Consider the following 49,515-nt stretch of genomic DNA (forward strand, 5'->3'; position numbering starts at 1 on the left):
CCTGGGAGACGACCCGGTGGCCCAGCCTTACGTCCACGTAGGTGGCGTCAACGAACAGGTAGGGGAACCAGGTGTGGTCCAACGGTCGGGACAGGAACTCGTGCACGCCCTCGTCGATGTCCTTGCAGACCCGCGAGACGGTCGCCTTAGAGATCCCGGACTCGTTGCCCAGGGCCTTAACCAGGTCATCGACCTTGCGGGTGGACACACCCTCTATCCAGGCGGTGCAGATCACTGCGTACAGGGCCTTGTCCACCCGCTTACGCGGGGACAGCAGAGACGGGAAGAACGATCCGGTGCGTAGCTTGGGGATGGCCAGGTCCACCTCCCCGGCGGTGGTCGCCAGCCTCTTAGCACGCGTACCGTTACGCCGGTTGGTGCGCCTCTCGGTGCGCTCGTAGCGGCCGGCGCCGATCACCGCGGAGGCCTCGGCGTCCACAAGGTCCTGCAGGCCGGCCTGAAGCAGCCGACGGAAGACATCATCATGAGCCAGGTCGGGGTCCGCAAGGACTTCCTGGATCAGCGTGGACACGGCAGACTTGTTCTCGGGCATCGTGGGTGAACCTTCCTGGTGAATCTTGGTCGAGAATCTGGGCTCCCACGATGCCCCCCCACCAGAGAGGACCCCTCGCGGGAATTGCCACCACACTACGAGACCCACCCCGCACGACCGCTGGCGTCCGGGGTGTGTGTGGTGGTGAGTGTCCAGATTCGGGACAAACGGTGCAGGCAGCGTCCCAGGCCACGACCAAAACGTTGGAATCATGCGGATGTCAGAACGACTCACGCCCACGTGGGTGGCGTTTGTCCCGAATCTGGACACTTTTCCGGGATGCGCGGCAGCAGCGAGCGCCGCCGCAGGCGTGCCCGCAGGTGGGCAGAGCAGCACTCGAGCCACGCGCGCGCCAGACAACACGCCCTCAAGCCGGAAGAGCCTCTAAAGGTCCAGCACCAGCCGAAGTCCGTCGTCCACACGGGTGAGAATATGCATGGGAACAGCGCCAATGCGGCTGCTCAATCTGGAACGGTCGACGACAAGAGTTTGCGAGACATTGACGACGCACTGCTTGGGCAGACCCGCCTCACCGCGCTCCAACTCGACGTTGCCGGGTGCCGCCGCCAGGCGCAGGTTGCTGGTTATTGCTGACACGATGACGGTGGCTATACGGGATCGGTTGAACCGGTCCGAGGAGATGATCAGGGCGGGCCTGAGGTAGCGGGGCTCCGAGCCGATGGGGTCGCTGAAGTCGAGCCACCAGACTTCCCCTCGAGCTACCATGGCCATGCTCCCGACTCGATGAGTCTCCTAGCTGGTGTCAACGGCGCCTGCGCCGCCTCGACGTCTTCGAGGGCGTTGAGAGCTTCAGTCACAGGATCATCGCTGTAGCGAACTATCAGATCGTGGACAGCCATCGTGTACAACTGCGACCGACTCCAGCCGAGGCGCCGCGCAACTTCCTCGGCCTCCTGGAACACCGGGTCTGGAATGGATACTGCTGTCTTCACACGCTAAGTGTGACTGGTATGACCGACATGGCCCAAGCCTCTTGTGCGCCGGATGTCCGGTTTAGCTCGGCAGCCGCGCAGAGGCCATCCAAATGGCTGTTCGCGTTAGCGGGTGCGGTGGTCTGGGCATGTCCCGGGGCTGACGGTTCGGCACTTCACCCCGACGCTTCGGCAATTGTGATGACGGTTCGTACCCCGGGGTGCCGAAGCGTCGGGTGAAGGTACGAGTCGTCGCCCTGAAGGTGCGAACCGCCAGACGAAGGTACGAACCGTCAGGTCCCGCCCGCCACCCGACTCTCCCGAGGGCGGACGGTGGACGCCGGTGTGCCCAAATGCCCCGCTCATTGACGCGGTCGGCGCTACGATCGAAGCGCGCCCCCGCCGCTCGACGAAGAGATCATGGAATGGACTCGCACTCAGACATCCCATCGCCTTCCGCTGGCGGCGCACGCCCGGCGCCTGCTCGTCGGCGAGGTCCCAGGAGCTATCGGCAACGGCGCAGGCGCCGCCGCAATGACGAGTTCCATGCTCCGCGTCGGGACCAGTTCCTCGGCCAGGACCTCCCGCCACTGGCAAGGCGCTCCCTCCTGCCGACTGCGCCCGCGGACGCCGACGCACGGGACTCGGTCGGCACCACCACGAGAGCCATATATGACCGCATCAGCTCCATCCAGACCCTGACCTCCGCCTGGGAGACCGTACTGGCCAGGGACGCCCGCGACGGCGTACTCCAGAAGCAGACCCGCGCCATCGTCGGCGACCTCGATCGCTTCCTCGACGCACTCTCAGCCTCCCTTCGCGAGGGCACCTACATCCCCGAGCCCTTCATGCGCCTGGACATCCCCAAGCGCGAGCCCGGCGAGACGCGCGCACTGCACATACCCTCCATCCGCGACCGCATAGTCGAGCGCGCCGTGCTGGACACGATCGCTCACACCGCCGACCTGCTGATGTCCGCCTGCTCCTTCGCCTACCGCACCGGCATCGGCACCGACGACGCCGTCGACCTGCTCGCCACCCTGCGCGACGACGGCTACCAGTACGTGCTGCGCACCGACGTGGAGGACTACTTCCCCAATGCGGACGTCGAGGATGCCCTCGCCGTGCTCTCCCCGGTGCTGAGGTGTGCGCGGACCATCAACCTGATCCGCCTGCTCGCCCGGCCCCGCCGCGCCCACGGCGAGCGGCGTGTGCGCGGCCGCGGCATCGCCCAGGGGTCCTGCCTGTCCCCGTTGCTGGCCAACCTGGCGCTGGCCGACGTCGATGCCGCGCTGTGCGACGCCGGCTACGGCTACGCCCGCTTCGCCGACGACATCGTCGTGTGCGCCCCCACCGAGGACGACCTGCTGTCCGCCTACGACCTGCTCAGTTCCCGGGTCGCGGCCCACGGGCTGACCCTGAACCAGGAGAAGACCACGATGACCACCTTCGACGAGGGCTTCTGCTACCTCGGAGTCGACTTCTCCCGCACCCGCCCGGCTGTGGACCCGCACCACGACATCAAGGGCCGCCCCAACCCGGACAAGGTCGTGTACGTCGGCCGCGACGGCGCGCGGCTGCACGTGACCAAGGGGCGGCTGATCGTCGACGGCGCCGACGGCCTCCCCCCAAGTCTCCATCCCCCGGCAGGCGGTCAGCCGCATAGTGCTCACCGGTGCCGTGGGGCTCTCCGCCGGGGCGCGCTCCTGGGCGCGGTACAACGATATCGACGTCGTCTTCCTGTCCCGCCGCGGCAGTTACCTGGGCCAGCTTTCGGGCCTGCGCGACACCGCCAACGCCCGGCGCCTGCTCACCCAGGCGTCATTCGCCGCCGACGACGGCGCCCGCCTACCGCTTGCCCGCGCCATTGTGCGGGCCAAGCTGCGCCACCAGATAGGCGTCCTGCACCGCATCGGCAGGCGTGACAGCGGGGCCGACATCGAGGGGGCATGTACTGCTATCCGGGAGCTGTCCGGGGACGCGGTCCACGCCGCCGACACCGACGAGCTCATGGGCCTGGAGGGGGCGGCGTCGACCGAGTACTTCGAGGCGTTGTCCCGACTCGTGCCCGAGGACGTCGCCTTCCAGGGACGCAGTCGGCGTCCGCCGAAGGACCTGGCCAATGCGGCATTCTCCTACGCGTATGCGATCCTGCTGTCCGAGTGCACGGGGGCGCTCATCGCCGCCGGGCTCGAGCCCTCGCTGGGCGTGCTGCACGCCTCCACCGACAAGCGCCCCAGCCTGTCCCTGGACCTGATGGAGGAGTTCCGTCCGCTACTGGTGGACCGCACCGTCATGGCGCTGCTGCGCTCGCGGCGTCTGCGCCCCGAGCACGCCATCGACTCCCAGGACGGGGAGGGAGTGTGGCTCGGCCCCGAGGGCAAGAAGGCGCTGGTCGACGGCTACGAGGCGACTTTGCAGCGGCAGGTGTAGGGCGCCCTGCCGGGCTTCGCGGGCACGTGGCGGCGCCACATTCACCACCAGGCGCAGCTGCTGGGGCGGGCCATTACCGAGCCCGACTACGAGTGGACCGGTGCGGCATGGCGATGATCGTCATCCTCGCCTACGACGTGTCGGCCGACTCGCGCCGCACCCGCCTGGCCGCGGCACTGGAGAGCTGGGGCTACCGGATTCAGGAGTCGGTGTTCCAGCTGCGGCTGGAGGAGGGAGAGCTCGACGAGGTGCGCGAGCGTGTCAATGGCATCATCGACTCTCGGGACGATGTGGTTCACATCTACCCGTTGTGCACGAACTGCCTGGGGCGCGCCGAGGTGCACGGCACCGCCCCAGCCCTTGACGACGGCGGCCTGTACCGCGGGGTGTGGTGAGGTGACCGGCCGGAATCGGACGGCGGACGGGAGCAGTTGTCAGTGGTCCTCGGCGAGGAACTCGGCACCTCCTCCGCAGTGATCGGGCGGCCGATGCGGAGCCGGCGCAGGCCTGTCTTCTTGTCCACCTCTGGAGTTGGGCTCGACTCGGCCTGGTCGAGCGGTGCGGATAATCGTCAAGGCTACGACCGGTGTTGCTTTTTGCGGCTCTGGGCGCCTGTGCGTTGATGCCTACGACGTCGTCGGCTTTTGCTCGCAGTCGGTCCGGGCTGATCGGATTTGGAACCTGCTGAGATGTTGCCTGCTTCCTGCCCGCCGGGTGCTGCCAGCAAGTCTGGTAGATCGTAGTCGGAGTCAATCGGGAACTTCCCGGGGTTGATCCCGTGCTTTACGCGGTTCTCCTCCCGTTTCTTGAACCAGTCGGTGGTCGCGGAGACACCGGTCTCGCTGTCATCGGGCTTGTCCGCGTCCGGGTACTGGACTACGGCCTTACCGTCCCAACCGTAGGCCGCACGCACGAATGCGCGTACTGGCAGGCTGTTCTCGAAGTCGCTGGGCAGCGCGTCTAGCGCGTTGGCCAGTCTGCCCGAAGCCGTCGTCGTTGCATCGCTCGGCGTACAGCCGAGGCATCCGTCGAGCTTCTTGTACAAGCTTGCAAGTTCTTCCCCCGTCTTCATATGCAGGTCAGTAGCTCTGATCTCGACTGCGCCGAGACCGAGGGGCTTGCCGAACCCGAGTCGGTGATAACCCCGGCGCTTCGACTCATTCTTGGGGGACGCGTCTGGCGGAACTAGACGCTCCGGGGTAAGCAGCCAGACCAAGACGGCAAGTTCCTCAGGTGCGAGCCCCTCAAAAGTGAGTGTGGTGGTGAACCTGGCTCCGGGGCTCAGGAAGGAACCGGCTACCGTGTCGTGAGGGCCTACGGGTCCTTCGATCCGCCTGCCGTTAGGCAGGTCGTCCCGGCCGAGTAGCCTCCGGTGCGTGGGATAGACCTTACGGATCAGAGTTTGCCCCGGTTGATAGGCGTCTGCGCGGGTAGTTCGTTCATCCAGAGCTCTTCCCTGATCATCACGCAAATAAGGGAAACCCGTTGATGGCTTGGGGCTCGCCAGAGTTCGAAGCTGCCAACCCACGTTGTCAGCTTTAGGTATGCGCAGCCACCCGCCCTCCTGGGGGAGCGCTGGCATAACGGGCCGGATTGTGATGCGCCCGCGCGCGGCGGCGGCCTGGCCGCGGTTCTTGTCCTTCTCGTCGGCAACGAAGCCCCACATGCGATCGCCTGCGGAGGCTTGGGGGTGGGTGCGAGCGGGCGCGACCTTCGACTCTCTCGCGAGCCTAGCGGGAGACACGGCGCCAGGGGCGGCGCATCGACCTACTTGAGATGGTACCAGGGCGGTTATGCGGCCATCGTCCGACACCGAGGCGAACAATGGGATGCCGGGGTCACTGGAGGCGAGCGTCAGCAGGAACTGCTTGATCTGTGCACGGTCGGCCATGACAGCGGAGTCTTTAAGCTCGTGTACCTTGGGATCGGAGGCGCCGAGGATCTGTCCGTGGTCGTCGATCTTGCCATTGGCGATCTCATGGATGAGCCATGTCTTCGGGTCGGTCGACTTGCGAGTCTTCGAATTACCGTGCGTGCCCGCCTTTTCGCGTTCTATGAGCTGGCGTATGTTAACCAGGTAGCTGTGAATGACCTCAACCAATTGCTCAAGGAGGTCATCGTTTACGGGGTGGCGCGTACGATTCTTCTTGGTGTCGAAGAAGATGAACTCGTTGTACTTGGTTCCGATAAGTGGGCGGGAGTCGTGTGGTGTAAGTCTAACGACGACTCCGGTGTATTCCGTGGCGGAGGCTGGCATATCTTCGTCTCGCGTCCCACAGAAGCGTTCGCCGTCAATGCTCGCCACGACTGCGCGCTGTGAGTCATAGAACTTCTCGGTTTGCGCGGTGAAGGTGATGGGCTTGAGATGTGGGGTGGCCGCGCGCAGCTGCCCCAGCCGTTTGTCGACGTCGGTCGTCGCGACGCCGTGCGCGCGCTCCTGGTTGTTACGTTTCCTCGAGCCGGAGTACATCCATGCACCCGTTGAGTCGTAGAGCGCTGTGGCGGACCTCCGATCGTTGGGCAGAACAGCGGCGCACACGTAGTTCGGGCGGTCCCAACTCCAGCTCGTGTCGTTCGGGTCGTTCAGTCCGAGCATCAGGCGTGCACTCAATCCAGTTTCGGAATCGTTGTGTGGTCCTCTGTCCTTAACCAGAAACACCGGATATAGCGTGGTGGCTTCTTGGGTGGTGTGCCTGTGGGTGAGCACATGGTCGTGGTTTGCGAACACACGCATGCGCGAAGCAGTGACCGCCTCGTACGCGGAGGAGAGGACCCCTTTGAGCGTGGTTACAGGAATAGTGGCGTCTTCCCAGGTGCGGGCACCCTCCGGGTCCCCGCTGCGCGAGGCCACCACCACCCGTCTATCCGCAGTGCTCTGGCCCGGAATCGTGGGAGAAGCGACGGTTATGGTGAGCGCCAACTCGCCGGACAGGGTGTCCGGTGCAAGCCGATCCTGTCCAGACGGTGTGCGATCGCTGGTGAGCTCCCTGCCGGTCTTCCCGCTGACGGCGCGGACCGCGGGGATGCCGTTGTAGGCGTGGTGCCATTTCATGACTGCTATTCCCTTCACCACCGCCGACCATGTCTCCTGCCCGGGTATGGCGTTCGACCGTGGTTCTGCTGGCGCTTGTTGATACGGATAGGCTTGGCCGAGTTCGGGCCGAACATGTCGCGCGGCCCGACTCCCTTACCGGGATGGGGGTCGCCGGTACTGCCGTTGGTCTGGTTGTTCTCCTTGTTCTCGTCAAGAGTCATGTGCCTGACCTCGATGCCGTCGGCGTAGCCGTAGGCTGCACGCTGCATCGCCTCTACCCATGGTGTCTTGGTGAGATTCGACGAGTGGGACAGCGTGAAGTCGCTTGGCTCTGCGAGGGGCTCATCAAGGCCCAGGCATCCGCTGAGAGCCACATAGGAGTCGGACAAATCGACGCCCCGACGCGCACGCAGACCGCCTTCGGCGATGCGCACTTCAAGCACACCAAGACCGAAGGGTTTGGCGAGCCCCATTCGCAGGTAACCGCACTTGGAGCGGTCAGAGTCCTGCTCGGAGGAGGGAACCAGGTTCTCCGGGGTGAGGACCCAAATGAGAGCGGCAAGCTCATCGTGACTGAGGTTCGCGAAGGACACGGTGCACCGCAGCACGCTGCCGGGCTCAACCCATGACTTGGCGGTGAGCTGCACATCCGCGTTGTGCTGCTCATGGCCATTCATCACTGCCGGTGCAGTGGCCTGCTTGGGGAACTTCCGCGAATCGAGCACGCCGCGATGAACCGGGTAAGCAGCCGCCCCCAGCAGCTGCCCGGGAGAGAAGTACTCCGACCGCTTGAGTGCGTTGGCGCTACCCTTTGCAGTGGGCGTCATGCCAGAGCTGGCGGTCAGGAATCGACGAGCCGATCTGGGCTTGGGCTCGAGCAGCGGCGTGAGCGTCTTGCGATCGCGGCTGATTCGCGCCCCGGAACCGTCGACTTTTCCCACTGCGATACGCCCACGTGCAGCCACGTCTCCTCGCGCAGCCTGTGGCGCCGGATCGGGCACAACGTAGCCGAAGAGCCGGTCAGCGGCGGAGGCCTCGTCGGCGTTCGACAGAGGAACAACACTCTGCTTTAGCGCGAGCCGGTAGGGGCTGGTGCTGTAGGCATGGCGCCCGATCATCGTCGGCACAATCTCGAGCACGACCGGCTCGGGGCCGCTGTTGTCTACAACCGCGAAGGCGAGGTCGCGGACCTTGAGTTCAGCCGCAGACGAGTCCTGCTGAGCGGCGCGGGTCGCCCGGTTCGGATTGTGGGGATTGTGTGGGCTATCCAGCTTCCGCTGGTAGACGTAGCTTCGCACTACAGCTGCGTACGCCTTGCAGACATCGGATTCAATGTGTACCTTCTTCGGTCCTTGACGCGAGATGTCGAAGAAGAACCGTTCGTCATGTTTCCTGGGGAACAGCTGCTTCGGCCTCATGTCCTCCGGCGCAGTACGGCACACATAGCCCTCGACATCATCCAGTTCGTCGACGACTTCTACCGTATCGGGGATGTCGAACAACAGTGTCTCACCCGTGTCAGTGATGATGTGGGTCACCTGCCAATAGGCATAGCGCGCGCCTCCACCGCGGTCCCCGTGCAAGCAGAGTGAGAGATGGCAGCGGATTCGCTCGCCGTGCGGCGTCAACTCCGCCAGTCGCCGGGCGCTTACACGTAGGTTTGCCGGCCCCTTTGGGCCGCCTTGGAGTGCGGCCGCCCGCATAGTGGGGTAGGGGCGGTCCCGGTCATCGCGATAGTCTTTGGTGACAAGCGTGTCCCCGTAGAACAACTCGCCCACCAGGCCGTCGTCCCGCTCCTCGCAGATACGGATGGGTACCAGGCCGAGTGCACTGGCGGCGTCACCCCGGTACGTAAGCGGCTTGGTGTCCGCCTTGCGACGGCGGTTGCCCTGGGGCGCATCGGGGATATCCCCGAACACGCGGAAGCGCGAGCAGGTGAGGGTCTCGTAGGCGCGGGAGAGCATGCCCTTTACCATGGTCGGCGGCACCCGGAGCGTCTTACCATCCTCCTCAAGCGGTACCGTTACGGCCTGGCCCTCCTGCTCCCCGAATACCAGCGGCGTGCGCACCGTCATCTCCAGGTCGATCGACCCGGACCAGCGATCAGGTTCAAGGCGGTCGTGGCCGCGGGCAGCGCGGTCCTTGAAGAGGTCCTTTGACAGAACTCCGTGATCAGCCAGGCCAGCCGCCTTTTCACGCGGCATCGGGATGCGGTTGACTGCTGAATGGAAGTCCCCGAACTCAGCCATTGAAGTTCCACTCTCCAGTCATGATCTCGTCGACGAACACCGTGTTCCCGTAGGCGGGCTCCCGGGCGAAGACCTCAACACTGGTCATGACCTTCGACGGGTCATCGAACGGCGGGGTGGCCCTGTGCTGCAGATAGCTGTTGGAGCGCGTCCAGCAACTCGTGGTCTGCCAACCCTCCGCACCGTCGGCGGGCAATGCCTCCCGGTTCCCGATGCGAATCTCCGTGGTACCCGACCCGTTGAGCCAGCGCAACTCGTGCGCCAGCAGGCCATTGGGGGCTGTCCCACCGATAACGGCCCACAGGCGTAGCTCGTACACGGAGTCGAGGGCGATCGGCCGGTCTTGGCCTTCCAACCTGGTCGTCAATTCCGGCGCCGCCTCCCGGACCAGCAAGGCCCCAGAGGTGGTGTAGGCGATTCCCTGTACGGGGTCGCCAAGGTCCGCGACATGGCCGAGCGCGGAACGCACCGTCTGCGCCGCGGCATCGCCGGGCCACTGCCGCACAGACCACGCGCCCTCTTCCAGGACAGCGGTGAGCACGGACCTTGCCTGCTCGTTCATGACTGCCTCTCCTTGCCGTTGAGAAGGGCGGACCAGCCCTCCGGTGTGTCGACCTTGATCTGGTCGTTGATGTGGCGGAGCCGGTCCAGAAGCTGCTCCGCAATACTGAGACCGCCGTAGGCGGCAAACTCCCACTTGCCTCCGGCAATGAGTTCGTCAGGCCCGTCAATTTGCATACGGGTTACCTCCACCTGGCCCATGCCGCGGGTGCCGCGACTGCCCAGCGGCAGGGTGCCGGTGGACAGCTCGGCCAGAACCAGTCCGAGCAGGCACAGCGCGGCGCGCTGGTAGTCGATGGGCCTGCCGTCAGGCATGCCTGCCAGCAGCATCTGCGGGTCGACTTCCAACTGAATGTCGTTCCAGCTGACCAGGGGGAACTCCTCACTGTACAGGGCACCGCCCGCCACGCCGCCGGTCCAGCGGTCCCCGGCGTTGTGCGTCACTTCCCGCGCCTTCGGCTCATCATCCTGGGTAACCGTTGCCAGCGTCTCCAGCACCGTCAGCGCGCCGCGGTGCGCCGTGGTTCCGAACAACAGCCGCACCAGCAGTGCGTCGTCGGCCAGCTGCTTGTGGACATCAAGTCTGGACCAGTCCGGGTCCTGCTTCGAGGAGGAGTCCACATCTGTTAACAGGACTGTCCGGGCGATTCGGCTGGCGCGGCCGCGCAGAGCACCGCGGACGGAGCTACCCGGGATCACCAGTGGGCCGGTGCTCTTGCCCTTCAACTCGGTTGAGGGATGTGTGCGCAGCGGAAGAGCGGAGTCTGTCTTCTTACGCTCGCCGCCGAGCTCCTCATCGTTGCGCCTGGGCGGTTCGTCCTTCTTGGTCTCGGCCACGAGTATGCCTGTCGGGCTGTTCCACGAGATCGCTATGCGAATGCGCTCAGGGGGCTTGACGTCGACTGCCTGAATGCGAGTCTGGTCGCCTCCCTGCAGCCATGTAGTCAGGCCGGCGGGTGAATCGAGCTGTGTGCGCTTCAGGCTCCATGGCTCGCCGACGTCGTGATTGATCCGGACTCGGCCCCAGCCCGCGCCCTTCCGCTTGCCGAAGGAGACCAGGCCCGCCTCCAATGCGCCGAGGACAACGGAGAACAGTCGCTCGACGGCGGCGGCGTCGGCGGTGTCCTTCTCAGTGTGCTTCGCATCTCGCTCGGCCCGATCTTCTTCTGTGTGTTCGCCGTCCTGATCGGAGGAGCCGGAGGCAGTTGTCAGGACGCTTCCTGCCCGTGCGGTGATGCACAGGGTCAGTTCCTGGTCTCGAGGGACGATCTCGTGGGCGAACAGGGCCGTGTCGGCGGCTGTGCCCCAATACCGGTCGACGGCGATTCCTGCCCGTAGCGGCAACTTGTCGGCGGTCGCGACCGATGAGAGTGTGATCGGGTGGACTGTGAGTGCTGAAGCCTGATCGAGCGACCCCCACAGCGCATCAAGGTTGGCGGCGCCATCGTCTCCATCCTCAGCCCTCGCGACGTGTTTTACGGCGGCGCGCAGGGCGCCCTTGATCGATCGTCCGGTCAGTACTGGGTTGCCGGCGCCGTCGCGCGCGAATCTGCGGGGAGTCCAAGTCTGCTTCGAATCGTTGCCCTGTTGCGAGGTGCCGTCGGGCTGCGCCGTTGAGGTGCCCTCCGAGTCGGCGCTGCCGCCATTGATTCGGCTGCGGTCGACTTCCTCCTCCGGGCCTCCCGAGTGGATGGGTGAATCGGTCTTCAGATGGACGGTGAGCTTGTACCTGGTCACGCTCATCGGTGGGACTCCTCACCTTCGTTACGGGTGTCCGCGACGGAATCGGGAATGAAACCCTCGGCCTTCTTGCTTCTGAAACTCTCGCGGGTGAGCAGCGGATGGCCGACGAGGAAGCGGCCGAAGCCCTGAGCCTGCAGCTCTCCGATGCCGGTGCAGGATAGGTGCCTTAACGCTTCCAGCACCTGCCCGGAATTCGCTTCCGGCGCGGGCCTCACGCGTATCACCGAACCGGCCTGGATCGCCACTCGGGTGGCCCGCGGCTGATGACTCGCCGCCGACCAGGTGTCGATGCGCCGGTGGCGTAGGCCGGCAACGTACCGGTCGCCGACGGCGCAACGATCGACTCGTTCCACGCCTGCCCCCGCGTTGCGCAGGGTGGTGATCAAATCGTCCAGGGTGCCGGCGGCTCCCAATTGAGGTGACCGCAGAAGGACGTCGGAGATGAACCAGAGGGTGGTCATGCCCTCCTCATCCCAGCCCCGGCTGTCTGCGGGAGTCCATGGCTCTACGCCGTCGACGCCGCAGTGCGCCCTCCCGAAGGTTCCGGTCAACCGTCGTGAGCCTAGCTGAGCCGGGCGCGAGAGCACTTTGGGGAGCTCTGCGCCGAAAACACGCGCCAGGCGCTCGGACAGGATGATCTCCGCCTCCAGGTCTATTCCTGCCGGTAGCGCGCGTACCAGGAACAACTGTCCGGTGGCCGCGGTGCCCGTGGCAGGGTTGTGCGCGGTCGCCTGGCGGCCCACCAGAGGAGGCGCCCCCAGTGGAATCGGTGTGTCGTCGTCGGCAGCCGCGGGGAACACGTACCCGCTTCGCTTCGGACTGTGCGTCCGCTCGGGGCTCGGCACTCCAATGAGCCGGTTCCATACGCGAGGGGTAGCGCCCTCATCCGCACCCTTTTCGGAGGTAAGCACCAGCGGGACGGGTAGCCCGTGGACGCCCTCGCATACGGGCAGAGCATCGGAGACGTACAAGTCGCCGTTGACCACCGCATCGCGCACCAGTTCCTGGACATCGGGGGACTTCTGGCCCGCGGCCTGCCTGAGGCGACCATGCACCCAGGGCAAAAGGACCGTGCCGCGTAGGAAGTCCTCCGAGGGGATCTCATTCGATAGGGGAACCGCATATGAGACGACGGGAGAGTCCAGGTGGATGCGCAGCACCGCCCGCTGCCGCTGCTCGGTCTTGGCCCGCTCGGAAAGACGCGGTGCTTCGATTGCTTTAGAACTCGGTTTCGGCGCCTCGGGGACGGGCTGGGGACGATGGTCGAGTGCCTTCCTGCACCACGTCTCGAACTTCTCCAGGTCGGCGTGTTCGCCGACGATGATTTCACAGGCACCGTCACCGTTGCTGCGATCCGACCCGATCGCGGGCACCAGGCTCGCGGCCAGGGACAGGACCAGGAGGGCGGCGTCTCGCTGAGCGTCGGACCAGGTGATTGCGGCGCCCTGCATGCTCGTATCCAGCAGGGTGACCGAGCCGGTGAGCTTGCAGGCCGGAGCGCGCTCAATGATGCGCAAATGGTCAGGTTTAGCGGCCCCCGTCCTCTCATCAATGGAGACGCTCACCACTTCATGAGGGCCCAAGGTCGCGTCATCCGCCTGTGCGTCGGAGAAGGCCACGAGCCGCGGGTCTTCAGCGGTGCCGAATAGCTTGGTCACGAAGCGGTGCCAGGGCCCGGATGAGCGTCCCTCATCCAGGGCCTCGGCAACGACCTGTGCCTGCTCACGGATGACACCCGCCAGCCCGGTCGCCCGCACCACGATGCGTCCGTCGTCACCACGCTCAATCCGGGAGTCGACGCCGCCGACCACGCCAGTGCCGGTTCCGATGCCCCAGTCGCTTGTGAAGGTCACGGATACCGGGAAGGTCAGCTTCGAGTCCTGTCGGTTCATTCCCCTGCCTCCTGGGTGTCAGCGGTGGAAGCGAGTTGGTCTTGCAGATAGGACACGGGCAGGAGGTCCGCCAGTTCAAGCAGGTCGAACAGCGCGTCGGGCCCGCCGAGCGCCTTTGCGAGCGCCACCAGATCCTCATCGGAGCTTCCGAGGATGGCGGCCCACTCGTCCCTGATGCGCTCACCGGGTGATTTCCCCGGAGGCGCGCCTTTGGCGATCCCCTTTTCGACGTCCTCGTCGACCGGTGCCTCGGGATCCGGCTGTGGAGTCGGCCCGGGGGCATTAGCCGCCTCGGGCATGTACTGGCGTATGCGGGCGGCGCGCGTCTTCGGGAACGGCACGCGCCGGGTGGGATCGGAGACGTACTCAATGCGCCAGGTGGCCGGATCCGTGCTCTTCTCGGGAAGTACCCTGCCGATGCCGGTGAACAGGGCGGTCAGACGGCACGCCTCATGCCAGGTCATGTTCCCCGGCGCGTCGGCAGCGGCATCATAGTCCTCGGTGATGAATCGGTAGGGGCGCTCAGTGAATAATGAGTAGGAGTCGATCAGAGCCTCGTCGTCCAGGAGGGTCGAGTCGAACAGGGCGTGGAAGGTGAGCGTGGAACAGTACGCGTCCGCGTCTTTTGCAGCCTTGCCCACCTGCTTGGCCTTCTTGATCAGGGTCTCTGCGAGGTCGTAGGCGATGTGAAAGGGGAAGGCATACCTGACGACGGCGATGCCTGCGCCAGCGGTCATGTGACCGTCCTTGTTTCCGAGCGCCGAGAGTAGAGAGTCTTCGGCGGTTTCGCGCTCGAAGGCATCCAGGAATGCGGCGGTGAAGGGGAGCGCGTAGGCGCCCTCGGTGATGACGGTGGCGTCGTCGCCGCCAAGGATCACCGGGACCACTGGCACGGCCCGGTAGCCGTGGTCCTTAATTCGTCGTCCACGCAGCTCGTCATCCTTGGCGGACCAGAGGGAGACCTGTGCCCAGGCGCTGTAGAAGGCCGTCTCCATGGCACCCGCCAGGCGAGTGTTGATCTGCAGGAGGAAGCGCCGGAGGGCGTCGTCGTTGTCCTGACTCACGCCCGTCACCTCGCTGAAGACGTTCGCGGCAACCCTCTGCTTCGCCTTCTTCAGGTCGCTCATGATCGCGCCCACCCCGTTTCCGTCAATGTGTACGACGGCGACCTTGGACAGGCGGTCGTCGTCGAACTCGGGATCGGCGTCGAAGAAGTCCTCCAGCTTGTTGAGATCACGCACCAGCAGCCTGCGCAGCTCAGCCGTTTCGTAGGCGCAGGGGTGTCTAGCCCAGAGCTTGCGGTACTTCTTGTTCTCATCAAGGCCCTCGTCCACTAAGCGCTGACGGGCTTTGGCGGCTCGGTAGCGCTTGACGCGGCTGGGGAGCGAGTAGGCCATTGAGAGGTCGGCTGTGGCCTCGTCGCTTGCCACGTTCTTATCAAGTGTCGGCGCGGCGGGAAGGGATGAGTCCTGGGCGCGCATGAGGAACGGCATCTGGGAGAAGCGAGCTCCGGCGGGTGGGCGGTCGAGCGCGTGTTCGCTGGCGACCATGTGCACCCGGCGGAGGTCCTCGTCGTTTACGTAGATGCTGCCCATCTCGACGTAAACCCCGGTTACGTCAATACCCGGTGCCCGGGTGTGTGCGATTCGGGTGACTCGACCGATCACCTCCCGCGCGCTGTCCACGGAGTCCGCCAGGAAGATGACCTTGCCGGAGGACCGCGACACCCATGGCAGATCAGGCGTGCCCTCCGGGAATGACTGCGCGACGGCGGCGGGGGCATCCGTGGCGTCGAGGACCTCCTTCGTCCAGTCCTCAAGCCACGTCAGCTGCGCCGACGCCCCGATGTTCTCCCGCAGGCGTGGGGAGGAGAAGATGTAGTTCTGGTTCCCGTTGGTCTCGATCATGACGAGCTGCATGGGGATCCTCTCGGGGTGGGACGGGACGGGACGGGGGCGGATGCCGGGACGCGTGTAGTCTGCCACGTCGGCGTGAGTAGCAACACGGTTTTGGATGAGGAGTCTCAGAACCGATAGTTCATCCTCCGTTCGGCTGACGGAACGCAGCGGTTGGGTGCAGACTCGGGGCGGCTGCGCCCTGCCCTGCCCGCGGCGGTGCGCCCAGCACCAATGCGACCCCACCACACGGTCAGAGAGGACCTGACATGACTCTGCTTGTACATGTTGTTGGAGAAGCCGACCTCGGTGTTAGCCAGTGGGATGGCTGCCGGCGACTGGGGAAAGAAGAACTCGCAGCAATTGTTACCGGTCGACGGGAGCAACTCGCTGCCTGCGGTAGCGGTGAGCAGGTCGCTTGGCTGCTCGGCCTCGGCCCGTCTCCGGCCGGATCCAACACTGAGAGCTTCTTCCCGGAAGGAGGTGCGCGCGGCACACTACGAGCCGAGCTTGAAGCGGCCGCATCAATCTGTGACCGGCTAGGGGGTGAGGCGGTCGATGACATCGACCTGCTACTGATTGCCACGGCGCACGGGGAGCGGGCCACGCGGCCGATCGCTGAGGCCATCGTCAGCACACTTCAGCGTAAAGGCGCCGTTCCAGCAGGACTGGTCGGCGGCCGCACCGTGAGAACGCTCGGCTTGTGCATCGTGGACGGCCTGCGCGTATCGCGCGAATCGGCTGAGTCGCTGGAGGCGGCAATCGGTGCGTATGACGGCCACGTCGTCCTCGCTATAGCCGGTGGAGCCACGACGATTCTGGCTGAGGCGGCGGGGGTCGTTGCGGCTACGCATGGGGACGAATGGACTCTCCTCAACGTGGGTCGTCAGGGGAGCCAGGTCGAGTCCGGCGCCATCGTCGTGGACATGTCCGTGCACGAGGATCCCCTCAGCGGTTGGCTCATGGGACTAGGACTGCCGACTCTCGCGGCGGACGGGGGTACCACTGCCGATAAAGCCTCTGCCGCGATCGGACGTGCCGTTGGTGTCGGCTCCCGTCAGTCTCCAACGGTTGCGGACCTGGCACTTCTGGTCCAGTGTGATGCGGCGCGGGGAGACCTGGCGGTTGGGATGGCCCTGCGCGCTTGGACACTGGCCGAGTACTCCCGGCGACTGGCTGAACACCGTGCGCAATACGGTCTTAGTAAGGAACAGCTGCCTGATCCGAAGCGTGGCATGCCTTTGGGGATGCTGATCCGAGGGATTAAGGAGAAACACGATCGGGGAGAGGAGTTGGCGGCGCCCGAGAACTGGCTGTTGGACCACGCTCACCTCAACGAGCTTGGAAAGTCCATGCACCGCCTTGCCACAGCAGATCAGGCGGGCACGGGCGGCAACTACTGCGCATCGGTGGCCGGGGCCGTAGGACAACCGCCGTCTTGGCTCTCTTGGCCAAACCCGCGCGTGTGTATCCTCACCGCGCACGGGTTGCCCCGTGGGTGCGGTAAAGGCCGTCCCTCGATTCTTGAGACCCTGATGGCGGATGATCCTGATAGGCAGTTGCGTCAGGCGTGCGATGTGGACGGTGCGTTGCAGCTTGCTGGGTTTCTCGCCTGCTCTGACGATTCATTCTGTCACGGTAAGCAGGAGGTGGAAGCGCTGGCGGATGCCTTGAGCCGGGAACCTTCCGGAGCCGTACCGTGGGTGTTTGACCGGTCAGCAACTTGTTGCATGAGCTATGGCGCGACGACGACGGGTGGCGGAGTATCGCCGGACAGTGTGACCGAGCAAATGAGAGACCTACGTGAACAGGTCGACAAGTGGCTCGGCAAGCAACCCGAGAGGCCCCGTGCGCTGGTTGTGGCCGCCCTGGGGGAGAAGCCCATCGTGATCGCGCTACTCGCTGCTGCCCAGCGGTGGGGCGCGCGGCATGGAGTTCCAGTCTTTCTCATGTCATCAGTGGTAGGCGGTGATGGGAGAGAGTATCGGCAGTTCCACCAGTTCGGCCTGGACCGGGATGTGCGTCACGCGCTGCTTGACGCGGTCACGTTCTGCCTGGATCGTTTGGACCTGCGCACCGCGGCGCGCTTGCTTGCCTTGGGTGATCCTGCTATGGAGACGCATGCGGAGTCTGCCCGTTCTCTCGCCGACGAACTGGCGGCTTCAGTGCCCGATGATGGAGTCGATCAGCGCGCGGGAACCGTCTTGGATGTTCTCGACTACGTTGCCGAGACGATAGACCATGTTCCCGATGACGCCAAAGCACGCCTGGGAACGATTGTCGGCGAGCTTTTGGCTGAGCGCATTAAGGGCAACCGTGATGGAACGGTATTGGCCATCAATACTGGAGACAGTAAGAGCCTTAAGGCTACGTCTGAGGAAGCGTCCACGCTGCTGCGCCTGTTGATCATGGTGCGCAACAAGCTGCCTACCACTCACGGATCTCTGGCTCTCCAGGCTGCGGTGGGCCAGGTGCTGAAGAACAACGCGGATCCTGCTCGTGCCTCCTGTTCGTACGCGGACCTCCTAACGGCTGCTGTGGCCGCTGTACGCTGTGAGTATTGCGGGAGGATTGTGGCCGCAACGTGGGCGAAGGAGATGAATGAGCTGCGCCGAGCGGTTGACGAGTTGAAGGATTCGAGTTATGGGTTGGCGACAGCTGTTTCTAGGAGCGACTCTTGAGTATCACATTCGTAGCTGCATGGGTGCAGCGGGAACCATTGACTCTGGTCAACCTCACCCCGCACGAGGTGATCCTGCACCTGGACGGCGGGCCGCTGCGGCTGCCGGCATCCGACGTCGTGCCCCGGCTGCTGCTGTCCGAGGGGCGGCAGGAGACCCTCGTCGTCAACGACCCCGAGTACCCCGGCGAGGCCGCCAGTGTGCGGGAGGTGCCTATCGCCGTCGGCGCCACCTGGCTCGGGATCGACCCGCCCCTGCCCGAGCCGCGCCCGGGCACCGTCTACGTGACCAGCCGGGTGGTGGCCGAGCACTTCCCCGAGCGCAGCGACCTGGTCTGGCCCGACGACCTGATCCGCGACGCCGACGGACAGGTGGTCGGTGCCCGCCGCCTGGGCTGCCTGCCGAGACCGGTCCTGCCGAGGCCTTGCGACGACGGCGCGCAGGGCGATCAGGATGGGCGCCCCCGAACCGAGGAGGAACGATGATCGACGGCGCGCAAGGGCTAGGACCGGAGCGGTTGAGCTTGCGGCGGCAGCGCCCGCAGTCAGGGCCGTCTGAGCCGCCGCGCACCGGCTTCATCGACCTGAATGACCCCGGCGAGATGCGCATAGTCTTCTTTTGGAGACTCGATGTCGGTGTTCCGTGGGAGACAGCGTTTTCAGGGTGGACCGAGGGGCCGTTGGCGTTCCGGGTCGAAGTGCCATCTAGGCGGCACATCGTGGCGGATCATGCGGTGCGCGCAGGTTACTTCCATGATGAGGTCGCAGCCCGTTTATTGTCTCCGGATCAGCGACGCTCATTGATACTGCGACAGTGCCAAGAATACCGTGACTCGGGTGACGGTGCACATGGCGGTGCGGTGCTTTGTGTTGAGGGTCTTGAGGTCTTGCGATTTGTGAGCGATGACGGATCTGACTCTGCTATTCTCGTAGTTCATGCAATTGTTCCGGACCCAAATCGCTTACTTGCGGGCCTGGCGTATGGTGATGCTGACGGCCTGTCCTCGCTGGGGGCAATGCTAAACCGTCTGCTCGGGTCGAGGGATGTATGTAATTCAACCAAGGTGGCGCTCGCCTGTGAACCGACGGGGGGTGGCTCGGAGATCACCTCTCCGTTGCGTACCTTGACTTGGATTCCGCTAAGCCTCAGTGAAGCGTGGTTTCCGCGCTTCGGGGAAAGTGTGGAGGAACTGGGCGGGCGCATGGGTGTGCAGGTCTCGGCGGAGGTTGTCGACGAGATTCGCCGGTCGACGGACGGTGTCCATGCGCGACGGCGATTGCCGGAAGCGGTGCTCGCCGCGAGCGGGTGGTGCTGGGGCGAATTGGCCTACCAGAGTGGCATCGAACTCGGTGGCGGTGCCTATGCGACGGCGCAGAGGAATACTCATGTGCTTTCACAGAGCTGGGCTGTGACGGTCTGGGAGCGTGGTGTCGCGTACATTCCTCGGCAGCATGACGAGTTCATCCTTGAGGCCTTGCTGCGGGCCTGCTCCATCAATGTTGACGTGTGTCTGCTGATACTGTTGGACGAGTTGAATGTGCGGCTTCTGTCCAAGAGGCTGGCGGATACAGCGCAGCGGTTGCGCGCGTTGCGGCAGCAGCGTCATGGGACGAGCGATGCGAGACGTCAAGAAGAGTGTGAGGGGGAGCTAATTGAGGAAGACGCGCTTATCGAGGAGGCGATCGACCTTGATAGTGATGCTGTCGCATTTGTTGCTTCAGAATGGCGCACCGACATTACTAAGCATAGGCAGGCTGATCTGCTTCTAGCCTGGATGCAAGACGTTGGAGGGCTTGATCATGGGGTTCGGCAGGTCATTGAGCAGGCTCGCCTGCTCAGGGAGAGCGTGCAGACGCTGATTGAGCGGCAGGAGCGTGTCGCTGACAGGGAGCGGCAGGAGTCTGCGCATGTCTTGGAACGGGCCGTGGGCATCCTGGCCTTCGTTGGACTGCCGCTCTCGGTTGTGCTTGAGGTCTGGTCTAACCTGTACGACGGCGGTCCGCGGCTACATGGGGTCTTTGGGTGTGTGGCGGGCCTCGGGATGTTTGTGGCGGCTCTGGTCGTGGCCCGGGGGCTGTACCTGTGGCTCGGCCCCAGGGCGCGATCGAGTGAAAGGCGCGGCCGTCGACGAGAGCGGTGACGAGTACGCGTGTGGTGGTGGGAGGTCTAAAGGCTGGATGGTCGGCGGCCCCGGGTGCGGCTTCCGATGCTGGTGGGGTATGCGTGGCCTGTGTGACGTTCAGCGTAAGGTCACAATTTGGTCTACGGTACAAAGATTGGTGCGTTTTGACCCCGACTTTTCCGCATGACTTCGTTGAAAGTTGGTGGCTGGAGGGGCCTGGAGGGGTGTCGGTGGCGCTTGGCTTGTTTCCAACGAAAGGTGGTAGTTTTGGGGTGGTGCTAGTCGGTCCCGTGGGGTGCTTGCGGGGCCGGTGGCGATCTCGCCTCTGGAAGTGGCGGAACGGCGCGGTTTCCAGGGGTAGGGGTCAGGAAGCGCCTCGCACCTTCAGGTGCATTAAGACGTATGTAGTTGGGGTCGCCATCGCTCCTGATCGAGAAGTCAGGAAGCGCCTCGCACCTTCAGGTGCATTAAGACTCAGTGCCCCACGGTTCGACCTCCATGATGTGCTCCGTCAGGAAGCACCTCGCACCTTCAGGTGCATTAAGACCTGCCCCCTCCCATCACATTCGGGGCACCGGTAGGTGGTCAGGAAGCGCCTCGCACCTTCAGGTGCATTAAGACTAGACATTCTCTAGTACTCCTCTCTGTCGTGGTTCTCTGTCAGGAAGCACCTCGCACCTTCAGGTGCATTAAGACTCTCGGCTAGCCGAGGCGGACGTTGAGACAGAAAACGCGTCAGGAAGCACCTCGCACCTTCAGGTGCATTAAGACGCCTTGGCCGTCAGCTGGGAGGTGGCTTCGATGTCGCGTCAGGAAGCACCTCGCACCTTCAGGTGCATTAAGACTTCTTGGTCGCGTGGTTAGGCCACGACTAAGAATTAGTCAGGAAGCGCCTCGCACCTTCAGGTGCATTAAGACGAACGCACGGCCTCCACACGCTCCTCCACGGTGTCGGCGTCAGGAAGCACTGTTCTTCGGGTTTGGGGTGTGGTGGTTCGGGTTTGACGGTTCTGGCCTGGGGTGGTGGTGTGGTCCTGTTCGGGTGTGTGGGGTGGTTGTCGGTGTTGGGTGTTGTTGCTTGCTCGGGCGGGTCGGTGGGGACGGTTCGAGGGCGTGGGTTGGCCCGCGGTGACGTGGCCCGGCCCTGCAGGGCGCTGTCTGGGAGGGTGTTCTCGACGGCCGGTCGGCGTCCTGGAGGTCCGGCCCGGAAGCGACAAAGACCCGACCGGCCCGGCAACGTCACCGTCCGCCCGAAGACGTCCTCGGGTGGGCGAGCACGACCTGTTTAGCCCGAGCACGACCTTGGACGGTTGAATACGACCTCTTCAGCCCGAGCACGACTCTTCAAGCCGCAGCCCCGCGCTGAACCATCACGGGGTGTTGGCGCGAGCGTGGTGCTTCGGCCTGGCGTGTCGTGGGGAGGCATGCTGGCAACCCCCTCGGCGCTTGGACCGGTCACCCGCACTTGGACCGCGTCCCTTCAGATGGACCCCGTTTCTGCACTCGGACCGGGTTTCTTCAGTTGGACCGTCTGAGAGCGCGTCTGCGGCGGTCCATCCGCAGGCGGGCGGTCCAAGTCCGAGACGAGATGGGCGCCAGCGAGCGCCTGGGAACACGCCTTGCCAGCAACGGGCGGGCGGGTGGGGTGGGTGGGGTGGGTGGGGAACACGCCGACGCCGGGGCCCCGGCGGCGCCAGGCGCCCCGGCGGCGAAACACCCTGCCGCCGAGGGGGCTCGACTGGTCGGCCCGTGACTGCTTGCCCGTGGGGGTCCGTGCTCTCACGGCCCGCGCGTCTTCCCGCGAACACCAAGCACGACACCGACTTATCCGCCGGACCGTAATCACCCCGACCTGCCCGCACCACGCCGACCAAAACCCCGACCCCAAGCACCACGATCACCCCGACAACCCACCACCACACCCCCAAACCGAAAGAGCCATGAATCCTGGGGTGTCGCACGCTACAGCTACCCGCGCCGCCGTCGTCGGCCGGAAGGACTGCAGCGTCTCAACGAAAGCCCCTGTGGGGGTGCTGGCCGCATACATGACGCCGCCCCCGAGTACATCGAACCGGTTTCCCGTATTCGGCAGGCCAGAGATCTCCAGCGTGATCTCGGAGAAGTGGAACGGCGCCTCCGCCCTGCCGATACGGTACAACGGTCCCGTCGGTTCGCACAGCACGGCAGGCCGCGAGACTACTGCGCCTGGAAGGAGCGGACCGCGGCGAAGACCTCCTTGAAGCGGTCCTCCGCCAGCGGCAACGCAGGCCGTCACCTCAGCGGGGGTGTCATCCCTGATCGGTGTGTTGGTAGACGCGTACGTCAGGAATGTCCGAGATCGGCACAAACGCAGGTCGGGGCGGTTCAGACGCCGGAGTGAGCCGCACGATTTCAACGATTGGTGGGACGCGTACCGGGGTGAAGCGTGTGTTTGTGCCGATCTGCGACATTCTGGAGGGGAAGGAGGCCGGAAGGGGAAAAACCGGGTGCGCTCCACGGGAGCCGGTGCATCAGGCGCAACCCGGCGGGGCCTCGAGCACGCGGGGTGGCCCCGAAGACGCCGCCGCGCCGTCGAGAACGTCGGTCCGGAGAGCGTCCTCGGCGGCCGGGCCGACCCGCACGCTCGAAGTCGGGCGAGTCGGCCCAGCCGGCCCGGGCCGCTCAGCGGGACATCCAGCCGCGGTGGTCCTCGATCGGGCGGGAGTACTGCCGGTTGGGCGACACCGGGGTGACCGCCCGGACGCCGCCGGAGCCCGTGGTCCCGGTGGTCTCGCCCTGCGTGGAGTCCTGCCCCTCGGAGCCGGTGGTCTCGGTCGGGGCGGCGTCGTCCCCGGCCGATCCGGTGGTCTCACCCTGGGTGGTGGTGTCGTCTCCGGATTCGGCGGCCTGGCCGGTGTTGGCGGCCTCGGTGGTGAAGGTCGGGCGCGCCACGAAGGACAGATCGGCCTCCAGCAGCGGATTCAGGGTGGTGATGTTGACGCCGTTGCCGGTGCCCGTGGAGTGGATCAGCATGCCGTCGCCCAGGTAGATCGCGGCGTGGTAGACGTTGCCGAAGTAGGTGGACTCGGCGCCGCTGCGCACCTGGTCGATGCGGCCCTCCGGGTCCTGCTCGGAGAAGAACAGGATGTCGCCGCGCTGGTAGTTGCCGTCGGTCTCCAGCCACAGGTCACCGTTGGCGTAGAACCAGCTGGCCAGGTTGTTCGCCCGCCAGATCTTGGAGGTGGTGGGATCCACCCCGAAGTCGACGGCGTAGCCCACCTGGGTGTTCGTGTCCGCCGTGTAGGTGGTGTGCTGGTAGTCCCAGCCCAGCAGCACCATGCTCACGAAGGTGGAGCAGGTCACCCCGTAGGGCGCGGTGGTGCTGTCGTGTACCACCGTCCCGGTCAGGGGCGTGGGCCGGCTGGAGTCCCAGATGAGCTGCCCTCCGGCGTCGTAGAAGGTCTGTGCCCGGGAGATGAGGTCTTCGACGGCGGCGGAGTCGGCCTCGCGCGTCGGCGAGGTGGGCAGTCCCTGCGGCACCGCCCAGGTGTCATCGGCCAGCGGGACGGCGATATTGCCCTCAATGCCGTCCGGGAGCGTGTCGGTGACGGAGAAACTCATGCCTGCGCCGTCGTCGGCGGCCTCATCGCCCGCGGTGTAAACCGTGCCCGACAGCCCGGAGGCGGACATCAGGTCCGAGGTGGTGTCGAACTGGACTACTGCCTGCGCCGGTGCGGCGGGCAGGACGACGGCGATGGACAGGGCGGCGGCGGCCGCGGCGCTCACGCCCACGGCGGTGGAGGTACAGCGGTGCAGTGACTTGAATGGTGACAAAGCTCAGGGTCTCCTGCGTCTTGGCTACGGGTATTGCTGCGGTACGGGCCGGTCCCAGGAGTCAGGGAACGATCCGATGCAGACATCGGGGCACGCGCCCAACCGGGTTCAGGCTCCGGAGCGAGCACGTAACCGACACGTTAGATGAAGTCGCCCGGACTTCGCCAACCGTATGCGGCGGCAAACCCCTTCGACTTGGTCACATTGCGGACACACAGGTGGCGCATATTCCCGGGCTTGCGCGGATTCCTGCCCACGCCCGGCGCGAACAGAGCCGGTACGGGGCGAAACCCGTCGGTGGTTTCCGCTAGCGTCGGAGCGGTTAGACGTGCGAAGGGACCAAACGCCGATGAACGATTCCGGTCAGATCCGTGTGGCGGAACGCTCCATGAAGCAGGACGGCCGTGGCGGTGACAAGGGAGGCTCCCGGCAGGGGAGTGGGCGGCGCCGTGGGGCGCTGGGCAATCCGCTGCTGTGGATCGCCCCCTTCGTGCTGCTCATCCTGCTGGGCTGGGCGCTGTTCACATCCGTCAGTGGCTACCGCAGCATCGACACCTCCGAGGGTCTGGCGATCCTCCAGGACAGCGCCGACACCATCGAGTCCGTCACCGTCATCGACGGCACCCAGCGGGTGGAGCTGGACCTGACCGCCGACTACACCAGCAAGCCCAACAAGGCGGGGGAGTCCGCCGAGAACCTCGGCCGCCGCGTCCAGTTCACCTTCACCGAGGCCCAGGCCGGACAGGTCAACCGGCTCGTCCAGGCCGCCAACCCCTCCGGCGGCTACAACTCGGTGGTGCCCACCACCACCTGGTGGTCCTCCCTGCTGCAGCTGGTGCTGCCGATGGTGGTCTTCATCGGCTTCATGTGGTGGCTGATCGGCCGCATGAGCGGCGACCGCGGCGGCGCCCTCGGCTTCGGGCGCTCCAAGGCGAAGGTCGGCAGCAAGGAGATGCCGGACGTCACCTTTGACGACGTCGCCGGGGAGGACGAGGCCGTCGAGGAGCTGGAGGAGATCCGCGAGTTCCTCTCCGAGCCGCAGAAGTTCCAGGCCGTCGGCGCCAAGATCCCCAAGGGCGTGCTGCTGTACGGCCCGCCCGGCACCGGCAAGACCCTGCTGGCGCGTGCCGTCGCCGGCGAGGCCGGCGTGCCCTTCTTCTCCATGTCCGGCTCGGAGTTCGTGGAGATGTTCGTCGGCGTCGGCGCCTCGCGCGTGCGGGACCTGTTCGAGCAGGCCAAGGCGAACGCCCCCGCCATCATCTTCGTCGACGAGATCGACGCCGTCGGCCGCCACCGCGGCTCCGGCATGGGCGGCGGGCACGACGAGCGCGAGCAGACCCTCAACCAGCTGCTGGTGGAGATGGACGGCTTCGACGCCACCACCAACGTCATCCTCATCGCCGCCACCAACCGGCCCGACGTGCTCGACCCCGCCCTGCTGCGCCCCGGCCGCTTCGACCGGCAGGTCTCCGTGGAGGCCCCCGACATGGCCGGCCGCGCCGCCATCCTGCGCGTGCACGCCAAGGGAAAGCCCATGACCCGCGACGTCGACCTCGACCAGGTGGCCAAGCGGACCCCCGGCTTCACCGGCGCCGACCTGGCCAACGTCCTGAACGAGGCGGCGCTGCTGACCGCCCGCTCCAACGCGCAGCTGATCGACAACCGCGCCCTGGACGAGGCCATCGACCGCGTCATCGCCGGCCCCCAGAAGCGCACCCGCGTCATGAACGACCACGAGAAGGCCATCACCGCCTACCACGAGGCCGGTCACGCCCTGTGCGCGGCGGCCGGCGCCTACTCGGACCCGGTCACCAAGGTCACCATCCTGCCGCGCGGCAAGGCCCTCGGCTACACCATGGTCATGCCCTCGGACGACAAGTACTCCACCACCCGCAACGAGCTGCTCGACCAGCTCGTCTACGCCATGGGCGGGCGCGCCGCGGAGGAGATCGTCTTCCAGGACCCCACCACCGGCGCCTCCAACGACATCGAGAAGGCCACCGCAACCGCCCGCAAGATGGTCACCGACTACGGCATGACCCGCTCCGTGGGCGCCGTCCGCCTGGGCACCACCGAGAACGAGACGGTCCTCGGCCTGAACGCCACCAGCCGCGACTTCTCCGAGGACGTCGCCGCCACGGTCGACGCCGAGGTCCGGGCCCTCATGGACGCCGCCCACCGCGAGGCCTGGGAGATCCTGGTGCGCAACCGGGACGTGCTGGAGGACCTGGCCACCCAGCTGCTGGAGAAGGAGACGCTGCTGGAGAAGGACCTGGAGCAGATCTTCGCCCCTGTCATCAAGCAGCCGCGGCGCCCGCTGTGGCACTCCGACGACGCCCTGGTCCTGACCGACGACGTCACCGCCACCTTCACCGCCGCGGCCCAGGCCCCCGATCGGCACGCCGCCAAGGCCGCCGCGCAGCCCGCGGCCGACACGCCCGCGGCGGCGGACGCAGCCCCGCACGGCGAGGACGCGCCCTCCCGTGACTCGGAGTCGGGCGAGGACTGGCGGCAGTGGTGAGTTACGACGTCGACGGCGTGCGCCGCGCCATCCGGGACCTGCTGACCGCCGTCGGGGAGGACCCCGACCGCGACGGCCTGCGCGACACCCCCGACCGGATCGCCCGCGCCCTGGCGGAGATGTTCTCCGGGCTGGGGGAGGACCCGGCCCGCCACCTGGAGACGGTGTTCGACGCCGACCACCAGGAGATGGTGCTGGTGCGGGACATCCCCCTGTACTCGGTGTGCGAGCACCACCTGCTGCCGTTCCACGGGGTGGCCCACGTCGGCTACATCCCCGGCGAGGACGGGCGCGTCACGGGCTTGAGCAAGCTCGCCCGGCTGGTGGAGGGCTACGCCCGCCGCCCGCAGGTGCAGGAGCGGCTCACCTCCCAGATCGCCGACGCCATGGTGGAGCGCCTGGGAGTGCGCGGAGTGATCGTGGTCATCGAGGCCGAGCACCTGTGCATGTCCATGCGCGGCGTGCGCAAGCCCGGCGCCAACACCATCACCAGCGCGGTGCGGGGCGCCATGCGCAATGCCGCCACCCGCTCCGAGGCCATGAGCCTGGTGCTGGGGCGCCGCTCCTGAGCGGGCCGGTGCCGCTCCGACCGCGAACCTGCGCCGACCGGGCCGGCGACGGTTCCGCCCCGATTCCGTGCTTTGACGCGGTGCCGCAAAATCCGGGGGAATCGCGCGGTGTCGGATAGCCTGGGGGCGTGAACGCGATAACCATCTCGCCCCCGGCGCCGTTGCCGCAGGCGCTCACCGCGGCCTCCGCTGCGGGGCGGACCCTGGTGATGGGAGTCGTCAATGTCACCCCGGACTCCTTCTCCGACGGCGGCCGCTGGGATACCACGGACCTGGCCGTCGCCCACGGACTCCAGCTGCTGGCCCAGGGGGCCGACATCCTCGACATCGGCGGCCAGTCCACCCGCCCCGGGGCCGCCGACGTCAGCCCGGAGGAGGAGCGCTCCCGCGTACTGCCGGTCATTCGCGCCCTCGCCGAGGCGGGCGCGGTCGTGTCCGTGGACACCCTGCGCGCCGCCACCGCCACGGCGGCCGTGGACGCGGGCGCCCGCATCATCAACGACGTCTCCGGCGGGCTCGCCGATCCGGACATGCACCGTGCCGCGGCCGCGGCGGGCGTCGTCTACATCTGCCAGCACTGGCGCGGCGATCCCACCACCATGGACACCCTGACCGACTACGGTCCGGGCGGCGTCGTCGCCGGGGTGGAGGCCGAGCTGCGTGAGCGCCTGGCGGAACTCGAAACCGCCGGGGTGCGTCCGGAGCAGATAGTGCTCGACCCGGGCCTCGGCTTCGCCAAGACCCACCCGCAGTCCTGGGAGCTGCTGGCCGCCACCCGGCGGCTGACGGAGGACCTGGGGCACCCGCTCCTGATCGGCGCCTCCCGCAAGCGCTTCCTCGCCGCCGTCACCGTGCCCGAGGCCGCCGCCGACCCGCTCGCCCGCGACGCGGCCACCACCGCCACCACCGCCCTGGCCGCCGCCGCAGGCGCCTGGGCCGTCAGAGTCCACGAGGTCCCGGCCAACCGGGATGCCGTCCGCACTGCTTCCCTCTGGAAGGAAAACCGATGAGCACCAACCACGCCACCCCCGACAGGATCACCCTGACGGGCTTGTCCGCCCGCGGCTACCACGGCCTCCTTCCCTTCGAGCGCACCGAGGGGCAGCTGTTCACCGCCGACATCACCGTCTTTCTGGGTGAGCGCGGCACGGCGGTCGCGGCCGTCACCGACTCGGTGACCGACGCCGTCAACTATGCGGACGTCGCGCAGGCGGTCGTCGGCATCATTGAGGGTGAGCCGGTCGGACTCATCGAGACCCTCGCCGAGCGCATCAGTGACGCTGTGCTCGCCTTCCCACGCGTCACTGCTGTGGAGGTCACCGTCCACAAGCCCCAGGCGCCGCTGAACGTCGCCTTCGACGACGTATCGGTCAGCATCTTCCGCGACGCCGACTCCGCGGCCGAGTCCGCCGCGCGGCCGGCCCCCGCCGTGGACGCGCTCGTCGGCGCGCAGCCGGCCCCCACGGCGGAGCCCGCGCCCGCCCTCCCCCAGCCGGAGGCCCCGGCACCGCCCGCCCCGGCGGTGCCGCTCGTCGATGCGCAGGTCGGCCCGGTCGCCGCGGTCCAGCGGCCGGAGGCCGCCCCGCCGACCGCCACCCCGGAGGCCCCCGCCGCCGCGCCCGTGCCCGAACCCTTCGCCGCCCCCGCGCCCCCGGCCCCGCAGCCGCCGGTCGACCCGCTCACCGTGCGCCCGCAGGCGCCCGCGGAACTGGTGATCGCCCTGGGAGGCAACGTCGGCGGCGTCGTCCCCGCCCTGCGCACCGCGGTGAACACGTTGCGGCAGGCCGAGGGCATCACCGTCACCGCGGTCGCCCCCCTGGCCCGCACCGCCGCCGTCGTCACCGACGGCGAGGAGCAGCCCGACTACCTCAACACGGTGGTGCTCGCCACCACCACCCTGTCTCCGCGCGAAGTACTGGCCGTGTGCCAGGATCTGGAGGCCGCTGCGGGGCGCGTGCGCACCCGGCCGCAGGGCCCCCGCACCCTCGACGCCGACATCATCACCTATGAGGCCGTCACCTCCACCGACCCCGAGCTCACGCTGCCGCACCCGCGTGCCGCCCAGCGGGCCTTCGTGCTGACTCCCTGGGCGCAGGCCGATCCCTTCGCCGAGATCGGTGATCAGTCCGTGGCCGCTCTGGCCGAGGTGGCCCCCGACCGCGATGGCGTGCGCTGGCTGGCCCTCGACTGGCTCGACTCCGACCACCTGCCCGCCCTGCCGACCGGACAGTACGTCGCCCCGCCGGAGCCGGCGGACGCCCCCGCGGCCGGCGCTGCGGAGGCTGACGCGGCGTCGGCGGAGGGCGCCGCACAGCCATCGCAGGCGGAGCCGGTTGAGCCGGCCCTGCCGAGCCGTGCGGAAGCGGCTGCGCCCGTGCCGGCGCCCGATCCGGAGCCGGTGCAGGCGCAGGAGGAGCCGCAGGCCGGGCTCGGGCAGTCCTCCGCCCGCCACGTGGCGGAGCCTCCGGCCTCCGCCCCCGTGGCCGACCCCGTACCGGCCTCCGCCCCCGTGGCCGAGCCCGTACCGCCCGCCGTCCCGGGCATGCCCAATGGCGCCCCCGCAAGCGGCGCCGACGACGACGGGGACGACAGCGTCTGGGCGGCCCCGCCCAACTGGAACGACGTCATCGGCCGCAACGGCCAGGGCCTCTGATGCGCCGCACGCGCTGGACGACGGTCCTCGCGTGCTTCGTTGGCCCCGGCGTATTCGCCTGGGCGGCCTCCGACATCATGCTGCACCGTCGCGGCTGGATCGTCTCGCTGACCCCCTGGGGAGCCGTCGTCGCCGTCGTCATCGCGGCTGCCGTGCTGATTGCCGGATTGGCGGTGCGGCGCCTGCGCGAGCACGAGCCCACCTGGATGACACCCACCGGGGCCGCCACCACCGCGGCGGCCGCACAGGCCTCGGCCCGGGTAGGTGCGGTCATCGGCGGCATCTATGCCGGGGGACTGGCGGTCGCGCTGCTGAACCTGGACTCGCCGGCCATGGCCTCCCTGGCCCGGTCCGCCGGCGCCTGCCTGGCCGCCTGCGTGCTGTGGAGCTGCATCGGCCTGCTCGTTGAGCACTGGTGCGCCATCGGTGAGGATGACGACGATGATCTGCACCCCGGCTCCTCCCCGAGCGGTAGCGCCGCCTGAGCCCACGCGTGCCCCGTGCTCGTGAGAGCATCGCGTCATGTCCAGTGCTTTCGGCATGCCCGCCGTCCCCGAACCGAGGCCGAACGACGACGCCCCCGCCTACCCGGCTGCGCAGCCCTCCTCCGCGGGCGAGGCGTCGGCCCCGCCGGCGGCAGCGGCTGCACCGGCGCCCGCTTCCGCCCCGACCCGGCCGTCCCGCCCGGGCAGGCTCGGCGTCGGCATTATCAGCGCCGGCCGGGTCGGCGCCGTGCTCGGCTCCGCCCTGCGCTCGGTGGACCACCAGATCATCGGCGTGCACGCCGTCTCCGCCGCCTCCCGCGAGCGCGCCGAACTGCTCCTGCCCGGCGTCCCCGTGCTGGACATCGACGACATCGTCGAGCGGGCCGAACTGGTCCTGCTCGCGGTTCCCGACGACGCCCTGGCCGACCTGGTGCAGGGGCTGGCCGACCTGAACCGCTGGCAGCCCGGTCAGCTGGTGGTCCACACCTCCGGCGCATACGGCACCGCCGTGCTCGAGCCCGCCCGCCGCTGCGGCGCCATCCCGCTCGCCATCCACCCGGCCATGACCTTCGGCGGCTTCTCCACGGACGTCGCCCGACTGGTCGGCTGCCCCATGGCCGTAACCGCGCCTGCCGCCGTCCTGCCGATCGGGCAGGCGCTCGCCGTCGAACTGGGCGGTGAGCCCTTCGTGCTGCCGGAGGAGTCCCGGCCCGCCTACCACGCGGCCCTCGCCCACGGCGCCAACCACCTGGTCACCCTGGTCACCCAGGCGGTGCGCATCCTGGCGGCGGCCGGCGTGGAGGACGGCGCCGCCACCCTCGCCCCGCTGCTGTCCACCGCCCTCGACCGCGCGCTGCGGGAGGGGGAGGCGGGGCTGACGGGGCCGGTGGCGCGCGGAGACGCCGGCACCGTGCGCACCCACCTGGCGGCGCTGGCCGACCTGCGCGACGCCGACGGGCGGGAGCTGGACGATGTCGTCTCCACCTACCGCGCGCTGGCCCGGGCGACCGTGGCCCGGCGCGAGGCCACCGGCGCGCTGGGGGAGCAGCAGGCGCGCGCCCTGCGCGAGGCCCTGGGGGAGTAGCGCCCCGGCCCGATCATCTAGCGTTGCCTCATGACCTCCTCGACCTCCCCGGACGCCCCCGCCCCCCGCACCGCTGCCGGCACCGTGCTCGCCCGCACCCGGGACGAGCTCGCCTCCGCCCTGTCCGGTGACGCCGCCCCCCGCGCCGTCGTCATGACCATGGGCGCTCTCCACGAGGGACACTTCGACCTCGTGCGCGAGGCCGCCCGACGGGTCGGGAGGGGCGGCACCGTCGTCGTCACCATCTTCGTCAACCCGCTCCAATTCGCCCCGGGGGAGGACCTCGACGCCTACCCCCGCACCCTGGAGGCCGATCTGGAGGGACTGGCCGCTGTTCTCACCGACGACGCCGGCGCGCTCGCGGTGGGGCGCCTGGTGGTCTTCGCCCCCACCCCGGAGGTCATGTACCCCCACGGCGAGCCGCAGGTGCGCATCGACCCCGGCCCCCTGGCCACCGTCCTGGAGGGGCGCACCCGCCCCACCCACTTCGCCGGCGTGTGCCAGGTGGTGCTCTCCCTGCTGCACCTGACTGGGCCGCGCTGGGCCATGTTCGGCCGCAAGGACGCCCAACAGCTCGCGATCGTGAAGGCGATGGTGCGCGACCTCGCGGTTCCGGTGGAGATCGTCCCCGTCGACATCCGCCGCGAGGCCGACGGCCTGGCCATGAGCTCGCGCAACTCCTACCTGTCCGACGCCGAGCGCGGGCGTGCCCTGGCCCTGTCCCGGGCGCTGGAAGCGGGGCGTGCTGCCGCCCGTGCGGGTGCCGACCCGGCTGCGATCCGTGCGGCGGCCGAGCAGGTGCTCGCGGCCGAGACGGGCGTGGAGGTCGACTACGTGGCCCTCGTGGCCCCGGACTCCTTCGTGGATCTGGCCGGGGCGGGGCTCGGCCTGGAATCCCAGGCGGCGCACGGCCGGGGGCGTGACTCGGACGGTGCCGTCCGGTCGGCCCGGGGACTGCTCGCCGTCGCCGCCCGCGTGGGCACCACCCGCCTGATTGACAACACGCTCATCGACCTGGCCTGAGCCCGCTGGGCCCGAGGCACCCCGGCGCGGGACATGGGGCATGCGGCCGGCCGAGGGCGCCGTCGCGCCTGAGGCTCCTCCCGCAGGAGGATGCAGGAGGGCCGCGGTTCTGCGATTGTCGGTGCCCCCACCGTAAGGAGAACCTATGGCCCTCCCACATGCGCTCGAGCAATCCCCTCGATCGGCGGCCGATCCCTTCGCCCCCGACGGAGTCGACTTCCGTCCCGTCTCCCCGCGGTTGGTGACCGCGCGTTTGGTACCCAACCTGATTGTCGACGTCGTGTGTCTGATCGCCTTCGTGGCGGCGGGGGTGTGGGTGAGCCCGTGGCTCCACATCGGCGCTGTGGTGATGGTGATATGCATGCTGTGGGAGCTGTGGCTGATTCCCCGGCAGGTGCGGGCCATGGGGTACGCCATGGCCGAGGACCACCTCCTGTGGCGCAAGGGCATTATGTTCCGCCGGATCAGTGTGGTCCCCTACGGACGCATGCAGTTCGTGGACACCTCCCAGGGCCCGTTGGGCCGTCACCTGGGCATCGCCGAGGTCAAGCTGCACACGGCGTCGGCCTCCACGGACGCGACCATCAACGGGCTGCCCGTAGCCGAGGCCGAGACCCTGCGGAGAGTGCTGTCCGAGCGCGGCGAGCAGAGGATGGCCGGGCTATGAGCGTGCCTTGGGTCCCGCAGCGCGGTGCTGGTCGGCCGTCGGCAGACACCGGGAGGCCGGGCGGCGCTGTGGCCCCGGCCAGCACCGGGAGGCCGGGCAGGGGCTCCCGCCGCTCACCCGCCCCGGACCGGGGCATCACCCTGCCCCCAGACGTGCAGTGGCGGCGCGTCCACCCCATTACCCCGCTGCTGGAGGGGTGGAAGGGCATCACCGCAGTGCTGGCCTTCCTGCTCTGGCAGAACGTGGAATACGTCATGGACGCGTACTCGGCCATTCAGGACTACCAGGGGCATGTGACAGCACAGGTGGTCCTGACCGCGGGGCTGGGCGTGCTTGGCGTGCTGGTGGCGGTTGGTCTGGTTCTGTGGCTGTCGTGGCGGATGCGGTCCTACGCCGTCGACCGCGACGCCGTCTACCTGCGCACCGGCATCCTCAACCGACAGCTGCGCACCGCCCGCCTGCCGCGCATCCAGTCCGTAGACATCATTCACCCGCTGCTCGGCCGCATCTTCGGGCTGGGACGGCTGAAGGTGGAGGTCGCCGGCGGCGGCGACTCGAACGTCACCATCGGTTTCCTGCGCACCCGTGAGCTGGAGACCCTGCGCGATCGGATCATGTCGCTGGCTGCGGGGACGGAATTGCACGGTGAAGGCGTCGAGCCGTACACGGCGGAGAGGGTCGATGTGAACCCGGCATCGCCCCCACCACTCGGGGAGCCGGGCACCGCCGCGGACCCGCCGTCAACGCCGCTCGGCTTCGAAGGTGCCGCGGCCGCGCCGCCGCTTCCGGCGGGGTGTGTGCAGGGCCGTGAGCACGACCTGTACGAGGTGGAGACACGCGTACTGATCGGCTCGATGCTGCGCTCCGGTGCGACCATCACCGCCGCGGCCCTGATGCTGTCCTTCCTGGTGCTGTTGACCGTGTGGTTCGCTACCGGGGTCCTCGGGAGGGCCGGGGTACTGCCGGCGATCTTTTCGAGCGTGCTGCCCATGCTGACTATTCCCCTCGCTTTTGGCGGCTACGTGTGGAATCGCTTCGACAAGGGCTGGCGCTTCCGCGCCGCGGCCACGCCCGCCGGGATCCGAACGAGTTTCGGACTGACCGCGGAGACCTCCTCCACGCTCCCTCCCGGTCGGGTCCACGGCGTGCAGCTCGAGCAGGGACTGCTATGGCGGGGCCCGGACTGGTGGCGGGTTGAGGTGAGCGTGGCCGGGCGCAGCGCCGCCGAGGTCAAGTCCTCCGGGGTGGAGGACACCGGCGCGAATGTGCTGCTGCCCGTCGGGCGACGCGACACGGCCCTATGGGCGCTGTGGCTCGTTGCCCCGGATCTGGGTGTTGCCGACCCGGACGCATTCCTGGCGGCGGCCTTGACCGGGAGCGACCAGGACGGCGTGGGCGATGTGCACCTGGATGTCGGTGCCCCGGGGCGCGGGTTTATACGCATCAGCCCGCGCGGGCGGATGTTCTCGCCGCTGGCTTGGCGGCGGGAGGCGATCGCCTTGACCGATACCTGTGTGGTGCTGCGGCTCGGACGTTTGCGGCGGCGCATCAGCGTGATCCCCTACGAGCGCATTCAGTCGCTGCGGTTGGTGCAGGGGCCCTATGCGCGGCGGCGCGGACTGGTTGCGCTGCATCTGGACATGGTGGATGCCGAGATCGGCCGTTCCCTGAGTAACCTGGACCTGAGCGATGCCGCCGCCATTGAGCGTGTCATCTCCGAGCGGGCGCTGCGGCGTCGCCGCCAGGAGCGCCTGGACCGCTGGCTCCAGCGTGCCGCCGAGACCCCCTAAACCCCTCGCCGAGATCGGTAGAAATCACCTGCCGAATTCGGTAGAAGCGGCGTATGGCGACGGCCGGGTTGCTCAGGGGTCGTTGTCCTCCTCACGCTGTCTCTTCTGTCACGACAATGCGGTCGACGAGCCTGCGGCGTCTACCCTGGTGAGTGATGAGCACTCGCCTTCGGACGATGATGACGTCCAAGATCCATCGCGCCACCGTGACGCAGGCCGACCTCGACTACGTCGGCTCCATCACCGTGGACGCGGATCTACTCGACGCTGCCGATCTGCTGCCCGGTGAGCGGGTGGACATCTGCGACTGCACCAACGGCAACCGCCTGTCCACCTACGTGATCCCGGGACAACGCGGCGCGGGTGAGATCTGCATCAACGGCGCCGCCGCGCACCTGGTTGCCCCCGGCGACATCGTCATTCTCATCGGCTACTCCCAGCTGCCCGAGGACGAGGCCCGCACCTACCTGCCGCACGTGGTGTTCGTTGACGCGGACAACCGCATCGTCGAGCGGGGCACCGATCCCGGGCGGGTCCCCGCCGACTCCGACGTGGCTCGCATGCAGGGGCTGCGGTCCTCCGGCGTGCCCCTCGCCGCCGTGCGCGACTGAGCCAAGGCGCACTCTCGAGCTCAACCCGGAAGCCGGGAGTGGAGCTTGGGGACAGCTGTAGCCCGGCCACTGGTTTACGACCGCTGTTGCACGCAAGCGACTGTCACCCGCGACAGCTGAGAATTGGCGAAACGGCGGTATAGCAACGAAAGGTCGTGGTTGCTGGGTAGCTGATCTGGTTGTCTGATGAGCTTCCAGTGTGCAATGAGGGCTCCGTTGCACACTGGAAGCTCATCACACTCGCGCAGCCTTGCGAAGATTCCGCATGATTCCGCCGTTTTCCGGAAGGGCTAATCGATTCGAGTGTGCAACGCCGAGGAGGGCGCGCGCCACGGTGGCGCGAATTCCTTGTTCTCCGGCCTCAACATCCTGCCCGGTGAGCCGCACCGTAACGTAGCCACTCGCGAGAGCCTGTTGATCGCGATGTCGATCCAGGATGAATTGCTCGTGGGACGAGTGGAACTCCCAGCCGTCGGTCTCGACGATGAGCCAACCCTGGACCAGCATGTCTACCTCACCTATCCCCTCGATAGTCACGCCCGTTTCAACGAACAAGCCGAGGTGCCGCAATGCGAGCCGCGTGCGTGTCTCCAGTGGCGAGCGTGATGCGGGATCTGCTTGCGCCAGCCGCCGCCGACCCTCTGCGGCGTAGCGCCCGGCCAACACGTCTGATACTTCATCCACCGAGGTGTCGCCGCGGTTGAGGGCGGCATCGGCGACGCAGATCGCATCGAGTTCGTCGAGACAGACCAGGCAGCAGGCGACCGCCTCCGCCGGGGACACCACGGGGAAACCGTCAACCGTCACGGGTGTGATCCGTTTCTTGCGGTGCAGGGTTATGCCTTCCAGGCACCGGTTCGCACTTGGGCGCATGCTGTGGTTCCTTGGAACCGCAAGATGCAGGGAACTGGGCTTGTTCCACATGGGGTAGCCGAGAACCTCGGCGGCACTCGCACAGGTCAGGTGCGCGCGGAATTGTCGGCACCTGACGATGCGCGGGTCCGTGCCCGGGATCGCGAGGAATCGCGGAGCGGGTCTGTAGAGCAGCTCGGCGGTGAGGGCGCGTTCTATGAGGCTCCGCTCCTGTGGGCTGCGTACGATCTCATCCTCGTACGCCGCACCGTGTAGCGCCGCGACGCGTCCCAATAGCACTTCGAGCTCGAGGTTCATAGGCGAATGATGACCTTGCGGAAGCCGACTCGGGTAGACCTAATCATCTGCCTGTGGATAACTGCGCCCCTGGTGCGGGCCGAAGTCATGACCAGCGGATCCGGGCGGGCACACCGGGGGTGTCCTACGTGGTGGGACTGCAGACGGCGCGCGGCGGTCGAAACGATGGCCTAGATATGTGCCCCACCCGGCCAGCGGTTACACTCGCGCGCGTGACTGACGCGCCTGAGAACCAGCAGACTTCCGCACCTGCGACCGATGCCGCCCGGCCTGCGGCCCAGCCGGCCGCGCCGTCGTCCGGTGACCAGTTCCGGATCAGGTCCGCTAAGCGGGAGCGCCTGCGCGAGGAGGGCTGGGACCCCTACCCGGTCTCCGTGCCGCTGACCACCACCATCGCCGCCGTGCGTAAGCGCTACGGCCACCTTCAGGCCGGTGAGGAGACCGAGGACGTGGTGGGCGTGGCCGGGCGCGTCGTCTTCCTGCGCAACACCGGCCGCCTGTGCTTCGTCACCCTGCAGGACGGCGCCGGCGCAACCCTCCAGGCGATGCTGTCGGCCAAGTCCCTGCCCGGCGAGGGCCACTCGAGCCTGGCGGCCTTCAAGGCGGATGTGGACCTGGGCGACCACCTGTTCGTCCACGGTCACGTCGGCGCCTCCCGGCGCGGCGAGCTGTCCGTCTTCGCCGAGCCGGAGCTGCGCGAGGGAGCCGACACCGCGGACCTGACCAGCCTGGGCGACGACGCCGTCGCAACCCCCGCGTGGCGCATCGCCTCCAAGGCGCTGCGGCCCCTGCCCAAGACCTGGACCAACGAGGCCGGCGAGGCAGTGTCCCTCTCGGAGGAGCAGCGTGTGCGCCGTCGTGAGCTGGACCTGCTCATCCGCCCGGCTGCGCGCGACATGGTGCGCACCCGGGCCGCCGTGGTGCGCAGCCTGCGCGAGAACTTCTACGGGCGCGACTACGTCGAGCTGGAGACGCCGGTGCTGCAGGCGATTCACGGTGGCGCCGCCGCCCGCCCGTTCATCACGCACATGAACGCGCTCGACATGGACCTGTACCTGCGCATCGCCACCGAGATCTACCTCAAGCGGGCCGTGGTCGGCGGGGTGGACCGGGTGTTCGAGATCGGCCGGATCTTCCGCAACGAGGGCATGGACTCCTCCCACTCCCCGGAGTTCGCGGCCCTGGAGGCGTACGAGGCCTACTCCGACTACCACGGCATGGCCGAGCTGACCCAGAACCTGGTGCAGCAGGCCGCCCGCGACGCCTTCGACCTGAGCGAGGGCGAGGAGATCGTGCGCCTGGCCGACGGCACCGAGTACGACCTGTCCGGCCAGTGGCGCAGGCTCGACCTGTACACCTCGGTGTCCGAGGCGGTGGGGGAGGAGATCACCGTCGCCACCCCGCGTGAGGTGCTGGTCGGGATTGCGGAGCGGCTCGGCCTGGAGGTCGACGACTACGCCGTGGCCGGCAAGATCGTGGAGGACATCTTCGAGGAGACGGTCGGCAACGACCTGTGGGAGCCGACCTTCGTCTTCGACTTCCCCGAGGACACCTCCCCGCTGACCCGCTACCACCGCTCCCGTCCGGGACTCACCGAGAAGTGGGACCTGTACATCCGCGGCACCGAGACCGCCACCGCCTACTCGGAGCTGGCCGACCCGGTCATCCAGCGCGAGCGCTTCGAGGCGCAGGCGCTGGCCGCCGCCAAGGGCGACCCCGAGGCCATGGTGCTGGACGAGGACTTCCTGGTGGCCATGGAGCAGGGCTTCCCGCCCTGCGGTGGCATGGGCATGGGCGTGGACCGGCTGCTGATGGCCCTGACTGGCCAGGGCATTCGCGAGACCATCACCTTCCCCCTGGTGCGGCGCGGCTGAGCCGGCCTGGTGGGCTGAGCCGGCCTGAGCCGCGGCGTGCCCGACGACGACGGCGGGGCTGTCGACTCAGCGGCTCCGGCGTCGTCGGGCTCGATGCTGACGTCATGCTCAGGAGTGTCGCTACGGCACCGTTTCCCGCTGGTAACTTGGACTGCAACCAGTGAGTTGGACCCCGTCTTGGGCGCTGGCAATGGAAATATCACGTTTTAGATTCTCGGTTGCGTGCAGCAACCGATGGTGGAAGTGTTCGGTCTGAGGTAGCGGTACTTCCTCCCTGGCTCCCCGCCGGGCCCAATCTCATTGCACTGGAGTTTTCGATGAAGAAGCGCATCGTTAAAGGCGCATTGTCTCTGTTCGCCGGGATCGTAGTGGTAGGCGTCGTTATTGGCGGATTGGCGTGGGGGGGGGGTGCTTAAAGGCAGGGACGTGACCATGGACTCAACCACGATCGCCGCGTCCTTCGAAGACATTGCCGAATTGGCTACGGAGGAGTACAATTTCACGAACGTCGGCAAGTACTCCGAGAGCAACAACAAGGTTCTTGCATGGGACGTGCCATTGACCGGCGGGTCTTTCTTGATTACCTACAATGGCGCGGTCAAGGCCGGCATCGCGGACATCTCCGCCGTGACGATTGAGGTCGATGACCAAAGCAAGTCAGTCATCTTGAATGCTCCGGCGGTCGAGGTTCTCTCCTCCACGATCGACCCCGCCACCGTGCAGACCTACGACCAGTCTTTCAGTCTCGTCAATCAGCTTGACGTTGATGACGTCACTACATTCCTCGCCGCTGAGGAGGAGAACGCCAAGCAGCTCGCCATTGACGGAGGCCTGCTGGATAAGGCGCAGACTCGTGCGGAGGAGCTACTTACCTCGCATGTCGAGAGCCTGCTTGCCGGGACGGGCCAGAGTGACTATGCGGTGACAGTCGAGTGGGCTGAATGAATTCGGCGGAGCCGGGGCCCCTGATCAGGGAGAGACATGCTGATAGTTGATCAACCCGAGTACGGGGATCACTTCTCGCTCAAGCACTTCAGCCTGCTCAACGCATTGCTCGGCGCCTTCAACGCCGCCGAGGTCGGGAGCCCCGGCTACGCGCTGTCGAAGTATCTGCTGGAGCACTTCGACGACCTGCCCCGTCTCAACGTCTACGAGGTCGCTGAGGAATGTGCCATCTCGCGCTCGAGCATCCGCCGCTTCTGCCAGGCGATCGGCTTCGAGACCTTCACCGGAGTCAAGGCCGCCGCCTACGAGTGGCAGCTGCACTGGCGGTACTTCGTCGACTATGCCAACGAACCGGGTTTCGACGCCTACCTGTCGGCACACATCATCCGCATGCTCTCCGAGATTCGTGATGCCGCTGCCTCCCGCGGGGTGCACGAGTTCGTAGAGGAGCTGCATCGGGCACGCGAAGTGGTCTGCCTCGCCTCCGACTTCTCCTCCATGAGCGTGCGCGAGTTCCAGCAGGCCATGCTCTACGGAGGCAAGCTCATCCATGTCCTGACGGAGGGCTCCGGGGATCCGGCGGTGCTCGACGGAGTCACCTCGGAGGACCTGATCGTCGTAGTGTCGGTGACTGGCAACTACGCCAAGGCGGCCTTTAAGCAGATGCAGACGTTGAGCGCACTCCGCGTGGTGCTGACCACCAATCGGTCGGCGGGATTGGACCGTTTGTTCGACCGGGTCATCTACCTCAGCCAGGAGGATCTGGAGGGGCACAGGAGCGTTTACTCCAAGTACGGGGTGAGCGTGTTCTTCGACCTGGTCTACAGCCAGTACACGCGCCGCTACCTCGCCTCGGAGACGGTGCGGCGTTCGCTGGAACCGGGGTGGCGCCCCGACGCCGACGCCCTCGACTGAACACGGGTGCTCAACTCCCGATCGCGGCGGGGCAGGAGTAACGGCAGCGGGCAAGAGGCGACGCCGCTGTGGGCGAAGGAGGGCCGCCCGGGCCAGGCTCCGCCGTAGTGGCGGCGGGGTTCGTATTGTGAACCCCGCCGCGCTGCCGACCTCTCCTAACGTCGAAGTACCAACACGTTGGTGCACTTCAAAGGAGATGGCACATGCACTACGACTGGAATCCCCGCTTTCCCACGGGCTTCCTATTCGGCGCCTCGAGCGCCGCCTGGCAGGTTGAGGGCGCCACCACCGAGGACGGCCGCACGCCGGCGGTCATCGACCTCAACTCGCAGAAGAAGGCCCCGTTCGTGGACAACAAGTTCACTGCGGACCACTACCACCGCTATGCGGAGGACGTCGCCCTCATGAAGGAGTGCGGGCTGACCAGCTATCGCTTCTCGATCGCCTGGCCGCGGATCATCCCGGCCGCCGACGGCGCGGTGAACCCTGCGGGCGTCGCCTTCTACAACAACCTGATCGACGAGCTGCTGGCGGCCGGCATCACCCCGATCGTCACCCTGTACCACTACGACATGCCGGTGTGGGCCCAGGAGGAACTGGGTGGATGGCGCTCGCGGGACATCATCCCGGCCTTCGAGCACTACGTGCGCACCTGCTTCGAAGCCTTCGGCGACCGCGTCAAGTACTGGCTCAGCATCAATGAGCAGAACATGCAGATCTGCTACGGCGACTGGCTCGGCGTCTCCAAGGGCGTGGAGGACTGGTTCCGTGACAAGTGGAAGATCAACCACATCATGAACCTCTGCCACGCCACGGCCGTCAACCTCTGCCATGAGCTCGTCGACGGAGGCAAGATCGGACCGGTGCCCGGGTACGTGCCGATCTACCCCGAGACCTGCCGGCCCGAGGACCAGATCGCGGCGATGAACGCGGAGGAGTTCACCGAGAAGATCTGGTGCGACACCTACGCATACGGAGACTACTCTCCCTTTGTATACAACTACTGGAGCAACAATCACATCGATCCGGACATCCGTCCCGGCGACATTGAGACGATGAAGCGGGCGAAGAGCGACTTCCTCGCGGTCAACTGCTACCGGTCGAACACCGCCAGGCACGCCCCCGCCGACGCCGAGGCGCAGGAGTACCTGCTGAACGCGTCTGGGAAGAAGGGAGAGCTCACCTTTCCGGTGGTTCCCGGGCAGTACGCGCTCACCCGCAACCCCTATGTCGAGTACACGGACTGGGACTGGGAGATAGACCCGGTGGCGATGCGTTACGCCCTGCGCTACCTGTGGGATCACTACCGGCTGCCGATGGTGATCACCGAGAACGGCCTCGGCGCGCATGAAACCAAGAGCCCCGACGGGAGGGTCCATGACCCGCAGCGCCTGGACTACATCCGGGATAACCTCTACCAGATCGGTCTGGCCATTGAGGACGGCGTCGACGTCTTCGGCTACAACGCCTGGACCTTCACCGACCTGCTGTCCACCGGCAATGGGATGGCGAAGCGGTACGGCTTCGTCTTCATCGACACGACCGATGAGGAACAGAAGGCGACCGACGACGTCTCGGCGCTGGCCCTGACCCGTATTCCTAAGGACTCCTACTACTGGTACAAGTCCTTCATCTCCTCCGGGGCGACTCAGTGGGGCAGGGAGATGAACGACTGATGGGCGTCAAGGAAGAGCGCATCGCGCTGAGCCGCGACCTGATCGAATACATGGGCGGAGAGGCGAACATTGCGGCGGCGGCGCACTGCTACACCCGCCTGCGTCTCACGGCTAACGACCCGTCCAAGATAGATGAGGACGCCATCCAGAAAAGAGAAGGCGTACTCGGCCTGGTGAAGCGCAACGGCCAGTACCAGATCGTGGTCGGCCCGGAGGCGACCGACCTGTACCACGAGTTCGTGCAACTCGGTGACTTCGAGTCGGCCGGCGGCATCGTCGACGAGCGGGCCGCGGCGGAGGACGCCGAACGCGGGGTGGAGGACGCAAAAGCCGCCGAGCACGCGGCGCCGGGTCGGCGCGGCTGGGTGACCGTCGTCCTCGATTTCATCGGCGGGACCTTTTCCCCGGTGATCCCCGTGCTGATCGCCGGCGGGCTTACCGGGGCCGTGCTGACGGTGCTGACGAACTTCTTCCACGTCTCCGATACCTCCGGCACCTACCAGGTCTTCTATGCCGTCAACCAGGCCGCCTTCTACTTCCTGCCGGTCTTCATCGGGTTCAGCGCCGCCCGCAAGCTCAACGTCGACGGGTACCTCGGGGCGTTCCTCGGCACGGTGCTGCTGTATGAGACGATCAACGGGGCGGAGGGATTGACCTTCGCGGGCGTTCCGGTCGCCCAGGTCACCTACAACACCACGGTGTTTCCGATCATTCTGGGCGCCTTGTTCATGAGCGTGGTCTACCGGTTCTTCGCGCGGGTCCTGCCGGGGGCGCTGCGTGCGGTGTTCCTGCCGCTGGTGACCATGCTGGTGACTGTTCCCGTCACTCTGCTCGTTCTGGGGCCGGCCGGTAGCGTCGTCGGCGGTTGGCTGGCCACCGGCGTGACCGCGATTTATAACGCCGCACCACCGCTGGCCGTGCTCATCATCGGGGCGACGACGCCGTTCCTGGTGTTCTTCGGCATGAACAACGCCCTGTACCCGGTCGTCTTCGCCCTGCTGGCGTCGGTTGGCGGCGATCCGCTGGTGATGGCCGGCATGCTGGCGGCGAATGTGTCGGTCGGTGCCGCCTGCCTCGCCGTGGGGCTCCGATCCCGGGAGGCCAAGACCAAGTCGGTGGCGATCTCCGCCGGCGTCACCGGCCTGCTGGGCATCACCGAGCCCGGTGTCTACGGCGTGCTGTTCCCACTGCGCCGACCCCTGATCGCCGCGGTAATCGGCGGCGGCGCCGGGGGCCTGCTCGCGGGCGTGCTCGGCACCACCCAGTACGTCATCGCCAGTCCGAGCTTCGCCTCGCTTCCCGCATACATACCCGCCGACGGCTCGATGTCGAACTTCTATGGGGCAATCGGCGTTGCGGTCTTCTCGGTGGTGGTCGCCTTCACCGCGGCGTGGTTGCTCGGAACCGGAGAGAAGGAATCGACCAAGCAAGCGGAGTGAGCGCCTAGCCGGCATTCTCGGCGACGACGCCGGAGCCACCCACCGCGGGCAGGCTCCGGCGTCGTCGGGCTCGAGGCTATTCGAAGCGGACCGTGGCGGAGGCGACCATCCTGGCCGCTGCCCGTGTGCTGGCCGCCACCGCAACCGCCACCATCGCCAAGCACCCGCCAAGAACCACATAGTAGGAGCCCGCGGGCCAACCGACTCCCCGCGACGAGGTACCGACTATGACGATCCACGCCGTGTACACCGCCGCGCCGATGCTCACCGCCAGCACCGTGGCCACGGGCAGCAGCATCTCCCAGGCGACCGCCCGCCGCAGTGTATGCCGGGGCATACCCACCAGCCGCAGCAGGGACAGCACCCGCCGTCTTGCCAGCAGCGAGGAGACGGTGGATACCGCCAGCGCCGCCGTCGACACCCCCGCGGCGATGAGAATGCCGATGTAGCCCAGGGCCGCGAACTGATTCTCCAGGGCGGTGGCGGCGGTGACCACATTGTCGGCGCGCGAAATCGGATAGTGGGTGAGTACTCCACCCAATGCGGTCACCATGGCGGTGCGCGCCCGCTCCACCGAGGCCGCCTCACCGTCGGTGGCCACCAGCAGCGAGACCCCGCCGTCCGACTCGGGCGCGGCAATCGGCCGCGGATCCGCGGCGTTGTTCAGCAGCCAGTTCCAGGACACGCTCACCCACTGCGAGTCCTGGGCCGCATCCGAGGAATCGGTGTCGAAGGCGCCCAGGGTGCGAGCATCCGCCGTCCGCAGGGCGAACCGCTGGGAGGCGTCCTCGGCCTCGGTCGGCGCCTCCCGGGCGACGACGACGGCGGTCACGCCCTCGACCTGCTCGATCCGTGGGGCCGCCTGCTCGAGTGCCTCCGCGGCGTCGGGCTCGGGCAGCGTGTACAGCGTCGTCTGTGCCAGGTAACCACTGCCCTGGTTGAGCACCGGGGTGCCAGCCGCAGCGGTGACGGCGACGGCGAACAGCGTCACCGCGTACACGGCGACGACCAGGCCGCCGACGGCACGGAAGGTCGCCCGGGGATGCTGGACCAGCCGCCCCAAGCCGATCACCTGCGCCGCACCGCGGGCTTGGCGTTGCACCAGGCGGGCGCACCACCAGGTCAGCAGCGGCCCGGCCCACAGCAGGCCCAACATGGTCAGTACGAATGAGGCCACCAGCAGGGGGGCTATGGGAATGTCTACGGCGGTCTCCGTGCCGGAGTTGATGGCGTTGGCGAGAACGCGCACCGCCGTCAGTCCCGCCAGACCGAGCAGCAGGGGCAGGAGGGAGCGCAGCCGAGGCGGGCGCTCGCGGCGCTCGCGGGAGGCGCCCAGAGGGCCGGCGTCGGCTCGCAGTGTCGTCCACCAGGTCACGGCCGCCGCCACCAGTGGCACCAGCACGACGGTCACCCCGATGACGCCCGGGGTGGTGAGCAGATCCGCCGGGAAGAACCGCGAGGAGCCGATCTCGATGCACGCCGCCAGCGGGATCAGGGCGAGGTACAGGAGCACACCGAGCACCGCCCCCACAAGGGCCGTCACCCCGGTCTCCGCCGCGGCGATCCGGGCCACTCGCCCGGGGGTGGCGCCGATCAGCCGCAGGGTGGCGAAGCGCTCGGCGCGCTGCGCCGCACCGAGGCCGGTGACGATGGCGATCAGCAGCAGCACCGGCACGAGCACCGCGATCGCGCCAATGATCGCGACGATCCGGTAGCTCTGGGAGGCGTAGTCGTAGCCGACGAACTCGGTTACCACCTGCGCAGTGCTCGTGCCCTCCCAGGCCAGCACCTCGGACTGCTCCGCCCCGACGATGACCACCAGGGAGTCCGGGCCCTCGACGGCGTCGTCGGACAGGATCCCGGCCCGATCCCCATAGCGATCGCCGAGCTGGTCCTCCGGCACGGAGTCGATGAGTGCGGCGAGTGCGGGGGACGCGAGGTACTGACCAGGGCGGGGCACGACGTCGGAGCCGGGAATGCGCACCCGGGTGTCCGGTGTGGCGGCGACCATCAGGACGGTGATGGCCCGGTCCTCGAAGTGGTCGAGTGTGGAGACGGCGGCGGCCTTCTCAGGGGCCAGCACCGTGTTCTCCTCCAACTCGGCCATGGCTGCGGGGCCGAATTGCTGAAGCTCAGTCCAGGTGGAGCGCTCCGAGCGCACCCCGAATGCCTGTCCGGCGGCGGCCAGCAGCAGGAAGAGCGCGACGCCGATCATGACGCCCGCCGTGATCCCCGCAAGACGGCGTCGGGAGGCACGGTCGCCGGCAACCACCAGGCGGGCCAGGGGGAGTGTGCTCATCGTGTCTGCTCCTCGCCGTCGGGCCGGGTGCCCTGGAGCAGTCCGTTGTCGAGGCTGACGCGGCCGTCACGGATGATCACCTCGCGGTCGGCGTAGGCGGCGATGCGGGCATCGTGGGTGACGACCACCAGTGTGGAGTGGGCGGCGCGGGCGGCTTCGAGCAGTGCACCCATCGTCTGCTCGGCGGCCAGGGAGTCCAGGGAACCGGTCGGCTCGTCGGCGAAGAGGATGCGCGGCGAGGTGACCAGGGCGCGGGCGACGGCGACCCGCTGGGCCTGCCCACCCGAGAGCTGGGTGGGCAGTTTGCGCTCGTGCTCGCCCAGGCCGAGGGCATCCAGTTGGGCGTGTGCGCGCTCCAGTGCCCGGCGACGTGAGACGCCCGCCAGCAGGAGCGGCAGGGTCACGTTGTCCAGCGCCGACAGGTCCGGCAGGAGCTGGCCGAACTGGAAGATGAAACCGAACTCGGCCAGACGCAGGCGGGCACGGTCGGCCTCTCCCAGGGAGGCGACGTTGCGGCCGCCGTATTGCACGGTGCCGGCGTCAGGCGTCAGCACGCCCGCCAGCACGTGCAGGAGGGTGGACTTGCCCGAGCCGGAGGGGCCGGTCACGGCCAGAACCTCGCCCGCGGCGATGTCGAGGTCGATGCCGCGCAGGGCGCGGGTGGTTCCGAAGGCGAGTTCCAGGCCTCGTGCGTGCATGAGCACCTGGGCGGTGGACGCCGAGGCGGGAGAGGCGGTGGCTGATGCGGTGCTCATGCCCGGACCTCCCGGCGCAACTCGTTAAGGCGGGCGGCGGTCAGGTCGATCCAGCGCAGGTCGGCCTCCAGGTGGTACAGGGCGTGGTCGGCGATGAGGACCGTGTGCAGGTCGGCCCCCTCCTTGCGGCGGGTGATCTCGCGCATGCGGGAGGTGTGGGCGGCACGCTGCAGGTCCAGGAGGCGCTCGGCGTCGTCGTCGAGCAGCAGGGCGATAATGGTCTTGGCGAACAGGTCGGCCTGGATGGAGTCGGAGGGGACCTCGGGGCTGCGGATCCACTCCTCGACGGCGCTGCGCCCGCGCGCGGTGATCTCGTAGCGCTTGCGGTCCGGGCCGGAGCCCGCCTCGGCCCCGGTCTGGACGATCAGACCGTCGCGTAGCAGGCGGGCGAGGGTGGCGTATACCTGGCCGAAGGCGAGCGGCTTGGTGTCGGCGAACCAACGGTCCCAGTGCGTCTTGAGGTCGTATCCGTAGCCGGGCCCGGTGCCGAGGAGCCCGAGGAGGGTGAGGCGGGTGTCCATGCGCGGAACTATACACGTGATGTATACCTGTGGTGTGTAGTGTTGAAGGTATGGCAGTAATCGCTCCCCGCCCTTGGTGTCGCGACGCACTGCTGGGTGGCAACGGAGCTACCTGCCGTCGCCCGCCCAGCCTCCTAGATCGGCGTCTTCTTCTTGTACGGCTAGCCCAGGGCGGAGGCCTCGTGCTGGGTATCGATGGATCTGGTGTCAGGTGTCCGGCGCGCTTCTGCGAGCGATTGCCCGATCCGCCATGCGGCGATGAGTGCCAGAGGTGTTGCGGTCACCGGGGAGAAGTCGTTGCCCGCGACTGCGAGCCGCGGGTCGCCGGGCCACGCCGCCGCGCCGGCGAGGAACGCCGTGATGGCGAGTGTCCACATCATGCCGGTCATCTCCTTATACGTGTCGGAGTACCTCGCTCAGATAGCGGGAGCACAGTAGAGCTGCCAACGTATATGGCTCTTCCGGTTTGAGCGTGTGGTGGTGAGTTGTCGGCGTGATCGTGGTGCTTGGGGCTGGGGTCTTGGTTGGTGTGGTGCGGGGAGGGGTCGTGCTCGGGCCGACCAGGACGTAGGTCAACCGGCCGGGGTCGTACTCGGGCCGAGGAGGAGGACGTGTTCGCCCGGCTGGGGTCGTACTCGGGCCGACCAGGACGTTGCCGGGTCGGCCGGGTCGCTGTCGCTTCCGGGCTGGGATCGTTCGAGGACGCGGGCCAGACCTCCAGGACGCCGGGCAGCCGTCGAGAACGCCCTCCCAGACAGCGCCCTGCAGGGCCGGGCCACGTCACCGCGGGCTAACCCACGCCCTCGAACCGTCCCCACCGACCCGCCCGGGTAAACAACAACACGCAACACCGACAACCACCCCACACACCCGAACACGGCCACCACACCCTCAAACCCGAAGAGCCGGAAAAAAGCCGTCCGCAAGTCCGAACACCCCCTGCAGTCCGGGGCCTAGCGGCAGCCGTTCGGGGCATGTCCGGAAGGAGGCTTACTCCCTTTGACTTCACCGGTCAAGGAGCGCTGGTAGTTCACTCAGCGACTTGATACGCCCCTGGACATGGCTGGTGCCGAACCGGTCCAGGTGGAATGCGTGCCAGCCAGCGGCGCGCGCGGCCAGCACGTCGACTTCGACGTCGTCTCCGATGTAGGTGAGTTCCGCACTCGGTGAGCTCAGCGCCTCGGCTGCCCGGTCGAATGCCTCCCGGTGAGGTTTAGCGGCTCCCAAGGAGTCGGAGGTGAGCACGTAGGAGAAGAACTCGCGGACGCCGATGTGCTCGAGCTTCAGGTCCTGCTGTCGGCTATTGCCGTTGCTGAGTGCCGCGAGCTCAAAGCCGCGGCTGCGCAGCTCCACCAAACATGGCGGCGCGTCGGGATAGGCCCGCCAGGCGCGCTCGTACTCGGCCAAGTAGAGCTCGAAGAGCTGGTCCAGCTTGGCTTCGCCGCCGATGGTCTTCCCGAGGGTCTTGAGCAGGTCCGCCATGCGGAGCCGTCGCTGCTCGGTGAAGCTCACCTTTCCCTTTCGCCATGCCGTGAAGTGCTCTCGTTCTGCTCGAATCCAGAGGTTGTGCAGCGACGGCGTGGGCTCGGTCCCCACCAGGCGAAGAAAGTTGTCCAGGGCTTCGTCTGCCGCTGCCCTGTGGTCCATGAGCGTCCCGTCGATGTCAAAGACGATGAGTGCGCCGGTCATAGGCTGAATCCTCCTAATGAGTGGCGACGAACACCGCTTGGCGTGCGGTACATATGCGCTTGTAGGCGGCGTCGGCACAACCAAGTCAGATGGTGAGGCCGCAGGCTGACTTATCAGCTCTCGGGGGCGTTATACAGGGGGAATCCTGGTTCCTCAGGCCTTATGGGTAGCGGTTGGTGCTTCAGTGTTGGGCGTGGGTGGGTGGTTTCAGTGTCCTTGGGTGGTTTCGGCTTGGTCGGTGAGGTAGGTGAGGGTGCGGACGGTGTTGTAGGGGGTGGTGGTGTTGGTGGTGGTGATGGTTCCGGTTATGGGTGTGGTGGTGCCGCCGGTGGGGGTGAAGGTGGCCTTCCAGGTGGTTGTGAGGGTGGTGGTTATGTCTTGGGCGGTGTGGGTGTAGCGGTGGGTGACGGTCTGGTTGGGCCACGGTGCACCCGGAGCAGTGGTGGTCGTGGTGGTGCCGTCGCCCCAGTCCCAGGTGTAGGACACTGGTGTGGCGTGGATGACGACCTCGGTGCCGGCGACGGTGGTGGAAAGCACCTGTGTGTCGGGGTTGGTGTAGACGATGAAGTCCTTGCTGATCAGGACTTCTGCTCCCGGGGGCTGGCGGGTGATGCCCGATCCGTCGGCCAGCAGGGTCACTACCTGGGAGGCGGAGACCGTGACCGCCACCGGGCCCCCGTCGGTCCCGGTGGCGGTGGTGGTGGGGGCGGTGTGTGTGGCGCAGTCGGTCGGGTCGAAGTCGGCGTTTCGGGCGCCGCCCGACGCGGCGCTTCGTATGCCGACGCAGGCTAGGTACATCAGTTGTGCGGTGCGGGCGGCCTGCTCGTCGAACGCCCCGCCTCCGTAATGGCCGCCGGTGGCGGGCGCGCCCGGCGATGAGGAGTACACCTGATACGACCAACCACCAGTAACAGTCACCGA

38 protein-coding genes and 1 pseudogene are annotated in these 49,515 nt (G+C 67.3%); 21 read left to right on the plus strand and 18 right to left on the minus strand.

The window, feature by feature from the left end:
• The 3 genes from BLR49_RS11500 to BLR49_RS13130 form a co-directional block, all read right to left on the minus strand.
• The coding region (locus tag BLR49_RS11500; protein WP_176765862.1) for a transposase at positions 1 to 553 on the minus strand (553 nt) is incomplete at its 3' end.
• 384 nt (positions 554 to 937) lie between these two features.
• On the minus strand, positions 938 to 1,285 hold the full coding sequence (locus BLR49_RS11505; RefSeq protein ID WP_245690665.1) for a type II toxin-antitoxin system PemK/MazF family toxin: 348 nt from the start codon (positions 1,283 to 1,285) through the stop codon (positions 938 to 940).
• Positions 1,273 to 1,506, minus strand: a complete 234-nt coding sequence (locus BLR49_RS13130; protein WP_143013758.1) for a hypothetical protein — start codon at positions 1,504 to 1,506, stop codon at positions 1,273 to 1,275. The genes BLR49_RS11505 and BLR49_RS13130 overlap by 13 nt, the downstream gene beginning before the upstream one ends.
• Positions 1,507 to 2,333: 827 nt before the next feature.
• Here BLR49_RS13130 and BLR49_RS13775 point away from each other — a divergent pair.
• The 3 genes and pseudogenes from BLR49_RS13775 to cas2 form a co-directional block, all read left to right on the plus strand.
• Positions 2,334 to 2,954, plus strand: a pseudogene (locus tag BLR49_RS13775) (reverse transcriptase domain-containing protein); the annotation flags it as partial.
• Positions 2,955 to 3,165: 211 nt separating this feature from the next.
• Entirely contained in the window at positions 3,166 to 3,918 is a 753-nt protein-coding gene (gene cas1, locus BLR49_RS11515) for a CRISPR-associated endonuclease Cas1 (RefSeq protein WP_245690667.1), read from the plus strand.
• A 107-nt stretch (positions 3,919 to 4,025) separates the two neighbouring features.
• Positions 4,026 to 4,313: a CRISPR-associated endonuclease Cas2 gene (cas2, locus tag BLR49_RS11520; protein ID WP_092537763.1), complete on the plus strand. Its 288-nt coding sequence runs from the start codon at positions 4,026 to 4,028 to the stop codon at positions 4,311 to 4,313.
• Positions 4,314 to 4,495: 182 nt separating this feature from the next.
• Here the strand turns inward: cas2 and BLR49_RS13135 are convergent, their stop codons facing one another.
• From BLR49_RS13135 to BLR49_RS11545, 6 genes are read right to left on the minus strand one after another with little or no spacing between them, the layout of a single operon-like run.
• Positions 4,496 to 6,970, minus strand: coding sequence for a hypothetical protein (locus BLR49_RS13135; protein ID WP_143013759.1), 2,475 nt, complete (start codon positions 6,968 to 6,970; stop codon positions 4,496 to 4,498).
• A gap of 14 nt (positions 6,971 to 6,984) precedes the next feature.
• The gene (locus tag BLR49_RS11525; RefSeq protein ID WP_092537765.1) at positions 6,985 to 9,201 is read right to left on the minus strand and encodes a hypothetical protein; all 2,217 of its coding nucleotides are present in this window, start codon (positions 9,199 to 9,201) and stop codon (positions 6,985 to 6,987) included.
• Entirely contained in the window at positions 9,194 to 9,763 is a 570-nt protein-coding gene (locus BLR49_RS11530; protein WP_092537767.1) for a hypothetical protein, read from the minus strand. The genes BLR49_RS11525 and BLR49_RS11530 overlap by 8 nt, the downstream gene beginning before the upstream one ends.
• Positions 9,760 to 11,505 (minus strand): RAMP superfamily CRISPR-associated protein, encoded by a 1,746-nt coding sequence (locus BLR49_RS11535; RefSeq protein ID WP_092537769.1) that lies wholly within the window; start codon positions 11,503 to 11,505, stop codon positions 9,760 to 9,762. The genes BLR49_RS11530 and BLR49_RS11535 overlap by 4 nt, the downstream gene beginning before the upstream one ends.
• Positions 11,502 to 13,397: an RAMP superfamily CRISPR-associated protein gene (locus tag BLR49_RS11540; RefSeq protein WP_092537771.1), complete on the minus strand. Its 1,896-nt coding sequence runs from the start codon at positions 13,395 to 13,397 to the stop codon at positions 11,502 to 11,504. The genes BLR49_RS11535 and BLR49_RS11540 overlap by 4 nt, the downstream gene beginning before the upstream one ends.
• Positions 13,394 to 15,316 (minus strand): Cas10/Cmr2 second palm domain-containing protein, encoded by a 1,923-nt coding sequence (locus BLR49_RS11545; RefSeq protein WP_092537773.1) that lies wholly within the window; start codon positions 15,314 to 15,316, stop codon positions 13,394 to 13,396. The genes BLR49_RS11540 and BLR49_RS11545 overlap by 4 nt, the downstream gene beginning before the upstream one ends.
• Before the next feature lie 245 nt (positions 15,317 to 15,561).
• Between BLR49_RS11545 and BLR49_RS13140 the strand changes: the two genes are divergently transcribed.
• Genes BLR49_RS13140 through BLR49_RS13145 form a run of 3 tightly spaced genes read left to right on the plus strand, consistent with a single transcriptional unit; the run spans position 15,562 to position 20,113 of the window.
• A complete protein-coding gene (locus tag BLR49_RS13140) occupies positions 15,562 to 17,973 on the plus strand; it encodes a hypothetical protein (protein WP_143013760.1) in 2,412 nt (803 codons plus the stop codon).
• Positions 17,970 to 18,458, plus strand: coding sequence for a hypothetical protein (locus BLR49_RS13340; RefSeq protein WP_176765864.1), 489 nt, complete (start codon positions 17,970 to 17,972; stop codon positions 18,456 to 18,458). The genes BLR49_RS13140 and BLR49_RS13340 overlap by 4 nt, the downstream gene beginning before the upstream one ends.
• Positions 18,455 to 20,113, plus strand: coding sequence for a hypothetical protein (locus tag BLR49_RS13145; RefSeq protein ID WP_143013761.1), 1,659 nt, complete (start codon positions 18,455 to 18,457; stop codon positions 20,111 to 20,113). The genes BLR49_RS13340 and BLR49_RS13145 overlap by 4 nt, the downstream gene beginning before the upstream one ends.
• 1,879 nt (positions 20,114 to 21,992) lie before the next feature.
• Here the strand turns inward: BLR49_RS13145 and BLR49_RS14030 are convergent.
• Together BLR49_RS14030 and BLR49_RS13350 are read right to left on the minus strand one after the other, a co-directional pair.
• Positions 21,993 to 22,592: an RES domain-containing protein gene (locus BLR49_RS14030; protein ID WP_425425775.1), complete on the minus strand. Its 600-nt coding sequence runs from the start codon at positions 22,590 to 22,592 to the stop codon at positions 21,993 to 21,995.
• Positions 22,593 to 22,756: 164 nt separating this feature from the next.
• Entirely contained in the window at positions 22,757 to 23,908 is a 1,152-nt protein-coding gene (locus tag BLR49_RS13350; protein WP_092537777.1) for an NlpC/P60 family protein, read from the minus strand.
• Positions 23,909 to 24,257: 349 nt separating this feature from the next.
• On the opposite strand from BLR49_RS13350, the gene ftsH reads away from it, so the two are divergent.
• The 10 genes from ftsH to panD all read left to right on the plus strand — a co-directional run bounded on the left by ftsH (position 24,258) and on the right by panD (position 35,311).
• Entirely contained in the window at positions 24,258 to 26,429 is a 2,172-nt protein-coding gene (gene ftsH / locus BLR49_RS11565; RefSeq protein ID WP_092537779.1) for an ATP-dependent zinc metalloprotease FtsH, read from the plus strand.
• Complete coding sequence (gene folE, locus BLR49_RS11570) at positions 26,426 to 26,998, plus strand: GTP cyclohydrolase I FolE (protein WP_092537810.1); 573 nt, start codon at positions 26,426 to 26,428, stop codon at positions 26,996 to 26,998. The genes ftsH and folE overlap by 4 nt, the downstream gene beginning before the upstream one ends.
• Positions 26,999 to 27,135: 137 nt before the next feature.
• Positions 27,136 to 28,008, plus strand: coding sequence for a dihydropteroate synthase (gene folP / locus BLR49_RS11575; protein WP_245690677.1), 873 nt, complete (start codon positions 27,136 to 27,138; stop codon positions 28,006 to 28,008).
• On the plus strand, positions 28,005 to 29,651 hold the full coding sequence (folK, locus tag BLR49_RS11580) for a 2-amino-4-hydroxy-6-hydroxymethyldihydropteridine diphosphokinase (RefSeq protein WP_092537781.1): 1,647 nt from the start codon (positions 28,005 to 28,007) through the stop codon (positions 29,649 to 29,651). Before folP ends, folK begins: the two co-directional genes overlap by 4 nt.
• Positions 29,651 to 30,136: a DUF3180 family protein gene (locus BLR49_RS11585; protein ID WP_092537783.1), complete on the plus strand. Its 486-nt coding sequence runs from the start codon at positions 29,651 to 29,653 to the stop codon at positions 30,134 to 30,136. The genes folK and BLR49_RS11585 overlap by 1 nt, the downstream gene beginning before the upstream one ends.
• A 37-nt stretch (positions 30,137 to 30,173) precedes the next feature.
• Entirely contained in the window at positions 30,174 to 31,220 is a 1,047-nt protein-coding gene (locus tag BLR49_RS11590; RefSeq protein ID WP_245690669.1) for a Rossmann-like and DUF2520 domain-containing protein, read from the plus strand.
• A gap of 30 nt (positions 31,221 to 31,250) precedes the next feature.
• Positions 31,251 to 32,243: a pantoate--beta-alanine ligase gene (gene panC, locus BLR49_RS11595; RefSeq protein ID WP_092537785.1), complete on the plus strand. Its 993-nt coding sequence runs from the start codon at positions 31,251 to 31,253 to the stop codon at positions 32,241 to 32,243.
• Between the two features lie 145 nt (positions 32,244 to 32,388).
• Positions 32,389 to 32,910 carry a PH domain-containing protein gene (locus BLR49_RS11600; protein WP_086614723.1) on the plus strand — a complete coding sequence of 174 codons (522 nt, stop codon included), beginning with the start codon at positions 32,389 to 32,391 and terminating at the stop codon, positions 32,908 to 32,910.
• Positions 32,907 to 34,700 carry a PH domain-containing protein gene (locus BLR49_RS11605; protein ID WP_092537788.1) on the plus strand — a complete coding sequence of 598 codons (1,794 nt, stop codon included), beginning with the start codon at positions 32,907 to 32,909 and terminating at the stop codon, positions 34,698 to 34,700. The genes BLR49_RS11600 and BLR49_RS11605 overlap by 4 nt, the downstream gene beginning before the upstream one ends.
• A 155-nt stretch (positions 34,701 to 34,855) precedes the next feature.
• The gene (panD, locus tag BLR49_RS11610) at positions 34,856 to 35,311 is read left to right on the plus strand and encodes an aspartate 1-decarboxylase (RefSeq protein ID WP_092537790.1); all 456 of its coding nucleotides are present in this window, start codon (positions 34,856 to 34,858) and stop codon (positions 35,309 to 35,311) included.
• 234 nt (positions 35,312 to 35,545) lie between these two features.
• Here panD and BLR49_RS13780 read toward each other — a convergent pair whose 3' ends face one another.
• On the minus strand, positions 35,546 to 36,481 hold the full coding sequence (locus BLR49_RS13780; protein ID WP_245690671.1) for a hypothetical protein: 936 nt from the start codon (positions 36,479 to 36,481) through the stop codon (positions 35,546 to 35,548).
• Between the two features lie 176 nt (positions 36,482 to 36,657).
• On the opposite strand from BLR49_RS13780, the gene BLR49_RS11620 reads away from it, so the two are divergent.
• The 5 genes from BLR49_RS11620 (at position 36,658) to BLR49_RS11640 (ending at position 43,330) form a co-directional block, all read left to right on the plus strand.
• Positions 36,658 to 38,355 carry a lysine--tRNA ligase gene (locus BLR49_RS11620; RefSeq protein ID WP_092537792.1) on the plus strand — a complete coding sequence of 566 codons (1,698 nt, stop codon included), beginning with the start codon at positions 36,658 to 36,660 and terminating at the stop codon, positions 38,353 to 38,355.
• 432 nt (positions 38,356 to 38,787) lie between these two features.
• Entirely contained in the window at positions 38,788 to 39,300 is a 513-nt protein-coding gene (locus BLR49_RS11625; RefSeq protein ID WP_092537818.1) for a DUF4230 domain-containing protein, read from the plus strand.
• Positions 39,301 to 39,336: 36 nt separating this feature from the next.
• Positions 39,337 to 40,215: a MurR/RpiR family transcriptional regulator gene (locus tag BLR49_RS11630; protein ID WP_092537794.1), complete on the plus strand. Its 879-nt coding sequence runs from the start codon at positions 39,337 to 39,339 to the stop codon at positions 40,213 to 40,215.
• 203 nt (positions 40,216 to 40,418) lie between these two features.
• Positions 40,419 to 41,891 carry a glycoside hydrolase family 1 protein gene (locus tag BLR49_RS11635; protein WP_092537796.1) on the plus strand — a complete coding sequence of 491 codons (1,473 nt, stop codon included), beginning with the start codon at positions 40,419 to 40,421 and terminating at the stop codon, positions 41,889 to 41,891.
• A complete protein-coding gene (locus BLR49_RS11640) occupies positions 41,891 to 43,330 on the plus strand; it encodes a PTS transporter subunit EIIC (RefSeq protein WP_092537798.1) in 1,440 nt (479 codons plus the stop codon). The genes BLR49_RS11635 and BLR49_RS11640 overlap by 1 nt, the downstream gene beginning before the upstream one ends.
• Positions 43,331 to 43,406: 76 nt before the next feature.
• Here the strand turns inward: BLR49_RS11640 and BLR49_RS11645 are convergent, their stop codons facing one another.
• The 6 genes from BLR49_RS11645 to BLR49_RS11670 form a co-directional block, all read right to left on the minus strand.
• Positions 43,407 to 45,629 (minus strand): ABC transporter permease, encoded by a 2,223-nt coding sequence (locus tag BLR49_RS11645; RefSeq protein ID WP_092537800.1) that lies wholly within the window; start codon positions 45,627 to 45,629, stop codon positions 43,407 to 43,409.
• On the minus strand, positions 45,626 to 46,384 hold the full coding sequence (locus BLR49_RS11650; protein WP_092537802.1) for an ABC transporter ATP-binding protein: 759 nt from the start codon (positions 46,382 to 46,384) through the stop codon (positions 45,626 to 45,628). Before BLR49_RS11650 ends, BLR49_RS11645 begins: the two co-directional genes overlap by 4 nt.
• Complete coding sequence (locus BLR49_RS11655; protein ID WP_092537804.1) at positions 46,381 to 46,905, minus strand: PadR family transcriptional regulator; 525 nt, start codon at positions 46,903 to 46,905, stop codon at positions 46,381 to 46,383. The genes BLR49_RS11650 and BLR49_RS11655 overlap by 4 nt, the downstream gene beginning before the upstream one ends.
• Before the next feature lie 161 nt (positions 46,906 to 47,066).
• Entirely contained in the window at positions 47,067 to 47,285 is a 219-nt protein-coding gene (locus tag BLR49_RS11660) for a hypothetical protein (protein ID WP_143013762.1), read from the minus strand.
• A 625-nt stretch (positions 47,286 to 47,910) separates the two neighbouring features.
• Positions 47,911 to 48,594, minus strand: a complete 684-nt coding sequence (locus BLR49_RS11665) for an HAD family hydrolase (RefSeq protein WP_218121356.1) — start codon at positions 48,592 to 48,594, stop codon at positions 47,911 to 47,913.
• A gap of 207 nt (positions 48,595 to 48,801) precedes the next feature.
• Positions 48,802 to 49,515, minus strand: a 714-nt coding sequence (locus tag BLR49_RS11670) for a hypothetical protein (protein ID WP_218121357.1), incomplete at its 5' end; no start/stop codon positions are given.

Source organism: Actinomyces ruminicola, from assembly GCF_900103885.1.
Taxonomy (GTDB): domain Bacteria; phylum Actinomycetota; class Actinomycetes; order Actinomycetales; family Actinomycetaceae; genus Actinomyces; species Actinomyces ruminicola.

Excerpts from the sequence above, each read along its gene's own strand:
- BLR49_RS11505 (WP_245690665.1), bottom strand. The coding sequence starts at position 1,285 with ATGGCCATGGTAGCTCGAGGGGAAGTCTGGTGGCTCGACTTCAGCGAC.
- cas2 (WP_092537763.1), top strand. The coding sequence starts at position 4,026 with ATGGCGATGATCGTCATCCTCGCCTACGACGTGTCGGCCGACTCGCGC.
- BLR49_RS13135 (WP_143013759.1), bottom strand. The coding sequence starts at position 6,970 with ATGAAATGGCACCACGCCTACAACGGCATCCCCGCGGTCCGCGCCGTC.
- BLR49_RS11525 (WP_092537765.1), bottom strand. The coding sequence starts at position 9,201 with ATGGCTGAGTTCGGGGACTTCCATTCAGCAGTCAACCGCATCCCGATG.
- BLR49_RS11530 (WP_092537767.1), bottom strand. The coding sequence starts at position 9,763 with ATGAACGAGCAGGCAAGGTCCGTGCTCACCGCTGTCCTGGAAGAGGGC.
- BLR49_RS11535 (WP_092537769.1), bottom strand. The coding sequence starts at position 11,505 with ATGAGCGTGACCAGGTACAAGCTCACCGTCCATCTGAAGACCGATTCA.
- BLR49_RS11540 (WP_092537771.1), bottom strand. The coding sequence starts at position 13,397 with ATGAACCGACAGGACTCGAAGCTGACCTTCCCGGTATCCGTGACCTTC.
- BLR49_RS11545 (WP_092537773.1), bottom strand. The coding sequence starts at position 15,316 with ATGCAGCTCGTCATGATCGAGACCAACGGGAACCAGAACTACATCTTC.
- BLR49_RS13140 (WP_143013760.1), top strand. The coding sequence starts at position 15,562 with ATGACTCTGCTTGTACATGTTGTTGGAGAAGCCGACCTCGGTGTTAGC.
- BLR49_RS13145 (WP_143013761.1), top strand. The coding sequence starts at position 18,455 with ATGATCGACGGCGCGCAAGGGCTAGGACCGGAGCGGTTGAGCTTGCGG.
- ftsH (WP_092537779.1), top strand. The coding sequence starts at position 24,258 with ATGAACGATTCCGGTCAGATCCGTGTGGCGGAACGCTCCATGAAGCAG.
- folK (WP_092537781.1), top strand. The coding sequence starts at position 28,005 with ATGAGCACCAACCACGCCACCCCCGACAGGATCACCCTGACGGGCTTG.
- BLR49_RS11585 (WP_092537783.1), top strand. The coding sequence starts at position 29,651 with ATGCGCCGCACGCGCTGGACGACGGTCCTCGCGTGCTTCGTTGGCCCC.
- BLR49_RS11590 (WP_245690669.1), top strand. The coding sequence starts at position 30,174 with ATGTCCAGTGCTTTCGGCATGCCCGCCGTCCCCGAACCGAGGCCGAAC.
- panC (WP_092537785.1), top strand. The coding sequence starts at position 31,251 with ATGACCTCCTCGACCTCCCCGGACGCCCCCGCCCCCCGCACCGCTGCC.
- BLR49_RS11600 (WP_086614723.1), top strand. The coding sequence starts at position 32,389 with ATGGCCCTCCCACATGCGCTCGAGCAATCCCCTCGATCGGCGGCCGAT.
- BLR49_RS11605 (WP_092537788.1), top strand. The coding sequence starts at position 32,907 with ATGAGCGTGCCTTGGGTCCCGCAGCGCGGTGCTGGTCGGCCGTCGGCA.
- panD (WP_092537790.1), top strand. The coding sequence starts at position 34,856 with ATGAGCACTCGCCTTCGGACGATGATGACGTCCAAGATCCATCGCGCC.
- BLR49_RS13780 (WP_245690671.1), bottom strand. The coding sequence starts at position 36,481 with ATGAACCTCGAGCTCGAAGTGCTATTGGGACGCGTCGCGGCGCTACAC.
- BLR49_RS11620 (WP_092537792.1), top strand. The coding sequence starts at position 36,658 with ATGTGCCCCACCCGGCCAGCGGTTACACTCGCGCGCGTGACTGACGCG.
- BLR49_RS11625 (WP_092537818.1), top strand. The coding sequence starts at position 38,788 with ATGGACTCAACCACGATCGCCGCGTCCTTCGAAGACATTGCCGAATTG.
- BLR49_RS11630 (WP_092537794.1), top strand. The coding sequence starts at position 39,337 with ATGCTGATAGTTGATCAACCCGAGTACGGGGATCACTTCTCGCTCAAG.
- BLR49_RS11635 (WP_092537796.1), top strand. The coding sequence starts at position 40,419 with ATGCACTACGACTGGAATCCCCGCTTTCCCACGGGCTTCCTATTCGGC.
- BLR49_RS11640 (WP_092537798.1), top strand. The coding sequence starts at position 41,891 with ATGGGCGTCAAGGAAGAGCGCATCGCGCTGAGCCGCGACCTGATCGAA.
- BLR49_RS11645 (WP_092537800.1), bottom strand. The coding sequence starts at position 45,629 with ATGAGCACACTCCCCCTGGCCCGCCTGGTGGTTGCCGGCGACCGTGCC.
- BLR49_RS11650 (WP_092537802.1), bottom strand. The coding sequence starts at position 46,384 with ATGAGCACCGCATCAGCCACCGCCTCTCCCGCCTCGGCGTCCACCGCC.
- BLR49_RS11655 (WP_092537804.1), bottom strand. The coding sequence starts at position 46,905 with ATGGACACCCGCCTCACCCTCCTCGGGCTCCTCGGCACCGGGCCCGGC.
- BLR49_RS11660 (WP_143013762.1), bottom strand. The coding sequence starts at position 47,285 with ATGATGTGGACACTCGCCATCACGGCGTTCCTCGCCGGCGCGGCGGCG.
- BLR49_RS11665 (WP_218121356.1), bottom strand. The coding sequence starts at position 48,594 with ATGACCGGCGCACTCATCGTCTTTGACATCGACGGGACGCTCATGGAC.